Here is a 55,616-nt window from a genome sequence, read left to right as displayed (position 1 = left end):
CGCCTGACCGGCATCACTCCGGCCATGAAGGAAGGCTCCGACCTCATCGAGTTCAGCGAGCGCTACCCAGACCGCTATTTCGACGTAGCCATCGCCGAGCAACATGCGGTGACCCTGGCTGCAGGCATGGCCTGTGAAGGGGCCAAACCGGTGGTCGCCATCTACTCGACCTTCCTGCAGCGCGCCTACGATCAGCTGATCCATGACGTGGCGGTGCAGAACCTCGATGTGCTCTTCGCCATCGACCGCGCAGGGCTGGTCGGCGAAGACGGCCCGACTCATGCGGGCAGTTTCGACCTATCGTATCTGCGCTGCGTCCCCGGCATGCTGGTGATGACGCCGAGCGACGAAAACGAAATGCGCCGTATGCTCACCACCGGTTATCACTTCCAAGGCCCGGCGGCAGTGCGCTATCCGCGCGGTACCGGCCCGAATGCCACCATCGAACCCGGCCTAGAGCCCCTGGAAATCGGCAAGGGCGTGGTCCGCCGCCAGGGCAGCAAGGTCGCCCTCCTGGTTTTCGGCGTGCAGCTGACCGAAGCCCTACAGGTTGCCGACTCGCTAGATGCCACCGTGGTCGACATGCGCTTCGTCAAACCGCTGGATGAAGCGCTGGTGCGCCAGATGGCCGACGGCCATGAGCTGCTTGTGACCATTGAAGAGAACAGCATCATGGGCGGCGCTGGCAGTGCGGTGGGCGAATTCCTCGCCGCGAACAACCTACAGAAGCCAATCCTGCATCTGGGTCTGCCGGACTACTACGTCGAGCACGCCAAACCCAGCGAGATGCTCAAGGAATGCGGTCTCGATGCAGCAGGTATCGAGTCGGCGATCCGCACCAGACTGGCCGCGCTCTGATCAGCGCAGGCGCGGACGGCAACCCGCGCCTGTAGCACTGCGGTAGCCAGCACAACCGGCTACGCGTCAGGCCTCCCGTAGTTGCCGAGCTGCCTAACACGCTACACGCGGACACTACGCTACGCGCGCCCTGCGACATCCGGCCGCCAAGCGCTTTGCTTGTCTTTCACCCACGCAGCCCGTAAGGTTCGCGCGATTTTCTTATCCGCCAAGGTGTGCACGACCGCGAGGTCTGCATTAAACGGGAAGCCGGTGCGCTCCATGAGCAAGGCCGGCGCTGCCCCCGCAACGGTAATCGACCGCGATCCGTAGGATCGCCGTCCGCTCGAACGCCACTGTGCTACGGCATGGGAAGGTGAGCGTGATGCGCGTCGAGAGTCCGGAGACCGGCCTCGCGGATTCGACTGGTGTTGCGGAGGGCAGCACCGTCAAGCGCTGCTGCCCGCCAGTCCCCGCGCTTGTTTCTGCCCTCCTCAAAAGTACGATCTTTTGAGGATTGAACCTGATGAAACTGTCCCGTCTTGCCATCGCCGTTGCACTGCTGCCGGCCACCCAGGCATATGCCGATACGAAACTGAGTGACAGCTATCAATTGCCAAACATGCTCGTCACCTCGGCGCGCCAAGCAGAACCACGTGCACAGGCCACCGCCGCCAACACGGTATTTACTCGCGCTGATATCGAGCGCCTGCAGGCCCGCAGTCTGCCTGAGCTGCTGCGACGGGTTCCTGGCGTGCTTGTTAGCAGCGCCGGTGGTCTGCCCTCGTTATCACTGCGAGGCACCGGCACGGCACAAACCCTGGTCTTGCTGGACGGCCAGCGCATATCCTCGGCAACTAGCGGCTTCACCCGCCTCGACTATCTGGCCATCGACAGCGTTGAGCGTATCGAGGTCATCCGCGGGCCGCGCTCATCACTTTACGGAGCCGACGCCATCGGTGGCGTCATCCAGATTTTCACGCGTAGCGGTGAGCCGGGATTGAATCCTGAAGTACGACTGGCCGCCGGCAGCGAACAGAACTTTCAGCGCAGCTTGAGCCTGTCTGGAGGCACCGAGAAGACCCGCGTGCACCTCGGTGCCAGCCTCGACGAACGCGAAGGCTTCGATATCACCCGTGACAACATTGGCGCCGACCGCGATGAGGATGGGCAGCGCACCAAAGCTTTGCACCTGAAGCTCGACCATCAGTTCGAAGCCGACTGGAAGGCGGGCCTGAGCCTGAACGACCAGCGTGGCAAGAACGAATACGATGATGCTTACGAATTTGCTCCAGGCTCTCCTCGTGACGAGTTTCGGGTCAGTAGCTACAGCGGCTATCTAGACGGGCAGCTGAACGAGACATGGAACAGTCGCCTGGAGCTGGGGCGTAGCTTTGACCGCAACCGCGCGGTCGGGTCCGCCTTCAATGACGGCCTGCTGGAAACCACCCGGCACTCTGCAGCCTGGATCAACCACATATCACTTACCGAACAACACCAGCTGGCGCTCGGCACCGACTGGTACGAAGATCGTCTGAACGCCACCACGGCCTATCAGGAAGATAGCCGCGACAACATGGCCTTCTTTGCCCAGCACAGCTATCAGGGAGAACGTTTCGGCACAGAGCTGGGCCTGCGCCATGACGACAACGAGCAATTTGGCAGACATAAGAGCTGGAACGCAGCGTTCAGCCTGCCGGTAGGCCAGTGGCAGCGCTGGATACTGAGTTATGGGGAAGGCTTTCGTGCGCCCACCTTCACCGACCTCTACGCGCCGCCGGCCTGGGGGCCCAATCCGGACCTGAAGCCGGAAACTTCGAAGACCTACGAGCTACAGTGGCGCGCCGATTTAAGCGGTACCCATTTTGAAGCCTCGGTTTATCGCACCGACGTAGATGACATGATTGCTTGGGGTGGACGCCAGATGGAGAACGTCAACCACGCCCGAATCAACGGTTTCGAGGCTAGCGTGGCCCAAGAGCTGCTGGGATGGCAGACCAATCTAGGGGTCAGCATCATTGACCCGCGCGACCGGGACAGTGGTCGTGTGCTGCAGCGCCGCGCCAAGCGCACGCTGAGCCTGGACTTGGATCGTCAGTTTGGCGACTTTGGCTTCGGGGCGACCTGGCAAGCTTTCAGCCAGCGTTTCGACGACAGCGGATTCAATGCGAGTTTTCAGTCCGAGCGCAGTACGATTCCGGGTTACGCGGTGCTGGACCTGCGCACCAGCTGGCGGGCCAGCCCCGAACTACGCTGGGAAGCAAAGCTGGAGAATGTGCTGGATAAGGATTATCACCAGGCACAGTATCAGCGCACCTTTGGCGACATGGACAGCGTCTACGGATACCGCGAGCAGGGCCGCGCAGGGCTAATCGCCGTCACCTGGACGCCAGCACTTTAAGCCGCAGGGGCGCGCGCATTCAGGGCGCAGCCTGCGCCATCACCTCGCAGAGCTTCCCGATTGCGCCAAGCATCTGGAAGCTCGGGCGCTCCAATCCTTTGTCCGGGACTTCCCACAGATAGCCATTACGTACCGCAGCGAGTTGCGGCCAGGCTTTCCACTCGGCCAGTTGCGCACCGCTGCCAGCCAGAATCGCTTCAGGATTGCGGGATAGCACCGACTCCACGCTGACCTGAGGTGCTGGCAACTGGAGATCGGCGAAGACATTGCGTCCGCCGCACACCTCGATGGCGTCACTGATGATCTGTCGCCCGCCGAGCGTGTACAACGGCCGATTCCATATCTGGTAGAACACCGACAGCGGCTGTTCGCGATGGAACTGACGTCGCAACTGATCCAGGCCCCGCCCGAACTCACGCTCAAGCCTGAGCCCCTGCTCTTCGCGCCCGACCCGCTTACCGATCAGGGCGAACTGGTCACCCAGTTGCGCCAGGGATTCAGGCTGAACCACGAGCACCTGTATGCCGAACTGCGCAATCTGGTCTCGCTGCGCGCGAGTGATGCTATCCGGCCAGAGCAACACCAGCGTTGGCTGTAACGCGAGCAGGCTTTCCATTTCCAGCTGGCCGATACGGCCGACCGAGGGAATGTGAACGAGCGGTGCGGGCCGCTCGCCACCGTCCAGTACGCCGACCAGCAGATCCACAGCGTCCAGCTCCAGCATGATTTCGCTAAGCGAGGGCGCCAGGCTGACGACTCGCTCGGACGCGGCGAGCAGTGGCGCAGCAAGCAGTGCGAGACAGAGCAGGAGCGTGCGCATCACTGCAGCTGACGAGGGACGCGGTAGAGCAAGAGCAGGGTCAGGCTGCCGCACACCAATAACAGCTGGCCGACCGGCTCCAGCCCCAGCGGTGCGCCGAGCGCGGCGACCCAGGCGGGCAATCCGGCTACACGCAGAGCACGCAAGCGGACAAGGCGGAGTGCGGTCCATGCAGCAGGCTCCGCATCACTGTCGAAGGACTTCTCGGTATCGATAAGCGCGTGTTTATAGGCAGTGAAGCGAGGCAGGCTGAGAAAAAGCAGTGCCAAGCCTGCAAAAAACAGCGGGAAGGCAAGACCGTCGGAAAGGCTGCCGGTCACCCTGGGGAGTTGGCTGCTCGCAAGCACTGGCACGAGGATCAACAGCAGCATCAACAAGCCGTCCCGCGACAGCTGACGGCGAGCAGCTGTGCGGCTCACGACTGCTCGGCTTCGCCCTGGTGAATCTCGCCGAGCATATGACCGAGCTTACCGGCCTTGGTGGCCAGGTACTTTTCGTTATGCGGGTTATGAGCGATTTCCAGCGGCATACGTGCAGCCACACGGATGCCAAACCCCTGCAACGCCTTGACCTTACGCGGATTGTTGGTCATCAGCTTGATTTCGGCGATCCCGAGGTGCTCGAGCATCGGCAGGCAGATCGCATAATCACGCATATCCGGTGCAAAGCCGAGACGCTCGTTGGCTTCGACGGTGTCAGCGCCAGCATCCTGCAGCTCATAGGCGCGTATCTTGTTCAACAGGCCAATGCCGCGACCTTCCTGTCGCAGGTAGAGCAACGCGCCACGACCTTCTTCGGAGATCGCCCGCAGTGCCGCCTCCAGCTGAAAACCGCAATCACAGCGCAGGCTGAACAGGGCATCGCCCGTCAGACACTCGGAGTGCAGGCGCCCGAGCACAGGCTTGCCGTCCGCGACATCGCCCAAGGTCAGTACGACATGCTCCTTGCCCGTGTCCTGATCGAGAAAACCATGCATGGTGAACACGCCGAAGGGTGTCGGCAGTTTGGAAGCGGCGACGAACACGACAGACACCGGAGAGACTCCAGAAGGCGGAAAAGCGGATATTGTAACAGCAGTTACGTCAGTGGAGCGTCAAGGTTGAAGCAGCAAGCGCAGCCCCCTCCTCCCACTCCCATCGTGCATGCGAGGCGTATTAAGCATCGATAGCAAATCTTCGAGGCTGCGCGCTAGAGTTTCGATTCGAGCTTCAATACGCCCTGATCTTCCCGCCAGCTGACTCGACTCAGAAAACTCATGCCAAGCAAGGCGTCAGTGGGTGAGCCTCCTTCCACAACGACGGCTTCGACACCCAGTACATCGATCGCGCCGACCTTTACGCTATTGAGATTGACGCGCCAAGCCTTGGCCGTGCCGCTTGCGGTACCAACGACGATTTGCCGACCATCGACCCGGAAATCAATCCCCAGCCGCCGCGCCTGATTTTCGTTGATGGCTACCGAGGTAGCGCCCGTATCGACGAGGAATTGCACCGGTTGACCATTGATCGAGCCTGCCACCCAATAGTGGCCACCCTGTCCCTGAGCAATGCTTACCTGTCGCCGCTCCGGCTCGGCAAAGCCGACGCTCAGCTCGCGGCTTAGCCCATAGCGCCGCTCGACTCCTTCGACACGCAGCACCGCACCCGTCCCGTCAGCGCTGACGACTTCGACACCACCAGGCCCTGCCTGACCGACACGCACCAGCTTGCGTTGACCATCGACATTCATCACCACTGCGCCTGGAAAAAGACCGACCACTTGCACGCGAGGGGCTGCCGTAAGAGCAAATGAGACAAGCGAAAGAGCGCAGGCAAGCAGCAAGACAACGGAGCGCATCAGCGGCGGCTTCCTTGGAACGGAATAGGTCGGCATTCTTCCATGAGCGCCAGGGTGCATACAGCGATCAGCCGCACAGCCGGAGCCCTCTGATTGCCTGACATCCGCGTTATCCCAGCCACAAGACCATCAGGTGCATCAGACCACAGGCCGCAAAGCCGGCAAGGATGTCGTCCAGCATGATCCCCAACCCACCATGAACGTGGCGGTCGACCCAACAGATCGGCCATGGTTTGAAGATGTCGAGTATCCGGAACACGACGAAACCAAGCAGCAGCCAGTACCAGCCCGCAGGCACCAGCCAGAAGGTGATCCAGATTCCAGCGAACTCGTCCCAGACGATTCCTTCATGGTCATGCACCCCGAGGTCCTCGGCCACCTTGCCGCAGAGCCAGATGCCGAACAGCATGCTCGCAATGATCACGACACCATAAGCCCAACCTGACAGCATCTGCAGCAACGGCACGAATGCCAGCGCTACCAGAGAACCCCAGGTGCCCGGCGCTTTCGGCAGAGTGCCCGAGCCGAAACCAAAAGCCAGGTTGTGCCAAGGATTGCTCCATACCGACACGGGCACGGTTTGAGTGGCAGGCTGCATGGAGTCGCTCAAAGGGTGTTCCTTTTAGTCTGGCCGAACGGCGTGCGCCGCTCAGGTCTTGAAGTGGTTGAAGCCTCGATGACTGACCGTCACTGCGGAGCCGTTCGAATCGAGCAACTGAACGCCATCGCCCGCGCTGACCCTGCCAATCACATGGACCGGCCACCCCTCGTCAAGCAGCGAAGGCAACTCCGCAGATGGAAGCGTGAACGCCAGCAGGTAGTCGTCACCGCCTGCCAGCGCGTGTTGCAGCGCCCGCTCGGCGCCCGCGACAGCCAGCAGTGCATCAGAAAACGGCAGCCGGGCCTGCTCGATCTGCAGCGCGACACCCGAGGCGCCCGCAATATGCGCGCAATCGGCCAGCAATCCATCGGAAATATCCAGCGCCGCGGTGGCCCTGCCACGCAAGGCCTGGCCCAGCGCAAGCTGGGGCTGCGGTGACCAATAGCGTCGCAGCAGAGCCGACGCCTGAGCGCTATCGGCTGGACGTTCGCCCAGCACGATTGGCAGCGCGCCGGCCGCATCGCCCAGCGCACCGCCGACACAGAGCAGGTCACCCGGCCGCGCACCGCTGCGCAGCAGGGCCGCGCCGGCCGGCAGACGACCGAATACCGTCAGGGTCATGCTCAACGGGCCGCGCGTGGTGTCACCGCCAATCAGGCGCATCGCGCAGCCAGCCGCCATCGTTTCGAGGCCGCGGGTAAACTCGGCCAGCCAGTCGGGATCGACAGAGGGAAGCGTCAGCGCCAGGGTAAAACCGATTGGCGTGGCGCCCATGCCGGCGAGATCACTGGTGGAAACGGCTAATGCGCGCTGGCCGAGCAGATAGGGATCGCATCGGTCAGGGAAGTGCACCCCGACCGTCAGAGAGTCGGTGGAGATAGCCAGCTGTTCACCGGGCGGAACGGCAAGCAAGGCGCAGTCATCACCGATACCCAAAACGACATCGCCGCCAGCCCTGGCACAAGCGGCGGCGGCGAAGTACTGGCGGATCAGCTCGAACTCACCCATCAGGCAGATCAGGCTCAGCGCTTGTGCGCGCCGACCTCGGCACTGCGAAGGCTGGGGGCCAGCTTGTCCAGTACGCCATTGACGAACTTGTGCCCGTCAGTAGCGCCGAAGACCTTCGCAAGCTCAATGCCCTCGTTGATCACCACCCGATACGGCACGTCGATGCGATGCATCAGCTCGTAGGTGGACAGGCGCAGTACCGCCAGTTCAACAGGGTCGAGTTCTTCGAGCGGACGATCGAGATGCGGCACGATGGCGCCATCGACTTCGGTCTTGGCGCGCGCCACGCCGGTCAGCAGTTCATGGAAGTAGTTGCCGTCGACGCCGGAGAAATCGTTGTCGACGCGAAACTGCGCCTCGATCTCGTTCAGGCTCTGGCCTGCCATATGCCACTGATACAGGGCCTGCATGGCCAGACTGCGCGCCACACGGCGCGTCGCAATCTTGCCCTTGGCCTTGGGCTGTGGTGCGTCCTGGCTGTCGTCGTGATTAAGGCTCACTTGGCCTCCAGCTGCGCCAGCAGACTCACCATCTCAAGCGCGGAAAGAGCAGCTTCGGCGCCTTTGTTGCCGGCCTTGGTGCCGGAGCGCTCGATGGCCTGTTCGATGGAATCGACCGTCAGAACGCCGAAGGCAACCGGTACGCCGAATTCCATGGAGACCTGCGACAGGCCCTTGGTGCATTCGCCAGCGACGTATTCGAAATGCGGCGTGCCGCCACGGATGACTGCGCCCAGAGCGATGATGGCGTCGTACTCGCCTTGCTGTGCGACTTTTTGCGCGACCAGCGGAATCTCGAAGGCACCTGGCGCACGGATGATGGTGATGGCGTCTTCCGGAATACCGTGGCGCACCAGCGCATCGACGGCGCCGCTGACCAGGCTTTCGACAACGAAGCTGTTGAAGCGGCCAACGACCAGGGCGAACTTGCCCTGCGGGGCGATGAAGGTACCTTCGATGGTCTTCAGTGTCATAGGTGGTTTCTCATCTCTTTAAAGAACGAAGGCGCCGCGTTTCGTCGCGGCGCCCTGGCATCACTTATTCGGCGGGCAGGTATTCTACAACTTCCAGGTCAAAGCCGGATATCGCGTTGAACTTCATCGGCGAACTCATCAGGCGCATCTTGCGCACGCCGAGGTCGCGAAGAATCTGCGAACCGGCACCGACCGTGCTGTAGGTGGCGGGGCTTGGCGAATGCTGGCGGTTGAGCTGGGCCAGCAGCTGCGGCCCGGTCAGAGGGTTGCCCAGCAAAAGAACCACGCCGCTTCCCGCCTTCGCCACCTCGCTCATTGCAGCCCGCAAGCTCCAGCGTCCCGGAACCGTGACCATCAGCAGGTCACGCAGCGGCTCCATGTTATGGACGCGAACCAGCGTCGGTTCTTCTGGTGATATCTCGCCGCGGGTCAGGGCCATGTGCACGGTGTCTTCCACACCGTCGCGGTAGGTGACCAACTTGAACTGACCCAACTCGGTTTCCAGCGGCTGCTCGGAAACACGTTCGACCGTGCGCTCGTGGATCATGCGGTAATGGATAAGGTCGGCGATGGTGCCGATCTTCAGCCCGTGCTGTTCGGCGAACAGCTCGAGCTCTGGACGACGTGCCATGGTGCCGTCGTCATTCATGATTTCGCAGATCACGCCGGATGGTTCGAAGCCCCCCATGCGCGCCAGATCGCAGGCCGCCTCGGTGTGCCCGGCGCGCGCCAGGACGCCGCCTGGTTGCGCCATGAGCGGGAAGATGTGTCCTGGACTGACGATATCGTCTGCTACCGCATTCTTTGCCACCGCAGCCCGCACGGTACGGGCTCGGTCAGCGGCGGAGATGCCGGTGGTCACGCCCACCGCAGCTTCGATGGACACGGTGAACTTGGTGCCGAAACCGGAGCCGTTGCGCGGCGCCATAAGCGGCAGTTGCAGGGTTTCGCAGCGCTCGCGTGTCATCGGCATGCAGATCAGGCCACGAGCGAAACGGGCCATGAAGTTGATGTGCTCGGCGGTCACGCATTCGGAGGCGACGATGATGTCGCCCTCGTTCTCGCGGTCTTCATCATCCATGAGGATGACCATCTTGCCAGCGCGGATGTCTTCGATCAGTTCTTCAGCGGTGTTCAGAGCCATTTGGCCAATCCTTCTATTCTTTACCGAGCCGGGTTCAGGTAGCCGTTTTCGGCCAGAAAGCTTTCGGTCAGACCGGAGGCATTCGGTTCAGCAGCCTTGTCGCCCATCAGCAGGCGCTCCAGGTAGCGCGCCAGCAGATCCACTTCCAGATTCACCTGCCGCCCGGGGCGATAGTCGACCATGATGGTTTCGGCCAACGTGTGCGGGACGATGGTGAGCTCGAACTCCGCACCGTTGACAGCATTGACCGTCAGGCTCGTGCCATCGACCGTGATCGAACCCTTGAGCGCGATGTACTTGGCCAGCTCGCGGGGTGCGCGGATGCGGAACTGAACGGCGCGGGCATTCTCCTCGCGCGATACCACTTCACCCACGCCATCGACGTGACCGCTAACCAGGTGCCCGCCGAGGCGGCTGGTCGGCGTCAGGGCTTTCTCGAGATTGACTCGACTGCCGGCCTTTAGATCGATGAAGGCCGTGCGGGCCAACGTCTCGCGGCTGACATCGGCCCAGAAGCCATTGCCCGGCAGCTCGACCGCGGTCAGGCAGACGCCGTTAACTGCGATGCTGTCGCCGAGCTTTACGTCGGCAAGGTCCAGTTTGCCGGTCTCGACCAGTACGCGGACATCACCACCCTTTGGCGTCATCGCACGAATTGTGCCGATAGATTCGATTATGCCTGTGAACATGCGGCCTCCCGTGGAAGGCAGTTGAAACGATGCATATGACGAACTCCTGTTTTGGATAAAACAGGGCGCTGCAGATCGATAGGGAGTAGACGCGCGCACGAATGGCGCCCGTCGAGGCATCCCGCTCTCTCTCATCCGGACTATACCGTCGGCCCCGGAATCACACCGGGTCTGCTGACCTTGTCGAAGACAAGCGCTCGCGGGCTAGGCAAGGAAAACTGCCATTACCGCCGGTGGGGAATCGCACCCCGCCCTGAGAACGTGGACCCTTTAAGGCCCGGCGCAGTTTTTACCATAGATGCGCTTATTCTGCAGCCGGCAAACGACCGTTCGAACCTTGAGCGCTTTCTGAAACATTATTTAACACGCCACGCAACTACCGCTGCGCTTGTTTGTCCATACCCATCGCAAAAGGTGCTCACTGTGCCTTTGCGTCTGCAAGACGATCAGGATGGAACGTCGCTCCCGCACTTCGTACCGACACGCCGAGCCAGGATCTGCTCGCATTTTTGCGATCCCAACGCGCAGCACAAAGGACACGATCAGGAAGAACGCTCCGGACCTTCATATGTGCCACGAGGGATGGGTATGTCAGGGGTTACGGCTACGGAAAACATGATGGCGGCCCAGGCTGCCGAGATCGACCGCAACGGCTATACGGTCATCGAAAACTATATTTCACAAGAAGAGCTGAGCCTGGCCCGCGCCTTCATCGAAGAGCAGGCCGCCAGGCATGAAGGCGAATATTTCGCCATACACGGCATAGAGGCTCTGAACGGCAGTATTGCAAGCGCGATGGCGCTTTCGGTTCCGTTCAAGGACATGCTTGCAGAGCTATACAGACGGCAGGCTGGGCGAGACGCTGCGCCAACTGAGCAGATCTTCCCGGTGATCCGCTGTTTGCAAGGCCGGAGCGGGCTCAAGCAATCGCACTTCTATCACTTTGACGCGACGGCGGTCACCGCGCTGCTGCCTCTGTTCATTCCAACCGAGGGCGAACACTGCGGCGATCTGATCATCTTTCCCAACGTGCGCCGGGTGCGCTTCAATGCGTTGCGCAACGTGATCCAGAAAGCCGTGCTGCACAACTCCGCAAGCCAAAAGCTGACTGCATTCGCAGTGCGCCGCGGCTGGCTAAAGCCGATCCGGCTGAAGCTGGAACCCGGCAACCTCTATCTGTTTTCAGGCTACCGGAGCCTGCACGCCAACGATGTGTGCGACCCGGCAATGCTGCGCGCTACCGTGCTGTTCCACTTCGGCAACCCGCACTATGAAAGCACTGTTGCGCGGTTCCTGTTGGGGGCCAACAAGCGCCGTGCCAAGCTGGATCACAATGGACTGCGCCCGGTTAACTGATCGCTCGTTTGGCATGAGCTGAGCGCGCACTCGACCGGCGCTCAGCGATTACGTTTCCATCGCTTATGCTGTGAAGCCCTGGACAGACCGACAAGGTGATCGCATTGACTGAGCAAACGGTGACGTATTTTCTTGAGATGACCTCGCCTTCGCAGCTTCGGCCCAAGCCAGTGCCGCAGGACTTGCTGATCAGCGAATGCGAGATCAAGCAGTTCCGCTTCAACCAGTTTCTCTACCAGCTGATTGGTGGCCCATGGCAATGGATCGAGCGACTTCAACAATCTGACGAAGCCTGGCGGCAGGAAATTGAAAACCCCGATCTTCGCACTTGGGTGGCCTACCACCGCGGCGCCATTGCCGGCTATTACGAACTGCGCCGTAACGGTGAGGACGTCGAGATACTTTATTTCGGGCTGGAAAGCGCTTTCTTTGGCCGAGGGTTTGGCGGTGGCCTGCTGAGCCATGCGATCACCAGTGCCTGGGAGTGGCCGGGGACCCGGCGCGTCTGGGTCCACACCTGCACCCTCGACCACCCGAGCGCCCTACAGAACTATCAGGCGCGCGGATTCGCGCTATATGACCAGCAAGTTGGCATCGAATAACGGCGGGATCGTGTGTCAGCTCGCCGGCACGGCGATGACTTTCCAGTCGTCGCCAACGGCCCGGATGTCCTTGATCTGCAGTTCTCGCGCTTCGCTCATGCGCTCCAGTGGCAGATCCAGCAGCGGTCGAGCCGCAGAACCCAGGAAATTGGCGGCAACGAACAACTGGTACTCATCGATCAAACCCAATGCTGCAAAGGCGCCTGCCAGACGTGGCCCTGCCTCGAGCAGAACCTCGTTGGCGCCACGGACCCCGAGCTCGCGTAGCAGCGCCAGAAGATCCACGTGCCCCGCATCACCCACCAAAGTCAGTAATTCGTGTCCCGCTGCCCGATAAGTTTCAGCCTGATCAGATCGAGTGCTCGCCACCAGCGCGGGGCCTGCCTGGAAGAACGGCGTGTCCAACGGCACGCGCAGCTGCCCGTCCACCAGCACCCGCAACGGAGGACGCTGCATGGCCAGCGCGGTCATCTCCTCATCGAGCCCTAACTCTGCCGCTCGGACGGTCAGCCTGGCATTGTCCATCAGCACCGTATCGGCGCCAGTCAACACCAAGCTCGATTGCGCACGCAGCCGCTGGACCTCGGAACGGGCCGCGGCCCCGGTAATCCACTGGCTTTCACCGCTGGCCATGGCGGTACGGCCATCCAGGCTCATGGCGAGCTTGGCCCGCAAATAAGGCAGGCCGGACTCCATGCGTTTGATGAAGCCGACATTCAGCGCTCGGGCATCAGTCTCCAGCACTCCACTTGAAACCTCGATCCCGGCGCTGCGCAAGCGCTCGAGGCCCCGCCCGGCTACTTGGGGATTGGGGTCCTGCATGGCTGCGACGACACGAGCGACGCCGGCGTTGACCAGGGCTTCGGCGCAAGGTGGCGTGCGCCCATGGTGGCTGCAGGGCTCAAGGGTGACGTAAGCAGTCGCACCGCGGGCGCGCTCGCCCGCCTGGCGCAACGCATGGACTTCGGCATGTGGCTCGCCTGTGCGCGCATGCCAGCCCTCGCCGACAAGCTCGCCATCCTTGACGATGACGCAGCCCACCCGCGGATTGGGATGCGTGGAGTACAGCCCTTTGCGAGCAAGCTGCAGCGCCAGGGCCATCCACGCGTGGTCTGTGGTGCTCATTCGGTTTTTACAGGCTCGCGTGACAGGCGTTCGATTTCCTCGCGGAATTCATTCAGATCCTGAAAACGTCGATAGACCGAGGCAAAGCGGATATAGGCAACTTCGTCGAGCTTCTGCAGCTCGACCATCACCAGCTCGCCGAGCACGCGCGACTTGATCTCGCGCTCGCCGGTTGCGCGCAGTCGATGTTTGATATGGGCGATGGCTTCTTCCAGCCGCTCGACGCTGACCGGTCTTTTTTCCAGCGCACGCTGCATGCCGGCGCGCAATTTCTCTTCATCGAACGGCTGACGGCTGCCGTCCTGCTTGATCAGCCGCGGCATGACCAGTTCGGCCGTTTCGAAAGTGGTGAAACGCTCGCCACAGGCGAGGCACTCACGGCGGCGACGCACCTGATCGCCCTCGGCTACGAGGCGCGAGTCGATGACTTTGGTGTCATGTGCACCACAGAAGGGACAATGCATGGGTCAGAGCTGTCAGACGTCGGGAGGGCCATGGTAGCGCATCCCGCCGGCAAGACAAATCGGGCGGATTGTTGCTATACAGGCGCGCATTAACGCCACGTTCTGGAGTTCTCCGTGCAGTTACGCCCACTTGTTCTGCCTGCTTTGATAGTGATGCTGTTTGGCTGCTCCAGTGAGCAGACCCAGCGCCCGACTGCACCCGTGACATTCGAGGAGCTGCCGCAGGAAACGACGCTGATGCACGAGCTGCACGGCAGCCTGATCGGTGTGCCAGCCGACAGTGAGGTCGAGTTGGCCCTGCTCGAAGTCAATCGCCGTGACCAGCCTGACCGCCTGCTCAGCAATGTGCAGTTGCAAGGCCGAGGCAGCGATCTGCCCTTCATCCTCAAGTTCAACGCCGAGGAGTTTCCCAAGGAACAGAAGGTTGAACTACGCGGGCGGGTAACGCGTTCAGGTCAGTTGATCATGAGCCTGCCTGCCGTCGATATCACCAGCTCGGCCACTCAGTCGCTGGGCCCGTTGCGTCTGGTGCCAGCACCTTGACGCCACCGGCTGAATTGCAGGCAGCGCTGACTGACCTGCTGGGTGATGCGCGGCTGTGCGTCGAATCGCTGCCCGATACCGATGTACGCCTGTGGCTGATCGATGCCGCCAACATGGAACGCGCTTTCAGCCCCGAGGAAACCCGACGGATCCTCCATGCCCCTCCTTACTGGTGCTTCTGCTGGGCGAGTGGGCTGGTGCTTGCGCGTTGGCTGGCGGCGAATCCCGAATGGGTCCGCGGCAAACGCGTACTGGACTTCGGGTCTGGATCGGGCGTTGCCGCTATCGCCGCAGCGAAGGCTGGGGCTGTCGAAGTGGTGGCCTGTGACCTTGACCCGCTGGCCTTGGCCGCCTGTCGCGCCAATGCCGAGCTGAATGGTGTGCAGCTCTGCTATTCGCAGGACTTCTTCGCTGAAGCAGATCGCTACGACCTGATCATCGTCGCGGACGTGCTCTATGACCGCGAAAATCTCCCTTTGCTGGATCAGTTCCTCACCCGTGGTCAGGTTGCGCTGGTCGCCGATTCCCGCGTCCGTGACTTTCAGCACCCCTTGTACGAACGCCTGGATGTGCTCGACGCCTGCACCTGGCCGGATCTGGCCGAGCCTGCAGAATTTCGGCGTGTAAGCCTCTACCAGGCTGACCGCCGCGCGGCCGCCGAGTCGACGATAGTCGGCTGAACCTACCGCAAGCAGCAGTCATGCCGAGAAAGGAGGAGCACACCATGGCCAGCGAGAAACCTCTGCGCCTGTTCTTCGCCCTGGGCTGCCCGCCTGCATTGGCGGACAATATCTGCAGCTGGCGCGACAGCCTGCCGCTGGCCGGCAGACCTGTAGCCAAAGACAACCTGCATCTGACCTTGGCGTTTCTCGGCAGCCAGCCCACGACAGCGCTAGACGGTTTCAAGGATCTAGGCGATCAACTGCGCGGCACCAGCTTCTACCTGCGCCTGGATCAGGTGCAGACGATTGGCAATGGCTTCCTGTGCCTGACGCCAGGCTTACCCCCACCCCCTTTACTCCAACTGGTCGACAATTTGCGTACAGGCCTGTCTTCCCTGGGTATGGTTCCAGACTCGCGGCCTTTTCTGCCGCACGTGACGCTGGCACGCGAGGCCGTTATGCATCAGCCGCACTTCGCGTCGGAAGCATTCGAATGGCGCGTGAATGGCTACGGCCTGTTCCGCTCGGAAAATACCGAATCGGGCGTACGCTACGATGAACTGGTGCACTGGCCCCTAGCGGCTACGAGCGGCTGACCATTACGGCCTTGCTTCCGCTTCGGCCCGCCCCCACTTAACATGCTCGCCTCATTTCGCACGCGCAGATTCCGAGACCTCCGATGAGCCAGACCCCCTACATCTTCGACGTGACCGGTGCCAACTTTGAGCAACTGGTGCTGGAAAACTCCTTTCACAAACCGGTGCTCGTGGACTTCTGGGCCGAATGGTGCGCGCCGTGCAAGGCGTTGATGCCGCTGCTAGCGAAGATCACCGAGGAGTACCAGGGCGAGTTGGTGCTGGCGAAGGTCAACTGCGATGTCGAGCAAGATGTGGTCGCCCGTTTCGGCGTTCGCAGCCTACCAACCGTCGTGCTGTTCAAAGATGGCCAACCGGTGGACGGTTTCGCCGGTGCTCAGCCCGAATCCGCGATACGCGCGATGCTGGCACCGCATGTACAGGCACCCGCCGAGCCTGAAGCCGATCTGCTGGAGTCTGCACAGGCAATGTTCGCCGAAGGCCGTATCGGTGACGCGGAGAACCTGCTCAAGCAGTTGCTGACCGAGGATAACGAAAACGCTGCAGCGCTGATTCTTTATGCGCGCTGCCTGGCCGAGCGTGGCGAACTGGGCGAAGCCGAAGCTGTGCTCAATGCGGTGAAGGGGGACGAGCACAAGCAGGCGCTGGCCGGCGCCCGTGCGCAGCTGACTTTTCTTCGCCAAGCCAAGGATTTGCCTGAAGTCGCCGATCTCAAAAGCCGCCTCGCCCAGAACGCCGACGACGATGAAGCAGCTTATCAGCTGGCCATCCAGCAACTGGCGCGCCAGCAACACGAAGCCGCGTTGGATGGGCTGTTGAAGCTCTTCGTACGCAATCGCGGTTACGCCGAAGGCCTGCCGCACAAAACGTTGTTGCAGGTATTCGACCTCCTAGGCAGCGACCACCCGCTGGTCACCACCTACCGCCGCAAGCTGTACCAGGCGCTGTATTGATCCCCAGATGAATCAATGGGTATCGCTCCGCTCAACGCCATCCTACGACGTAGTGAGCCGATCCGTAGGGTGGATGGCGCTCTTTTCATCCACCGGTGCCAACGCTCGGTGGATCGATGACGCGGTATCCACCCTACGAAGCCACGCTACGACGTGCAGCGGACTTATCCGTAGGACTGGTTGAGCCTGCGATACCCATCGAAGCTGAACCTGGCTTCCGAAACCACACGCCTCAGCTCAACGACCGCAGCAGCTCGGCACAATCGCGCGCATGCAGCTCGGTCAGTTCCGGCCAGGGATTCTCCGGAAGATTGACCAGCACTCCGCGCGCACCGGCGGCACTGGCACATTCCAGGTCAAATCGGAAATCACCCACCATCACCAGTTCCTGCGGCTCGACACCCCATTTCTGAGCGAGATGCAGCAAGCCACCGGGATCGGGTTTTGGCGGCGCTTCGTCTCGCCCGAGGATGTCTTCGCTGGCGAAGCAGTCGCCCATCCCCACCGCCTGCAGTGTCACCAGCGCCAGCTCATGCGCATTGCGAGTCAATACGCCGAGGCGGCATCCCCGATCACGCAACGCATGCAGAAGCTCGCGCGCACCCGGTGCCGGGCTAGCGGCGTAGGCAAGCTCCCGCTCATGTTCGAGTAGCCAGGCGCGTTTGCTGGCGGCTTCGTCAGCCGGCAGCGCGGCAAGATGGTGGAGGATGTCGTCCTCTTCGGGAATGTCCAGCGCGCGCTTGATCGCCGGAAAATCGTGCACCGCCAGCGTCAGGGTGCCGTCCATATCGAACACCCAATGCCGCGCCTGCGCCAGGCTCACTTCCAGTCCTCACGCACGCGAATCAGCCCTTCCTGCGCGACCGAGGCGACCAACTGACCGGCGCGGTTGAAGATGCTGCCACGCGCGAATCCGCGCGCATTGCCTGCCCAGGGGCTGTCCATCGAGTAAAGCAGCCACTCGTCCGCACGCACTTCGCGGTGAAACCAGATGGCATGGTCAAGGCTCGCCAGCTGGATGAACTTGCTCCAGGAGCTGACACCATGCGGCTGCAGCGCAGTCCCGATGAAGCTGAAGTCCGATGCGTAGGCGACCAGGTATTTATGCAGTGCAGGGTTATCCGGCAGCGAGCCGTCGGCGCGGAACCAGATATGCCGGATCGGCTCGATCGGCTGGGGGTTTATCGGGTCCTGCAAGGTCACCGGCCGGATCTCGATGGGCTTGGGCCGGCGGAGCTTTTCCGCGACCCGTGCAGGCACCAGCGGCGTCAACTTGTGCAACAGTTCCCACTCGCTGAGCAGATTCTCCGGCCCAACCACTTCTGGCATCGGCAACTGATGCTCGAAGCCCGTCTCATCGGCCTGAAACGAGGCGCTGCAGGTGAAGATGGTCTGACCTTTCTGGATCGCACTGACCCGACGAGTGGTGAAACTGCCGCCATCGCGTACCCGATCCACGTCATAGACCACCGGCTGATGGGAGTCTCCTGGCCGTAGGAAGTAGCCATGCATGGAATGCACATGCCGCTCAGGCGCGACAGTCTGGCTGGCAGCTGACAGCGCCTGGCCGACCACCTGGCCGCCGAACAGCTGCGGAAACCCCAGATCCTGACTGGCACCGCGGAACAGGTTCTCTTCTATTCGCTCCAGCGACAGCAGGTTGACCAGCGTGTCTAGGGTGTCGCTCATGGTTTTGTTCCTTTATGAATTACGGGCACGGGGCAGGTGCGCAATGTTACGGATTCCGCCATGACCGCTCCACTGGTTGCGCTTATCGACGAATGTCGGCCCAGACGTCCCTCGTGATCCGGTACAGCCTGTGGGGGCGTAACGGATGCCCGGCGGAGATATGCGGATGCTCGAAGTCATCCGCCGGCTCGTGTTGCATGCCCAGCGCCTCCATCAAACCCAGCGAAGGCTCATTCACTGCGGCGGTGTAAGCCACTACTTCCGCTAGCTGCAACCGGTCGAACGCGCATGCCAGAGACGCCTCTGCCGCCTCTTTGGCAAGGCCCTGGCCCCAATGCTCGTGAGCGAGCCGCCAGCCGACCTCCACCGCTGGGCAGAACGGCAACTGCAAGCGACTCCAGGCCAAGCCGGCCAATCCGATCAGGCGCCCGTTCTCCTTGAGTTCCAGGGCCCAAAAGCCAAATCCGTATCGCGCGAAGTGAATCCGGCAACGGGCCATTGCTGCTGCGCAATCATCGCGCGAGAGCAATCCGGGAAAATAGCGCATCACCAGCGGGTCAGCGCAGAGTTCTGCCAGCGGGTCCAGATCCGAGTCACGCCACGCACGTAGGCGTAGACGCGGCGTGTCCAGTTCGATGCGTTCCATCGGTTTGCCCATACGGTTTCCTTGAAGAGAGAAATACCTGCTCTGCATACTGGCTGCTGATCTCCTCAGGCGCCAATCGATGTCCCTGCCGCTGGTATTCCATGACGATTACAGCCCTCAGTTGCCGCCTGGCCATCGCTTCCCGATGGAGAAGTTCCGGCTGCTGCGTGACCATCTTGTCGAGCGCGGCCTGACCACCGACCAGGCGTTATTACGCCCTGAATTGTGTTCAGCCGATATCCTGGCACTCGCACATGATCGCCATTATGTCGAACGATACTGCTGCGGCGACATGAGTCGCGAGGAGTTGCGGCGCCTCGGCCTGCCCTGGAGCCCGGAACTGGCCCAGCGCACGGTTCGTGCAGTGGGTGGGTCCCTGCTCGCCGCTGAGCTGGCATTGCAGCACGGGCTGGCCTGCCACCTGGCGGGCGGCACCCACCATGCCCATCATGACCACGCCTCGGGGTTCTGCATCTTCAATGACCTGGCAATCATCGCCCTGTCGCTGTTGGAAAGTGGTCGTGTCGGGCGTGTGTTGATCTTCGACTGCGATGTTCACCAGGGCGACGGCACGGCACGAATTCTCGAAGATACCGCCGACGCGGTGACGGTCTCGCTGCATTGCGAGAAAAACTTTCCCGCACGCAAGGCCCGCAGCGACTGGGACATCGGCTTGCCGCCCGGCATGGGCGACGCCGAATACCTCAAAGTCGTCGATGACACCCTCAGCTACCTGCTGCCGCTGTATCAGCCAGACCTGGTGATTTACGACGCCGGCGTGGACGTCCACCGGGACGATGCACTGGGCCTGCTGAATCTGAGCAATGAAGGCCTGGCCATGCGGGACACGGCGGTGATCGATCACTGCCTGGGAAGGGATATCCCGGTGGTAGGCGTGATTGGCGGCGGTTACGACAAGGACCGCGCCCTGCTCGCTCGCCGGCATGCACAATTGCATTTCAGCGCCGACGACGCCTGGAAACGCTACGGCCTGCGCTGACGGAGCACCACTGGTCATACCAATTCAGATTGCGCGGAACTTAGATAGGGGTTAATGCCCTTAACTCTATGTATGGGAGACCTGTACAGCACATTTCCGCGCTGTAGCGAGCACTCGTCATATAACGACTAGGAATGATGATGCTCGAAGCCGACCGCGACACTATTGCTTATCAAAGCGTCCGCAACCGCTATTTCCCACACGCATCATGGAGTGCCGTATTCGCCGGCATTGCACTGGCACTCGTAGTTTCGTTGCTGTTGCACTTGCTGGGCACAGCCATAGGCGCCTCCACGATCGATCCCGCAACGGAACATAATCCAGTCGCCGGTCTGGGAATGGGTGCAATCATCTGGATGGTGCTTGCTGGGGTCATCTCGCTCGCCATCGGCGGTTATGTCGCCGGCCGCATGGCGCCCCGTCACGGCATGCTGCACGGCCTGCTGGTTTGGGCGGTCACTACACTGGTTACGGTGTACTTGATTGCAAGCCTGGTAGGTTCGGCAGTCTCGGGCGCGGCCAGCATGGCAGGCTCGACCGTACAGGCCGTTGGCTCAAGCGTCGCTTCGATGGCACCTGCCATAGGCGGCGAAATCAAAGAGCAGGTCAATGAGGCCGACATCGATCTGGACCTGAGCGATATCCAGGCCGAGGTCAAGCAGGCGCTGCGTCAGACCGGCAAACCCGAACTTGCCCCTGAAAACCTTGAGCAAGACGCCGAACAGGTTCAGCAACAAGCGCAAAATCGCGCTGAGCAGACCAAACAGAATCCTGAACAGGCTGACGAGCAACTCTCTGCACTCTTCGATCACATCAAGGAGAGAGGCGAGGAAACCTTGAACGCTGCTGACCGCGAAGCCATGGTCAACCTGATCCAGGAGCGCGGCAACATGAGCCAGCAGGAAGCTGAGCAAATGGCGACCGAGATCGAACAGCAGTATCAGGAGGCGTACGTCAAGTTCAAGGAGCTGCAGGCTCAAGCTGAGCAAAAAGCCCGTGAAATTGCTGACCAAGCTGCCAAACGTGTATCGCAAGCCAGCTGGGCACTGCTGATCATGATGCTGATCACCGGTGCAGTTGCAGGCTTTGCGGGCATGTTCGGCTATCGCCGTCAGCCCAAGCAGAACGACGCGGTTTAAGCCTCACCAACCCCGGCGCTCCATGCGCCGGGGCTTTTCATCTTTTCCACCACGTCACGCCCTCTCCAATCCCGCTGCACCCAAATCGCAATGCCCCCCTACCCGATGAACCGTTAGAATGCCGGCCTTTCAGCCAGGCGTCCGGACCCATGCCGACCCCCTCCACACCTGCTCGTATTGCCATCATCGGCGGCGGCCCCGCTGGGCTAATGGCCGCCGAAGTTGCAAGCAAGGCCGGCGTTGCGGTCGACCTGTATGACGCCATGCCCTCGGTAGGGCGCAAATTCCTGCTGGCTGGCGTGGGCGGGATGAACATCACCCACTCCGAAGCCTTCGAGCCGTTCGTCACGCGTTACCGCGAACGCGCACCCGACATCCGCCCACTGCTGGAAAGTTTCACCCCGCAAGCACTACGCGACTGGATTCACGGCCTGGGTATCGACACATTCGTCGGCAGCTCCGGCCGCGTCTTCCCCACCGACATGAAAGCCGCACCATTGCTGCGGGCCTGGCTGCGGCGGTTACGTGATAACGGCGTGCGCATTCATACGCGTCACCGCTGGCTGGGCTGGAACGCCGACGGCAGCATGCGCCTGGACAGTCCGGACGGCGAAATCAGCATCGCCGCCGATGCCGTGCTGCTCGCTCTTGGAGGCGGCAGCTGGGCACGCCTGGGATCGGACGGCGCCTGGGTTTCGCTGCTGGAGGAACAGGGCATCGCTATCAGCCCGTTGCGGCCAGCAAACTGCGGCTTCGAGGTGGCGAGCTGGAGCCAGCACTTGCAGCAGAAATTCGCTGGCGCTCCGCTTAAAACCGTCAGTCTCGCTCTCGCAGGCAATCCGCCGCGCAAGGGCGAGTTCGTGGTGACCGCCAGCGGTATCGAAGGCAGCCTGGTGTATGCGCTTTCTGCCGAGATCCGCCAGGCTATCGAGCATGACGGCAGCGCCACCGTCATGCTGGACCTGCTACCCGACCACTCGTTGGACAAAGTCATACGGGCCCTGAGCAAACCGCGTGGGTCGCAATCGATGGCCAAGCACCTCAAGCGCCAGCTCAGCCTAGACGGCGTAAAGGCTGGGCTGCTGAGGGAGCTGAGCCCGACGGATGCATTCGATGACCCGCAGCGCCTGGCGAGCGCCTTGAAAGCGCTGCCCATCCCCCTGGTCCGCCCTCGCCCGCTGGATGAAGCCATCAGCAGCGCGGGCGGTGTGCCTTTCGAAGCATTGGACGAAGCCCTGATGCTACGCCAGATGCCCGGCGTGTTCTGCGCAGGTGAAATGCTCGACTGGGAAGCACCAACCGGCGGCTATCTGCTGACGGCCTGTTTCGCCAGCGGCCGCGAAGCCGCACAGGGCATGTTGCGCTGGTTAGCTGGGCGCTAGCGCTTCTTCGCGGGCTTGCCGCCGCCCAGGCTCGGAACCTTGCGAATAGGCTTGGCGTTGGGCTTTTCGCTTTCATCGAACCAGTTGCCCAGATGGACACGGCCTTTGCTCGCGCCGTCCTTGGGTTTTTTCGGCTTCTTGGGCTTCTTGATGATCTGCCCGCCGGGCTGGGTGGTCGGGACGCGGTGATCGGGCACGAACCCTGGCTCGTCGTGTCGCGGCAGAACCTGCTGAATCAGGGTTTCGATGGCGGCCAGCTGATCCACTTCATCAGCGGCGACCAGCGACACCGCCTCGCCTGTCGCGCCGGCGCGGCCGGTACGTCCAATGCGGTGCACGTAATCTTCGGCGACGGTGGGCAGGTCGAAGTTGACCACCTGCGGCAGGTCATGGATGTCCAGACCACGCGCCGCCACGTCAGTCGCCACCAGCACCTGCACTTCTCCAGCCTTGAAGCGCTCCAGCGCCCGCAACCGTGACGCCTGCGGCTTGTCGCCGTGGATCGCATCGCTGGATATTCCCTGTGCCTGCAGCTCCTCTACCAGCTGGTCGACGCCCTTGCGCGTCTTGACGAACACCAGCACCTGCCCCCAGCGCTTTTCCACCAGAAGGTGCAGGAACAGCTCGGACTTGCGCTTCTTGTCCACCGGCACCAGCCACTGCTTCACCGTCTTGGCGGCAGCATTGCGCGGGCTGACTTCGATGGACAGCGGGTCGCGCAGCAGCTTCTGCGCCATCTGCCGGATCGCGTCGGAGAAGGTCGCGGAAAACAGCAGGGTCTGGCGCTTCTTAGGCAGGGCGCTGAACAGCGCGTCCAGCTCTTCGGAAAATCCGAGGTCCAGCATCCGATCGGCCTCATCCAGCACCAGCGCTTGCACCTGGCCGAACTTAACTGCGTTCTGGCGATACAGGTCGAGCAGGCGGCCCGGCGTTGCCACCAGTACGTCGATGCCTTTACGCAGCGCCATCATCTGCGGGTTGATGCTGACGCCGCCGTAAACCGCATAGGTGCGCAGCGGCAGGTCTTGACCGTAGGTTCTGAAGCTCTCATGCACCTGCTCTGCCAGCTCACGGGTCGGCACCAGCACCAGCGCCCGGACTGAATTGCTCGTCACTTGCGGCCCTTCATGCAACAGACGTTGCAGCAACGGCAACGCGAAACCGGCCGTCTTGCCAGTGCCGGTCTGCGCCGCAGCCATAAGGTCGCGGCCCTTGAGCACGGCGGGGATGGCCTTGGCCTGAACCGGCGTCGGCTGGGTGTAATCGAGCGATTCGAGGGTGAGCAGCAGCTGGTCGATCAGGCCGAGTGAGGCGAAGGTCATGGCGAAAACCGGGAGTACGAAAACGAGGTGCGCAGTTTACTCGCAAAGGACGCTGGAAGCTGAGCGTAGGGTGGATGTCGCTTTCTACATCCACCGTTCGCCGCAGAATGGGACATGCGCCACCGGCAGCCCCAGGAGAGATGGGCCAAGGCGCTATCGCAGAAGCAGCTTGCCCTCGATGGGCACGTAGCGAGTGGCGGCACGAATCAGCGAGTTGGCCGTCAGGCCCGGCGCGCCATAGGCTGTCGCGTCAACACCACCGGCACGCACGCGATCGAGCAGCAAGTCGAAATCGCCGTCGCCCGAGGCCAGCACCACTTCATCGACACGCGGCACCACATCCAGCACGTCGATGGTGATTCCCACGTCCCAGTCGCCCTTGGCTGAGCCGTCGCTGCGCTGGATGTAAGGCTTGAGCTTCACCGTGAAACCAAGGTTGCGCAGGATCTGCTGGAACTGCTGCTGCTTGGCGTCGCCTCGGTCGATTGCGTAGGCATACGCCTCGACGATCTCGCCGCGCTCGCTGAGCTCAGCCCAAAGCGCGGAATAGTTGAAATGGCAGCCGTGAGCCTGGCGCACCGTGTAGTAGAGGTTCTGCACGTCGGCAAACAAGGCGATCTTCTTCACGCGATGACCTGAGCGGAGGAATGGCCGCTCAGTATGGACGGCAATGGCACGCATGTCGCCGACCGGCGGCTTGGGCTAAAGTGCGCGCCTGTTTTCAAGAGTTATCTGCATTGCGATGAATGTCCTGACCATCCTCCGAGACGCCTGGTTTTTCTACTCACGTAACCTGGCCTCCATCGTGCGCCTCTGCCTGCCGCTGATCGTGCTAGAGAGCTGCACACGTCTGGCCGTCAGCCACCTGTTCGGCAAGGACGTCATGCCGGCGCAGGAACTGCTGATCGGACTGGTCTTCTACCCGCTGTACATCGCAGCGCTGATCCTGTTTCTCGACGCGCGCAGCCGTGGCTATGCGCCGCCGCTGCGCGAAGTAATGAAGCGCGCATTGCCACTGTGGCCGACGATGGCCGTGCTGGCCGGGCTCGGCACCCTGCTGATCATGCTCGGCGCTTCGCTGTTCGTGCTGCCCGGCCTCTGGGTAATGGTCAAGATCGCATTTGCCGAGTACCTGCTCGTGCTGCGCGGCCTGAGCCCGCTGGCGGCCTTGAAACAGAGCTTTCTCGAAACCCGTGGTCACTTCCTGCTCGTGCTCGGTTGCATCATGGCGGTGCTGCTGCCCTTGTGGCTTCTGGAGGCCTGGATCGCAGCACAACTGTGGGCCGGCGAAAACGCGCCGGGCCCTGTCGCTGTACTGGTGGACAGCGTCGTCGGCGTGGTGCAACTGCTGGCAACCGTGGTGCTGTTCCGCTGCTTCATGCTCTGCAGTCCGCCAATGATCGCGCGCGACGAGCAAAGTTGAGGATGCACGCGGCAAATGTCGCTCTGCCAGTCTAGGCTTGGGCTCCACCCTTTGCGGAGGCCCTCTCATGACAGATCAGAATCCCAGCATACTTTCCCATGTCTCCCTGGGCAGCAACCGCTTCGATGAGGCTGCTGCCTTCTATGACCAGGCGCTCGCCACTCTTGGCTGCAAGCGCATCATGGCGCATCCAGGCGCTATCGCCTGGGGCCGTGAATATCCAGAGTTCTGGTTGCAGACGCCAATCGACGGCAAACCGGCCAATGTAGGCAACGGTACTCATATCGGCTTCTTCGCAGCGGACAAGGCGTCAGTCGATGCCTTTCATCGCGCGGCCCTTGCCGCTGGGGCTACCGATGAAGGTGCTCCAGGGCCACGGGAAGAGTATGGCGAACCTTATTACGGCTGCTTCGTCCGCGACCTCGATGGCCACAAGATCGAAGCCGCCTATTGGGACATCGAACTGATGCAGCGCCTCTACGACGGGGCGCCGCCGCGCTGACGCCCCTACAGCCTAGCCAGTGCCCTGCGTGTTTCGAGCACCTGCCAGCCGTGGGAGCAGCAGGTGCTCGAAAGCCCGCGGAAAACAGCGCGCAACCAGCCGAGCACGCCAGTCGAGATTGGACAACACCAGTAACTGACGCCTTTTCAAAGCGCCCTGATAGATCGATTCAGCCACGTCCTGCGGCGAGGCCACTCGCCCTACGGCCAGCGCCGGCTGCGGGGCGGTCGAACCGTCACCGACCAGTACGTTCTTGCGCAGATCGGTCGCGGTATAGCCCGGACACACCAGCATCACATTGACATCTGTATCGGCGAGCTCGGTGCGCAGGGTCTCGAAAAGTCCGTGCAGGGCATGCTTGCTGGCGTTGTAGGCGCCACGGTCAGGCACCGGCGCGTACTGCGAAAGCGAGCTGAGCACGATGATCTGCCCATTGCGGGCGACGAGGCTCGGCAGCGCAGCCTGGGTGCAATGCAGCGCCCCGTAGAAGTTGACTGCCATGATCCTTTCGAACACCGCCAGGCTGGTCTCGGCGACACGGCTGCGATGAGTGATGCCGGCGTTGTTGATCAGCACGTCGATCCCGCCGAAGCGCTCAACCACCAGGGCCACCGCCTGCTGCACGGCAGCCACGTCCGAAACATCGCAACGCAGGCCGAGGGCATCGGCATTGTGGTGATCGACCAGATGCTGCACCAGCCCGTCGATGGCGTTCTGATCGAGATCGAAGATCACCACGCGCGCACCTGCCTGGGCCATTCGTTCAGCAAGCGCACGGCCGATCCCGGCGCAGCCGCCGGTAATCAACACCACCTTGCGGTCGAACACCTTGTTGGTGAATACCTTGCGATACATAGACCTCTCCATGATTAATCCCGGCTACCGCACCATCAACGCGCGGCACCGCTCTGGCTTCAGCATAGCCAGCCCATTACCGGTCCGTCGCGTGTGGCTGGGTCCGCTCGGCCGAAGGCGTTGTTGCATGCACCAATCTGGACAGCCGCTCGCCGGGCGACCATGCTGCTAGAGCGTCAACCGCAAGGGGCAGTGAATTACCTTGAAGTCATTATTCTGGATACTGATTGCAGCGACTCTGGCTGGACCCTGCATGGCCACAACCGAGACGGAGCCTGCAAGAACACTGACGGTCGGCTTTTACGATTTTCCGCCAGCGATCTACAGTGATCCTCAGGGCCAAGCACAGGGGCCGCTGGTAGATCTCACCCGCCGGGTGATCGAACAGGCGGGTTATCAAGCGTCGTTTCGCGGGTTGCCGAGCGCGCGACTGTACGCAGCGCTGCAGAACGGCACTATCGATCTCTGGCCGGGAGCGCCCGGCAAACCGGAACTGCAAGCCGACACCCTGGAAGGGCGTGAGACACTCGCCCGAATCAACCTCAACCTGTATCACCGACCCGACACGCCGTCGCCCACGGTGCCAGACAGCCTGCGCAAGCGTGGCGTCATCATCATTGGTGGCTACAACTACTGGCCACAGGTGAATCAGATGCTGCGCGACCCGGCGTTGGAGATACGCCTGCATCGCACTGCCACGCACGCCTCGGCGCTGGAGATGCTCAAGCACCGCCGCGCTGATTACCTGCTCGATTACGAGGCACCGGTCAACCAGACGCTGGCGCGTCTCGGGTTGGGCCCACTGCCGTATATCCAGATGCACAAGGTGGCCATTCGATTCATCGTCTCGCGTCACATGGACGACAGTCAGGCCGTGGTCGATGCGCTGGATCGGGCCTATGCCGAAATGGCAGCAGCCGGTGAAGACCTCGATCTGCCAGAGCAATAGCCGCAGGCGCGAGGAAACTCACCTGCTTACTGATCCGGCATCAGCATTTCGGGCACCTCGCGCCGGGCAACGAACAACTCGTCGACCAACCGTGTCACCTCCGCCTCGTTGCGAACCCGGTACCACTTGCCGGCCGGATAGACGCTCAGCGTCGGGCCCTGATCGCAGGGGAACTGGCACTGCGTCCGAGTGATGTGGACGCCACCGGCGCATTCGAGCTTGCCGGCAGCCTTGAGCTTTTCCCTTAGCCCCTTCCACAGCGGCAAGGCACCGCGACGTGTGCAACGCGGGCCATTGCATAGCAGCACGCGGTGCTCATGCAGGGGAATCTTCGACCAGGCGTGCACATCTGGAAGCGGTGCGACGTCGGTGCACGGCAGGTGCAACTCCGGTCGGTCTATCAAGGCGCAGGCCGCTTCGACGGGCAGCGCCTCGGCGGTGCCAATTGCACTGGCCACGAAGATTTGCTCAGCGCCTTCGAGCTGCACGAGTTCGCTACGCAGCCAGTCAAGATGAGCGCTGCTCGATTGCGGCTCGAGGTCGATCACCAAGAGTGGCCGACCGCTTTCACTGACCGCATTCCACAGCGGTTCGTAGCCTGAGCCTGTATCGATCACGTCCCGCAGCGCTTGTTCGTCGCGCAAAGCAGCCAGACGTGCACGGAATACTTCGGCGAACGAGCCTTCAGACAGGTCGGGACCGACGAACAGGACGCGGGCGTAGGGTGAATCAGCGGTAGTCATTGGCTCTCTCCTTAGCGGCGCGCAGCATAGCAGCGACGGGCGAAGGCGAGCGATCAGGCGCTGGAATCGACGCCGACGGTTTTGAGCGCCGAAAACAGTTCATCACGGCGTGCGAATTCCCGGCTCACCGCCGGTAGCAACGGGCGACGCAGGAGCAGGACCGGCAGGCCCCGCTCACGAGCCACCTGCAGTTTGGGTTCGGTGGAGTCGCCGCCGCTGTTCTTGCTGACGAGCACATCGCAATTCAGCCGGTCGAACAGCTGCCGCTCGGCCTCAAGGTCGAACGGACCGCGGTCGCCGATAATTTCGGCTCGGTCAGTCGATGCCTGTGCGTCCAGGCAACGAACTGTCCAGTGTTGGTGTTCAGGAATTTCGTGCAGGTGCGCCAGCGGCTCGCGGCCGAGCGTGAAAAACGGTCGCTGGAAATCGCCCAGGGCGCCGATCAGCTCAGCCCAGTCGTTCACCTCGTGCCAATTGTCCCCCTCGCCTGCTTGCCAGGCCGGGCGGCGTAACGCCCAGCATGGAATTCCCGCCTGTTCCGCCGCGATTGCTGCATTGGCGCTGATCTGCGCCGCGTAGGGGTGCGTGGCATCGACCAGCAGCTCGATACGTTCCGCCGCGATGAAGGCAGCCAGCCCCTGCGCACCGCCAAAACCGCCTACGCGGACCTGGCACTGGAGGTCGCCGGGCACGCGTCCCAGACCGGCCAGACTGTAAACATGCGAGGAGCCAAGGCCGCGAGCAAGACGCAAGGCATCGCCCGTGCCGCCGAGCAGGAGGATGCGGGTCATCGCGGCTTCTCGACCTGCAACAGCGTGATCGGCAACGCTCCACGCCAGGTATCGAAACCGCCCAGCGGCTGCGCATGCGCCACGGATATCCTCGTCAGCTCGCCGCCGATGCGTTCACGCCAGCTCATCAGCAGCGCCTCGCTCTGCAAGGTCACCGCATTGGCCAGCAACCGCCCGCCCGGTTTAAGGCTGGCCCAGCATTGCTCCATCACGCCCGGAACCGTAACGCCGCCGCCGATGAAGATCGCATCCGGCTCGGGAAGGCCTGCCAGTGCCTCCGGCGCCCGGCCTGCCACCAGACGCAACGCTGGAACGCCCAGCGCGTCGCGGTTGTGTTCGATATGGGCCTGACGCCCTGCATCGGCCTCCACCGCGATCGCCCGGCAACTGGCATGCGCACGCATCCATTCGATGCCAATGGAACCGCAACCGGCGCCGACGTCCCAAAGCAACTCGCCCGGCATGGGTGCGAGCCGAGCCAAGGTCAGCGCGCGGACGTCCCGCTTGGTCAGTTGGCCGTCGTGTCTATAGAGCTGATCGGCAAGACCGGGTGTGAGCGGCAGGCGCTGGGCATTCGAGTCCGCTACGCATTCAACAGCCAACAGATTCAGATCGGCAATCACATCGAATGACCAGTCCGCTGCAAGGCAATCCAGCCGCCGTTCCCTGGCGCCGCCCAGATGCTCAAGCGCGGTCAGACGGCTCGCGCCAAAGCCCCGATTCGTCAGCAATTGCGCCACCTGAGTGGGGCTGGTTCCGTCGTTGCTGAGGATCAGCAGCCGCACACCAGGAGATATTTTGGCGCTCAGTGCCGCGAGCGGTCTGGCAACCAGGGATAGCACCTCCGTTTCCTGCAGCTCCCAGCCAAGACGTGCCGCGCCCAACGAGACTGACGACGGCGCTGAGAACACCCGCATCTCATGTGCATCCAACTGCCGCGCGAGCGTGGCGCCAATGCCATAGAACATGGGGTCTCCACTTGCCAGCACGCATAAAGGCGACCCGCGACCTGAAAGCACCGGTTCCAGGCTGAACGGCTTCGGCCAGCACTCTCCCAGGCCCTGCAGGTGATCGGGCAACAGCGCCAGCTGCCGATCACCGCCGATGATGCGTGTTGCCTCACCGAGAGCCTGCCGAGCCGCTTCGCCGAGCCCGGCCCAGCCGTCTTCGCCGATCCCCACCACCGTCAACCAGGGCGTCATCCCGCCTCTCCATCACAATGCCAAGCCTTCGTCGGGACAGGCTTGGCTGTCGCGTCGTCCGGCAAAGCGGGCATAATAGCGCCTTCGTCGGTGCCCGCCGCGACCACGCCAAGGGCCTAAGAGGGAATACGGAGCGATCTGATGATCGTGACCGAGCTGCCCCCGCAACTGTAAACAGCGAATCCTCCGCATACACGCCACTGGGAAACCGGGAAGGCCGCGGATGATGAAGACCTGTCAGCCAGGAGACCTGCCGACGACGCTGGTCGCGAGTGCCAACATCGGGCGGGGTGTACCGATGCCAACTGAGTTCAACGAACTCTCCCGGTCTGGTCGCCGCGTCTTTTGGTTACAGGTGCACCGTGCGCGACCATGCATCCCATGACTGAACTGCCCGTTCCTCGCCCAAGCGCTTGCCCTGGCCTGCTGCGCATCGTGCAGGCGCTGGACGGCGGCATCTGCCGAGTCAAGTTGCCGGGCGGCGTTCTTGCCGCGAGTCAGGCGCGCGCGATCGCCGAGGCGGCGCAGCGTTTCGCCAGCGGTGTGCTCGAGCTGACCAACCGCAGCAATCTGCAGATCCGTGGTGTACGTGCCGAATCCGAGCAAGAGCTGATCCGCTCATTGCTGGAAGCGAACCTCGGCCCGTCGGTGCTCGATGCCGACGATGTGCGCAATCTCATGCTCAGCCCCGCGGCCGGCCTGGACCCTCAGCAGCACATGGATACCCGGCCACTGGCCGACGCACTCCTGGCGCTCTTGCAAAACAATTCCGCGCTGCACGTCCTGTCCGCCAAGTTCGCCATCCAGCTCGATGGTGGTGAGAGCCTATGCATGCTCGAACACCCTCACGACCTCTGGTTACGCGCCCTCCCCGGCGCCCCGCAGTTGATATTCGGCCTGGCCGGCTGCCCGACCGACAAACCGCTGGGCATGGTTGCCGCTGCGAACGCCGTACAGCTGGTCGAAGCGATCCTGCTGACCTTTCTGGAGTGCGCCGTCCCTGAGCAGAGCCGCATGCGTCAGCTGCTCGAATGCATCCCGGCCGATGAACTGGTGCGACGGGTTCAGGCGCGCCTGCCATTCGCAATTTCACCCGTAGCGGTTGAATGCCAACGCCAAATCCCTGCCGCTGCCCCGCCGATTGGCATCATCGCGCAACGCCAGGCAGAGCTCGCGATGGTCGCGGCCAGCGCGCCGCTGGGGCGGATCAGCGCCGAACAACTTGGCGCCGTTGCCGAACTGGCGCAGCGGCATGCAGATGGCAGCCTGCGGCTTACGCCCTGGCAGGGTCTACTGATTCCAAATGTGCAGATCCACGAGGCGGACAACGTACTCGCAGCCCTCACGCAAGTCGGGCTGCTCACCAACAGAGCCGCTCCCCTGCCCAACCTGATTGCCTGCACCGGTTCTGCCGGCTGCGCGCGCGGGCTAGCCGACACCAAGCACGACGCTCTGGCGTTGGCGGCCTGCCTGCAACAACACGACGCGCACCCTCAGGTTCACCTCAGCGGCTGCTCGCGATCCTGCGCGGCTGCGCATGTCGCGCCGTTCACACTGCTTGCAGTCGGTGACGGCCTCTATCAGCTCTACGAGCGCGCCGCGAATGTGGCCGGTTTCGGCCAACCACTGGCACCACCCATGAATATCGACGAAGCGGGCGCCTGGCTCGCCCAGCACCACGCAACGGGACGCACCCATGCTTGATTACATCCGCGACGGTCAGGAAATCTACCGGCGCTCCTTCGCCACCATTCGGGCAGAGGCCGACCTCAGCGCCATCCCAGCCGATATGGAAAAGCTCGCGGTGCGAGTAATCCACGCCTGCGGGATGGTGGACATCGTCAGTGAGCTCGCCTTTTCTCCAGGCGCCGGGGCGGCCGGCCGTGCCGCCCTGCACGCCGGCGCGCCGATCCTCTGCGATGCACGGATGGTGGCCGAAGGCATCACCCGGCCACGCTTGCCGAAGAACAACCGGGTCATCTGCACCCTCCATGACGATGGCGTGCCGGACCTGGCTCAGGCGCTCGGCAATACACGCTCTGCGGCAGCGCTGGAGCACTGGCGTGAGCATATGGAGGGCAGCGTGGTGGTGATCGGCAACGCGCCGACCGCGCTGTTCTACCTGCTGGAAATGCTCGATGCCGGCGCGCCAAAACCTGCACTCATCATCGGCATGCCGGTCGGCTTCATTGGCGCGGCGGAATCCAAGGAAGCGCTGGCAGCGGACAGCCGCGGCGTACCCTATGTAGTGGTTCGCGGCCGGCGCGGCGGCAGTGCGATGGCGGTGGCTGCGGTCAACGCCCTCGCCACGGAGGTGGAATGATGGACGGCAAAGGAAGGCTGATCGGGCTGGGTGTAGGTCCGGGTGATCCGGAACTGATCACCCTGAAGGCCCTGCGCCTGCTGCAAAGCGCGGCGGTTGTCGGCTATTTCGTGGCCAAGGCGAAAGCCAGCAAGGGCCACGGCGGCAACGCCTTCGGCATCATCGAGCAGCACTTGACCGACCAGCAGCAGCGCATGCCGCTGGTTTATCCAGTTACCACCGAAAAGCTCGCGCCGCCGCTCTCCTACGAGGATGTGATCGCGGACTTCTACGACACCTGCGCGGTTCAGATTGCCGCCGAGCTCGACGCCGGGCGAGACGTGGCCGTGATATGCGAGGGCGACCCGTTCTTCTACGGCTCCTACATGTACCTGCACGACCGCCTGGCTGCGGACTACCCGGTCGAGGTCGTGCCGGGCGTCTGCTCGATGCTGGGCTGCACCTCGGTGCTCGGCACGCCTTTGGTTTACCGCAACCAGAGCCTGTCCGTGCTGTCCGGCGTGCTGCCGGAGGCGGAACTCAAACAAAGGCTGCGTGACGCAGAGGCGGCCGTGGTAATGAAGCTCGGGCGCAACTTCGAAAAGGTCCGCCGCGTACTGCAGGAGCTGGGACTCGAGAAACGCGCGCACTACGTCGAACGCGCCACCATGGCCAACCAGAAGATCGTTCCGCTGGATGAGGTGGAGCCGATGTCGTCTCCTTACTTCTCGATGATCCTCGTTCCCGGCGAGAAATGGCGCGGCTGAAGCTACGATTATTCCCCTGTTCCACCCGACTCTCGGATGCCCTATGCCCGGCCTCGCAACTACCGCACCCGCCATCGTCGTACTTGGCGCCTCCGCCCTCGACACCGCCAGACGGATACAGCGCGTCTATCCGGGAGCACAGGTTCATGGGCTGAGCGGACGCGCTGTCGAAGCCGACAGGCCGTACGATAACTTTGGCGAGCATCTGCGCGATCTGTATCGAGCCAACACGCCGATCATCGCGCTGTGCGCGACGGGGATTGTGATCCGCAGTCTGGCCCCAGTACTGGGCGACAAGGACAACGAGCCCCCGGTACTGGTGGTTGGTGAGGATGGCAGCGCAGTGGTGCCCTTGCTCGGCGGCCTGGCAGGCGTAAATCGGATGGCCCGGGAGATCGCCGCCGCACTGGAGGTCAGCCCGGCCATCACCACCAGCGGCGAGCTGCGCTTCGGCGCTTGCCTGCTCTCCCCGCCGCCCGGTTACGTGCTGGCGGATCTGGAGCAAGGCAAGCGGTTCGTCAGCGACTTGCTGGCTGGTGCGCCTGTGCGCGTCGAAGGTCCGGCGCCCTGGCTGGATGAACTCAGCCTGCCGCTCGACCCGCAAGCGCAACACCGGGTATCCGTCAGCCCGCTCCGGCAGGACGATGCGTGCACCCTGAGCATCCACCCCAGGCTGATCGCGATTCATGTCGAACGCGTTGGCCCGGAACTGGATACCGAGGTTCAGCAGCTGATCGATGAATCCAGCTTTTCGCCGCACAGCCTTGCCTGCCTGATCGCACCGCTCCACCTCATGTCCAGCACCGAGCTGCAACACGTGGCCAGCCAGCTTGGCCTGCCGATCCGCTACAGCGACGACACCACGCAATTGCCGGCGCAGCACAGTCGCAGCCAGCGCGCACGGCTATTGCTCGCAGATGAGCCGATCGACATCAAGCAGATCGGTCAGCCCCGCGGCTCGCTGACGGTGATTGGCCTCGGACCGGGCGCTCCCGAATTCATGGTGCCTGCGGCGCGCCAAGCGCTGGACGAGGCGCAAGACCTGCTCGGTTACGAGACATACATAAAGATGGCCGGCCCGCTCAGGCCAGGCCAGGTCAGCCACAGCAGCGACAACCGCGAGGAGCTGCAGCGTGCAGCCCATGCCTTCGAGCTGGCCGCCAGCGGTCGCCGGGTTGTGGTGATATCGTCCGGCGACCCCGGTGTGTTTGCCATGGCCGCCGCGGTACTGGAAGCGCTGCACGCATCAAGCGACCCCCGCTGGCACGCCGTGGATCTGCAGGTGCTGCCAGGCGTATCGGCGGCGCTGGCCACCGCCGCCAAAGCCGGCGCGCCGCTGGGTCACGACTTCTGCATGCTCTCGCTATCGGACAATCTCAAACCCTGGACGCTGATCGAGAAGCGTCTGGAACACGCCGCTGCGGCCGATCTTGTCATGGCCTTCTACAATCCCATTTCCAAGGCGCGGCCCTGGCAGCTCGGGCGGGCGCTGGAATTACTTCGCCATTACCGCACACCGGAAACACTGGTTGTGCTTGGCCGCGACATCGGTCGCCCATCCGAAGCCCTGACTGTCACCACGCTTGGCGACCTCACGCCCGAACAGGTGGACATGCGCACGCTGGTCATCATCGGCTCGTCGCAGACCTGCCGGTTTGCCAAGCAGGATGGTGGCGACTGGGTCTATACCCCCAGAAGTTACCCTGCCGATTAAACGGAAACCTCGTTTTAGACGTGCCGAAAGCCGATAAACCCACTACCCTAGCGACGCTTGATGGTTCTGCCCCAAAGGCAGAGGCAAGAGGGAAGCAGGTACGCCCACGGGCTACTCCTGCGCTGCCCCCGCAACTGTGAACGGCGAGTTCACCTGCAAATGAAGTCACTGGCCTGATCGGCTGGGAAGACGCAGGTGCACATTGACCCGTGAGCCAGGAGACCTGCCATCAGCGTGCCGATCCCGGCGCCTTTAACCCGCATCCCTCGGAGGGAGAACGATGCATATCGAACCTGGCGTACTCAACGCCGCAAAAATCGTCTTTGCCAACGCCGCAGCCGTTTCAACATTGGCCGTGTTCCTGCCCAAGCTGATGTGGCGCCCCGACATCTGGGTCAAGACCCTGCTCGCCGCGTTGTTCTTCTCCATCTTCATGGAGGTCTTTCACATGCCGGTCGGCGCCTCGGAACTGCATTTCGTGGGTGCGTCGGCTGTCTATGTGATATTCGGCTTCGTGCCGACGCTGTTCGGATTCGCTATTGGCCTGCTGCTGCAAGGGCTGCTGTTCGAGCCGTCCGATCTGGTGCACCTGGCGGTCAACTCGCTGTCGCTGATCCTGCCGCTGATCGCCGCCCATGGCCTGCTCGGCCGGCACTTCTTCGCCCAAGGCGGGCGCGTGATTCGCTGGGCCGAAGTGGTCAAGTTCGACGCAGCCTTTTACGGCGGCGTGGTGCTGATGGTCGGCTTCTGGCTGTCGCTGGGTAACGAACCCACGCCTCTGCAGAATTGGGCGATGTTCGCCGTTTCCTACCTGCCGCTTGTGCTGCTCGAGCCGTTGTTCACCTGCCTGGTTGTCCGCACGCTCAAACGCTTTGCAGATAACCCGCTGATCAGCCGGTTCACCACCGTCAAAACCCTCGCGACCGCCTGATCAGGCCACGCCAGCGCTGACGATCAGTCTTCGTCAGCGCTGCGGCGACGTAGCAAGTAGCTGTCCATCATCCAGCCATGTCGCTCGCGCAGCGCGGCGCGGGTACTGCGGATCTGCTCCGCCACCTCACCGACCTTTCCTGCAATCAGCACCTCATCCGCGGTGCCCACGTATGCGCCCCAATAGATGTCCATCTCCTGATCGACGAACAGGCAGTAGGTATCCCGCGCATCGAGCATCACCAGTACGCTATCCAGCCCGTCAGGAAAGCCCTCGGCCAATCGCCGGGCCGGCATGACCTGAAAGGCCTGACCGATGCTGTTGAAGCAGACTTTGTGCCTGGCAGCCAGCGCCTGCAGGCTGGTGATGCCGGGGATCACCTCGTAGGTGATGGGCTCCGGACTGGCTTGCACGATGTCCTCGACGATGCGCAGCGTGCTGTCATACAGCGCAGGATCACCCCAGACCAGAAAGCCGCCCACCTCACCATCGGCCAGCTCACGGTGGACCATCTGCTCGAACACCCGCTGTTTGTCCTGATTGAGGTCGACAACGCTGGCCCGGTAGTCGGCGACACCTCGCACGCGCTCGGGGCATTCGGCCTCGACGAAGCGATACCCCGGCGTGTCGATGAAGCGCTCGCAGATATGCTTGCGCAGGTGGATGAGCGAGTCCTTCGAGGCGCCCTTGTCCATCAGGAAAAACACGTCGACACGGTTCAACGCCTTGATCGCCTGGACCGTCAGAAAATCGGGATCGCCTGCGCCAATGCCGATGATCAGTAGTGTTTTCACAGGTTCTGGCTCCATTGCGCTAAAGGTTGGTCGTTTAAACAGGGTTGTTCAGGGTCGCGAGCGTGTCGATGTGCTGATACTCCGCGCCCAGTTCTTCGGCCAGTTTCCGTGCACGGCCCAGGCGGATCGGTGCGCTCTCGATGTCTACCAGCACAGCCGGGCAAAGACTCGGTTCCAGAGCTGTCGACTCACGCAAGCGGCCGTCCGTGAGGACCAGCAGTCGATGCTGCTCGGCGGGCTTGAGTTGCTGCCGACGACGCTGCCATGCTGCCGCCTGCTGCAAGGCATCCAATAGCGGCGTGCCGCCACCTGCGCCGAGATCAGCCAGCCATTGTTGCTGCACACCGGTCACCTTGTGACCTGGCCAAACCCAGTCGGCTTGCTTGCCGTTGGCCCGCAAAAGCGCCAGCCGCACTCGTTGCCGCCGGGCCTGCTCGAACACCTCGCCGAGCAGCCCTTTCGCCTTGCTCAGCGCACCGTGGCGACGGGTCGAGCCCGAGGCATCGACGATCACCAACCACACTTCACCCGCCCGCCGACTGCGCGGCCTCATGACGAGGTCAGCGCGGCGCTGCGGCAGGCCGTTGAGCATAAAGGTCGCGGCCCAGTCGATCCGCCCAGACACGCCGCCGCGACTGGCGCCATGCCGCCCTCCATTCACGCTACCCGGTGCTGCTCGTGCATCCGCGCCGGAGGCGCTGCGTGGGCGGATGCTCAGGGCTTTTTTGACCAGCGAGGCGGTTCACGCCGAGCACCCACAGGTTGAACCTGGGCCGGCAGCTGCCCCCAGTCGCCAGCGCCCTGATCATTCTGACCAGCGCTGGTGTCTTCCTTGGCTTGAGGCTGCTGTGGCTGCTGCTGCGGCGGTAAAGGCGGCGTTGCCTGCTGCTGCCGATGACGCAGAACAAAATCGGCCACCGCATCGATGTCCTCGGCCTCGATCCGTACCGAGCCACGCCAGGCCGCATGGGCGCGAGCAGCTCGCAACCAGACCAGATCAGCTCGCAACCCATCGACCTCGGCGGCAAAGCAACGCTGACTGATTTGCTCCAGTGCTGCCTCGTCCAACGGAATATCGCGCAGCTGGGCGCGCGCTTCCTGGCAGCGCGCCCGCAGCGCCCCCTGCTCTTCCGACCAAGAGGATAGAAAGCGCTGCGGATCGGCATCGAAATTCAGCCGACGGAGAACGATTTCCGTCCGCTGTGCAGGCTGTGGCCGCGCGTCCAGCGCAACGTTGAAGCCAAAACGGTCGAGCAACTGCGGCCGCAGTTCGCCCTCCTCGCTGTTCATGGTGCCGATGAGCACGAAGCGCGATGGGTGCCGATGGGAAACGCCGTCCCGCTCCACATGGTTGATGCCGCTGGCCGCCGCATCGAGCAACAGGTCGACCAGGTGATCCGGCAGCAGGTTGACCTCGTCGACATAGAGCACGCCGCCATCGGCCTTGGCCAACAAGCCCGGCGAGAACTCGGCGCGCCCTTCACCCAGAGCTGCATCGAGATCCAACGAGCCCACGATGCGTTCTTCACTGGCACCCAACGGCAAGGTGACGAACTGGCCGCTTGGCAGCAGGTCCGCCAGCCCTCGCGCCAGGGTCGATTTGGCCATGCCGCGAGGGCCTTCGATCAACACACCGCCAATCGCGGGATCGATTGCTGCCAGACAAAGGGCCAGCTTGAGGTCATCGGCTCCGACCACGGCGGCGAGGGGGAAATGGCTATCGGGCATGGCAGGCATCCGTAGAGGCACAAAGCGGTACGTAGGGTGGGATGGAGGAAAGGCGCTCGCTCATGACTCCTCGCTATCGATCAGCAGATTTTCCAGCGCTTCCTGATACTCGCCGGGCTCCTCCCAGAGCCCACGTTGCTGGGCTTCCAGCAGGCGTTCGAGGATGTCCTGCAGGGCCTCGGGGTTGTGTAGCTGGATGAACTCCCGGGTATCTCGGTCCAGCGCATAGGCATCGGCCAGCAGCGCGTACTGGTGATCATCGATCAGCCCGGTGGTGGCATCGAAGGCGAACAGGTAATCCACCGTGGCCGCCAGTTCGAAGGCGCCCTTGTAGCCGTGCCGCTTCATGCCGGCGATCCACTTGGGGTTGGCCGCGCGGGAACGCACCACCCTGCCCAACTCTTCTTTCAGGCTGCGGATTTTCGGGTTGTCCGGCTGACTATTGTCGCCGTGGTAGCTCGCCACCGATCCGCTGCGCAGGGTTTCGGCGGCGGCCAGCATGCCGCCCTGAAACTGGTAGTAGTCGTTGGAATCGAGAATGTCGTGTTCGCGGTTGTCCTGATTCTGCAGCACCGCCTGTACCTGTTGCAGCCGCTCGGCGAAACGCGCCCGCGCCGGCACGCCTTCGTCGTCCTTGCCATAGGCATAGCCGCCCCAGTTCAGGTAGACCTCAGCCAGGTCCTCGCGGCTCTGCCAGCGGCGGTCTTCGATGACGTTCTGCACCCCCGCACCGTAGGCACCGGGCATCGACCCGAAGATGCGCCAGCCGGCCTGACGCCGCGCTTGTGCCTCGTCCAGACCGCCGTCCTCAAGCTCGAGGGATTCACGCCAGACCCGCGCGGACAGCGGATTCATGTCCTCCGGCTCATCGAGATCGGCCACCGCTTGCACCGCTTCGTCGAAGATGCGAATCAGGTTGGCGAAGGCATCGCGGAAGAAGCCGGACACTCGCAACGTGACGTCCACCCGTGGCCGACCCAGTTCTTCCAGCGGCACGATCTCGAAACGTTCCAGCCGGCCGCTCCCTGGCTGCCAGACCGGCCGCACGCCGAGCAACGCCATGGCCTGCGCCATGTCATCGCCGCCGGTTCGCATGGTCGCGGTGCCCCACATCGACAGTCCGAGTTGCCGCAGGTAGTCGCCATGGTCCTGCATATGCCGTTCGAGCAGGCGCTCGGTGGCTTGCACTCCAATGCGCCAGGCGGTCGGCGTGGGCAGGTTGCGCACGTCGACGGTGAAAAAATTGCGGCCTGTCGGCAGCACATCGAGGCGACCACGGCTCGGCGCACCGCTGGGGCCAGCCGGCACGAAGCGGCCCTGCAAAGCCGCCAGCAGGCCCGCCATTTCTTCCTCGCCGCAACTGTCCAGCATTGGCGCGACCTGCCCACGCAGCTGCTCGATCACTTCGCTGCTGGCCGGTCCGAAGCCCTGCGACTCGCTGTCGATAAGCCCCAGCGCAAGCATCTCCAGCCGCTCCCGGGAGTCGCCATGGGTGCGCCAGAGGCTGGCATCGCAGCGCTGTAGCACCTCGGGCCGCGGCCCCAGCCAGGGCGCGGCCATGTCACAGTTGATGGGGTCGAAATCCAATCCCAGATCATCGGCCAGTGCCCGCAACAGGCTGGCGTTGGCCCCTATCCCGTTGCCTCGGGGAATGCGCAGCAGCGCAAGCAGGGTGTCACGCCGCAGTTGTCCGCTGGGAGACTCGCCGAAGACGTGCAACCCATCGCGTATCTGGGATTCCTTCAGATCGCAGAGATAGGCATCGAGCTGCGGCAGCCAACTGTTGGGATCGTCGCTCAGTTGCAGCCCCAGCTCGCGGTCCAGATTGGCCTCGCGCACCAGCACAAGGATCTCGCTGCGCAGCTCGGACGCGCGCCGCAAGTCGAGCTGACTGGCTTCGTAGTACTCGTCGGCCAGGCGCTCGATGTCACGCAGCGGGCCATAACTTTCGGCGCGCGTGAGTGGCGGCATCAGGTGGTCGATGATCACCGCCTGGGTACGCCGCTTGGCCTGGGCCCCTTCGCCCGGATCGTTGACGATGAAGGGATAGATATTCGGCAGCGGGCCGAGCACCACGTCCGGCCAGCAGCAGTCGGACAGCCCAACGCTCTTGCCCGGCAACCATTCGAGGTTGCCGTGCTTGCCGACGTGGATCACCGCATCAGCGGTGTAGCGCATGCGCAGCCAGCCATAGAACGCGAGGTAGCCGTGCGGCGGTACCAGATCGGGGTCGTGATACATGGCGGCCGCGTCGAGCTGATAACCACGCGCCGGTTGTATGCCAACGAAGGTCGAGCCGAAACGCAGCCCGGCGATCATCAGCCGACCAGAACGAAACATCGGGTCCTGCTCGGGCGTGCCCCAGCGATCGATCACCGCCTGCTGGTTGGCAACTGGTAGCCCACCGAAGAACGCCTGGTACTCCTGCAGAGTCAGGCTCTGGGCACAGGGCCGCAAATCGAGGTTATCGAGGTCGTTGGTAACGCCGCCGAGTAGCTCATGGATCAGCGCCGTGCCGCTCTCGGGCAGATCGGCCACCGGGTATCCCTGCGCCTGCAGTGCGCGAAGGATGTTCAGCGCAGCGGCCGGCGTATCAAGCCCGACCCCGTTGCCGATGCGGCCGTCACGGGTGGGATAGTTGGCCAGGATGAGCGCGACTCGCTTGTCGCCGTTAGGTAACCGCGCAAGGCAAGCCCACCGCTGCGCAAGCTCGGCGACATGGTCCATGCCTGGCAGATGCGGTTGGTAGCAGATCACGTCGCTCTGGCTGCGTTCGCTGCGCCAGGCCAGGCCCTTGAAACTGATAGGCCGGGTAATCAGTCGGCCGTCCAGCTCCGGCAGCACGATATGCATCGCCAGGTCTCGCGACCCCAGGCCCTGAGCGTTGGCCAGCCATTGTTCGTGGTTATCCAGGGCGCAGATGGCTTGCAGCACCGGGATGTCCAGACGGAAGGGCCGCAGGTTTGGAGCGTCCGGGCTGGACTGGGCGAAGCCTGTCGTATTGATGATCACCGCAGCGCCGCTCTGCTCCAGCCAGGCCTCGACCTGCGTGAGGCAAGCCGCCTCCTTCAGGCTGGCCACGGCGATAGGCAAGGGGTTAAGGCCCTGAGCCGTCAACCGCTCACAGAAGGTGTCGATGAAGGCCGTATTCGCCGCCTGAACCTGCGTGCGATAGAAGATCAGCCCAACCACCGATGCGTCCACTCGCCAGTCGCGCTGCCAATCATCCAAGGACGCGGATGACTGATGGGGGTGATAGATCGCCACCCGCGCCAGCGCCTCGGGTTCGTGCCAGGCATAGTTTCGGCCCAACCAGCGACTGGCGATGCAGTGGTAGAACTGGCGCGCGTTGTCGATGCCACCCTGGCGCAGGAACTGCCACAACCGATGGCTATCCTCGGCCGGCACGTTGCCGAGCTCGCTCAACTCAGGATCAGGGCTGTCATCGCCCGGCACCATGATGATCTTGGCGCCGCGCTGGCCCAGCTCCACCAGCCGTTCAATGCCGTAGCGCCAGTAACTGACGCCACCGTGAACGGAAATCAGGATGACCTTGGCGTGCTGCAGGACCTGCTCGACATAGAAGTCTATCGACGCGTTGTTGCCCAATTGGGCCGGGCTCGCCAGCCGCAGGCTGGGGTAATCCTCAGGCAGCTGGCCGGCCACCTCGGCCAGCAACGACAGATGCGAGTCACCCGTGCACAGCACGACGATGTCTCCAGGCGTCTGGCCCAGGTCGGCAATGCTGTCGGCCGGCAGTTGCTGGCCGGGCTGGGTGCGCAGCAGATGCACGGCCGGTCAGCCCGCCAGTGCCGCGTTCAGTTCGGCGTCTATCGCTGCTGGGTCAAGCGACTGGCCGATGATGACCAGCCGGGTGGTACGCACTTCACCGGCCTGCCAGGGGCGGTCGAAGTGCTTGTCGAAACGCTGCCCCACGCCTTGCAGCAGCAGGCGCATAGGCTTGCCTGGAATTGCAGCGAAGCCCTTGATGCGCAGGATGCCGTGCTTGACCACCGCGTCTTTCAACGCCTGCAGCAGCCTGTCTTCAGCGGCCTGCGGCAACTCGACCGAGAAAGAATCGAAGGCTTCGTGATCGTGCTCTTCATGGTCTTCCTGATCGTGATGGGTCTTGCGCCCTTCGATGTGCAGTTCGGTTTCGCAATCCAGGCCCAGCAGCACGTTCAGCGGCAGCTCGCCGCCGTGCGCCTCGATGACTTTGACCCCCTCGGGCAGCTCCTCGGCCACCTCGGCCCGCACCGCTGCCAATGCCTCTGGCGACAGCAGGTCGGCCTTGTTGAGGATGACCAGATCGGCGCTGGCCAGCTGATCGGCGAACAGCTCATGCAGAGGCGATTCGTGATCGAGATTGGGATCGAGCTTGCGCTGGGCATCGACCTGATCGGGGAATGCGGCAAAGGTGCCGGCGGCCACCGCCGGGCTGTCGACGACGGTGATCACCGCATCCACGGTGCAGGCGTTACGGATTTCCGGCCAGTTGAAGGCCTGCACCAGCGGCTTGGGCAGCGCCAGGCCCGAGGTTTCGATGAGGATATGGTCAAGGTCGCCACGGCGCGCCACCAGTTCACGCATCACCGGGAAGAACTCTTCCTGCACCGTGCAGCAGAGGCAGCCATTGGCCAGCTCGAAGACGCGGCCGTTGGCCTCCTCTTCGCTACAGCCGATGGAGCACTGCTTGAGAATTTCGCCATCGATGCCCAGCTCGCCGAACTCGTTGACGATCACGGCGATACGACGCCCTTCGGCATTGCCCAGCATATGGCGCAGCAAGGTGGTTTTGCCGGCGCCGAGAAAGCCGGTAACGATAGTGACGGGAAGTTTGGAGAGGGTTTTCATCGTGGCCCTGCAAGCATCGAGAAATAGATGAGCAGGCAGGCGGACACTACTTGGCGACGTGCGCCAACAAGCACCACCGGAGCACCCCGCCCGGTTGTCAATGTGTAGCGAGGCAGGTCTCCTGGCTCACGACCGGGCAACGCGTGGCGCGCCTGCCATTACCCTCGCCTTCCCGCGTCAGTTGCAGTGGCTGGCGCGCCAGCTACGCGGCGCACCCAAGGGTCAGTCATTTACAGTTGCGGGGGCAGCCACGGCTTTCCGTGTTCCCTCTTAGCTCTGGCAGCGCCAGAGAACCTCGACCCGTGAAGGCTACGCAGAGCCTTGGAGCGGGTCAATCGCCACGGTTGACCTCGGGAAAAGCTTCGTGGTGTCCTTGCGCCCCCTTGATGCCTGACCGTGTTCGGCTACGGTCCTTACGACTGAGCGCCATGCCCCTCCAAACCGCCAAAGATTCGTCCGCGCCCGATGCCTCTGCAGCGTCGGGTGCGCAGTTGTACGTCGCGGGCCTCGGGTGCCGCAGGGGCTGCAGCCGGATCGAACTCGAGGCGCTTCTGCATCGCGCATTGAGGGAGCATGGATTGGCGATCGCAGCGCTCAGCTGCCTTGCCAGCAGTGAGCGCAAAACGGACGAGCCAGGCCTGCACGAGCTGGCAGCGCACCTGCAGTTGCCCCTGGCCTTGCTGTCAGCTGCAGAGCTCGCGCCGTATGATGCGGCGCTCAGCGAGGCCTCGCCGCTCAGCAAGCTGCTAACTGGCAGCGCCGGACTCGCCGAGGCCAGCGCTCTGGCACAGGCTGAATCCCTGAGTGACGGCAAAGCCAGGTTGCTGTGCAGAAAGCTGCGCTCCGCCAACGCAACGTGCGCGATCGCCGTCACCCGCCTTTCCTGATTGGAGTTTGCATGACCGTCTATTTCATCGGCGCCGGCCCGGGCGATCCGGAACTGATCACCGTCAAAGGGCAGCGTCTGGTGCGCAGTTGCCCGGTCATCCTCTACGCCGGCTCGCTGGTCCCGGCCGCCGTACTCGAAGGTCATGGCGCCGAGCAGGTGATCAACACCGCCGAGCTGCATCTGGACGAGATCATCGAGCTGATCCGGCAGGCCGATGCCAAGGGTCAGGACGTAGCGCGGGTGCATTCCGGCGACCCGTCTCTGTATGGCGCCATCGGTGAGCAGATCCGCCACCTGCGGAGGCTTGGCATCGCCTTCCAGATCGTTCCGGGCGTCACCGCGACGGCCGCCTGCGCCGCGCTTCTGGACGTCGAACTGACGCTGCCGCAGGTTTCCCAGACGCTGATCCTGACGCGTTACGCCACCAAGTCGGATATGCCCCCCGGTGAAGAACTGCACGACCTGGCCCGCCACGGCGCGACCATGGCGATTCATCTTGGCGTTCAGCACCTGTCCCGCATCGTCGCCGAGCTGTTGCCGCATTACGGCCTGGATTGCCCGATTGCCGTGGTGCACCGCGCCAGCTGGCCCGATCAGGATTGGGTGACAGGTACCCTGGCCGACATCGAAGCCAAGGTAAGCGAGAAGGGCTTTCGCCGTACGGCGTTGATCCTCGTCGGCCGAGTGCTGACGGCCGAGGCGTTTGCTGATTCGGCGCTGTACAACGTGGACACGACGCACCTGTATCGGTCATCCCCGGACTGATCCGAAGCGCTTGAAGAGCCGCGTCAGTCGCGCCCGACATGCCTATTTGCGAGGTTTGACCCGAGCAGTCGGCTCGGCAACCAGGGGGTCGTCCGGCCAGTAATGCTTCGGGTAGCGACCCTTGAGGTCTTTCTTCACATCGATGTAGGTATTCGCCCAGAAGCTGGCCAAGTCCTGGGTCACCTGCACCGGGCGGCGCGCGGGTGACAGCAGATGCAGCTTCACCACCTGACGCCCGCCGGCGATGCGGGGCGTTTCCGCCAGCCCGAACAGTTCCTGCAAGCGCACCGCCAATACCGGTGGTGATTCGCTGTAATCGAGGCGTACCCGCGACCCCGAGGGTACGGCGATGGCAACCGGTGCCTGCTCGTCGAGGCGCTGGGGTAACGGCCACGGCAACAGTGTGGCGAGCATGCTCTGCAGGTCGAGCCCAGCGAAGTGGGACAGGCGCGTAACCTTGCCGAGATAGGGCAGCAGCCAGTCTTCAAGTCTTTTCAACAGGGCTTCATCGCTGACGTCCGGCCAATCGCTGGCACCGTCGCTGGCCAGATCGAGCGCTCTGAGAAGGCTGATACGCGCCTGCCACTGGCGCAGCTCCGGGGTCCAGGGCAGCAGTTCCAGCCCCTTGCGTCGGACCAGGGCGAGCAGCGCGCGGCCTCGCGCTTCGTCATCCAGACCGGGTAAGGGCTCGCGGCTTAGTATCAGCTCACCAACACGCCGCTGCCGCTCGGCGCGCAGCACGCCTTCGCGCTCGTCCCATTCCAACTCGTCACGCAGGCTGACCATTTCGGCCAATTCCTTCTCGAACAGTGCAGGGTCCAGCGCCGCTGCGCGATAGATCCGCTCCTCGCGCTGGCCCTGACGACTGCCCAGTTCCGCGATCACCAGCCAAGCCTCTTTCATAAGGGCGTCCGGCTCGCCGAATACAGCCGCCCGACCGTTGGCCAGGCGATATTCGCCGCCGCCATCACGGCGCTGCCGGGCGATCCTGTCGGGATAGGCGAACGCCAGTAGCGCGCCGTGCCAGCGATGATCGGAAGCATCAACCGGTGCCGGCCCCGAAGGCCCACGCAGCAGGCCACGAAACTGCCGGGCCAGCTGGCGCACCCGCTGTGCACCGGCATGCCGGCCCGCGCTGCCGTCGAGCAGGCCGAGACGGGTCGAAATGTCCGCGCCGCCGCGCTGGATATCGCGCTCCACCAGCAGTGCAGCGAGATCGGCCGCCAGCGGCGCGAGGCCCAGCGCATGACCGCGCAGCAGCAGATGGGCGATACGCGGATGAGCAGGCAGTTCGGCCATGGCCTGGCCGTGAGCGGTCAATTGCCAGTCACCGCGAGCAGTCCGACCGAGCGCGCCGAGGCGCTGCAGCAGATCCTGTGCCTGGGCGTACGCAGCGGCAGGCGGCTTGTCCAGCCAGGCCAGCTCGTCCGGTCCGACACCCCAGCGCGCCAGCTGCAACGCTACTCCGGCCAGATCCGCCTGGAGGATTTCCGCGTCGCCATAGGCGGCCAGTTGTGCGTGCTGGTCTTCCGACCACAGCCGATAACAGGCGCCGGCTTCCAGCCGCCCCGCACGCCCTGCCCGCTGAGTTGCAGAGGCACGGGAGATGCGGCGGGTTTCCAGCCGGGTCATTCCGCTGCCGGGATCGAACCGCGGCACCCGCGCCAGCCCGGCATCGACCACCACCCGCACGCCTTCGATGGTAAGGCTGGTCTCGGCGATGTTGGTCGCCAACACCACCTTGCGCCTGCCCGCCGGCGCCAGCTCGATGGCCGCACGCTGGGCGGTCAGCTCCAGTTCACCGTGCAGCGGGCAAAGCAATACCTCGGGTCGATCTGCCAGTTGCTCGGCAAGGGCATCGTTCACGCGGCGGATTTCAGCCTGCCCCGGCAGGAAAACCAGCACGCTGCCAGGCTCTTCATCCAGCGCCTGCAGTACCGTCTGCACCACCCTCGGCTCGATCCGCTCTCCCGCCTGAAACGGCCGCCCCCAGCGTTGCGCGACCGGATACATGCGTCCTTCGCTGCGCACCACCGGCGCGTCATCCAGCAGGCTCGACAGGCGCGCGCCCTCCAGGGTGGCGGACATCAACAAAAGTTTGAGCGGCTCATCGCGCAGCAGCTGGCGTGCATTGAGCGTCAACGCCAACGCCAGGTCGGCGTCCAGGCTGCGCTCGTGGAATTCATCGAAGATCACCAACCCAACGCCTTCGAGCGCCGGATCGTCCTGCAAGCGACGCGCAAGAATGCCTTCGGTGACTACCTCGATTCGGGTGTTCGGTCCTACCTTGCTTTCGAGCCGGATGCGATAGCCAACGGTTTCACCGACCTTTTCGCCCAGCTCGCTGGCCAGTCGCTCGGCCGCCGCACGGGCAGCAAGGCGACGAGGCTCAAGCATCAGGATCGAATGCCCAGCGAGCCACGGCTCGTTCAGCAGCGCCAGCGGCACGCGGGTGGTCTTGCCGGCGCCGGGCGGCGCTTCAAGCACTGCTTCGTCACGGTTTAGCAGCGACTGGCGCAGCGCCGGCAGGGCTTCATCGATGGGCAGGGAAATCATGGGTGCTCCGCTTTCGGGGTCGCGATTATAGCGGGACCGGGCTCACACGCAGCGGCTAGCCGAGCCGGAGCCACGGCCATCGCAACGACGTCGAACAGAGCGCACCTCAGGAGTGTCTGATATCGGGAAAACATCACGCAGCCCTTGTATAGTTGCGCCACTTTTTCCGGAGGTCCTTATGCGTACTCGTTCCCGTGTCATCGGCGGCGTGCTGGCCGTCTCCCTGTTCACCCAACTGACAGCGTGTGGCACGCTGTTCTACCCCGACCGCCGTGGGCAGATCGACGGCAAGATCGACCCGGCCATTGCAGTCGCGAATGCCGTGGGCCTGCTGTTCTACGTAATTCCGGGCCTTATCGCGTTTGGGATCGATTTCGCCACGGGCGCGATCTACCTGCCCGATAACAGCTACTCCATGGCTCCGGAAAAACTGCAGGAAGCCATCGGTGCCGATGGCGAAATCGATCAGGCCAAGCTCAAGGCAATCATCGAAGCGGAAACCGGTCGCAGCCTGCCGTTCAATGATCCCCGCCTAATCCAGCATAACGGCAGCCTCGAGCAGCTTGCCGCGTTCGGACTTCGTCCGGCCGCCTGATGCAACACACCCGCGAGCGCAAGGGCGTCAGCACCGAACACGCTCGGCTGATGCGCCGGGCCACACGGCTTGCGCTGGCGGTCGCGCTTACCCTGGCGGCATGTAAGGCGCTGGCCTGGTGGATGAGTGGCTCGGTCAGCCTGCTGGCCGGGCTTACCGACTCACTGCTGGACGGCGCCGCCTCGTTACTCAATCTCCTGGCGGTGCATTACTCGCTGCGCCCAGCCGACGACGATCACCGCTACGGCCATGGCAAGGCCGAAGCACTGGCCGGACTCGGCCAAGGCGCGTTCATTTCCGTCAGCGCGATCCTGGTCTGCGTCCAGGGTGTGGATCGCATGCTGCACCCGCAACCGCTAGGTGCACCAACGCTGGGCATCATCGTCATGCTGATATCGCTGGCGCTGACCGTGGCGCTGTTGATGTATCAGCGCCATGTGGTGCGTGAAACAGGCTCCACGGCGATACGCGCCGATTCACTGCACTATCGCTCCGACCTGCTGCTCAACAGCAGCATCCTTGTCGCACTAGTGCTTGCGGGCTATGGCCTGGAGCGCTTGGATGCGGTCTTCGGTATCGCCATCGCGGTGTACATCTTCTGGAGTGCGCTAAGCATCGTTCGCGAAGCAGGCGCAGTGCTGATGGATACCGAGTTGCCACCCGAGGTAAGCGAAGACATGGGCCGGCTGGCCTGCGGCGTTCCCGGCGTGGTCGGATGTCACGATCTGCGTACTCGTGTATCGGGGACGCGTTGGTTCGTCCAGATGCACCTTGAGCTGCCTGGCCAGTTGCCTCTGATCGAGGCCCATGCTTTGTGCGAACAGGTCGAGACGGCGATTCACACCAAGTACCCTCGGGCTGAGGTGCTGGTGCATGCTGATCCCCTAGAGGTGGTGAAGCCGAAGGGGTGATGCTGCGTAAAGCGCGCTGTAAGGCGCCCGGCCTCGTGCTTAGCCAATTACAGCGCTCGCTGATAGCACCGGATTTGCCCTGCTGGGCGACTCACTTTTCCCAGACGCACCTACCCGGCCGGCAAAAAAGTAAGCAAAAACGCTGGCCCCTGCATCCGGGTCTCGCTTCGCGAGACTTCCCTCAGTCCATCGCTGCTCCGAGGGTCGCCGCGCAAGGGCCATCCCTGGCCCTTCACGGCTCTCGCGGCATCCATGCCCCTCGCCCCTCTGCGCAGCGATTCCATTCGGCCTCCTGAATGAGGCGTTCGGAGTCGTCTGCTGGTTCGTTCGCGGAACAACCGGAAAAGCATCTCGACTCAAAAACGCTTTGTTTACGTCCCGAACGGAAACGAAAATCTCGTACGGTGGAAAACTGCGAAGCATTTACCACCGCAATCGATCCAACAATTGATATCGGACATTGCCCACCAAAAGCGGTGGGTAAGCTTCGCGTTACCCACCCTACGATCTCTTGAAGCTCGCAAAACCAATTCGTTGCACGGGCCATCAGACGCCGCCAAATCGCCCCTTTCAGGAGGCCGAGCGCAGGTGGCGTGGAAGGGGTTGAGCGGCATGGATGCCGCGAGAGCGGCGTTGGGCCATGGATGGCCCGTCGCCGCGGGCCCCTGGAACGTCACCGGAGCGAGGGAACCCCGGCGCAGCCGGGGACGGATGCAGGGGCAAGACTTTTTGCTTACTTTTGAGGGGCCGGCCGTCCGGGCGTTTGAAAAAAGTGAGGCGCCCAGCAGGGCGAAACCAAGCTATCAGCCGACTCGGCAATAGGGATTACCCCGGCACCTAGACCAAGCACCAGAACGAAAAAGACCACGCCTGGGCGTGGTCTTTTCGATTCGTTGGGCCGATGGTAACGGCTTCTTCTCGCGGCGCCTCGTGAGCGTCGGGGGCCCGGACCGTCGACCTTGGTAAGGCTTTCGGAGATCACGGCGGGGATCGCGTGCCGTGTCATTTCTGCCGGGGGCTGAAGTTGAATAAAGCTTACGCCCGACCTACCGACAGATGTTTGCGAAGATTGCTCATGTAGCCACCACTTGCGCAATCAATTCACGCCATATCATTATTCTTCGCAATCAGAACACGGGAGCCATCGGTAATGAGCAAACTAGACCGCTACGATCTGCGCATCCTTCAAGAACTGCAGCACGACGCACGCATTTCAAATCAGGAGCTGGCCGAACGCATCGGCCTGTCGCCATCACCCTGCTCCCGTCGCGTCAAACAGCTCGAGGACGACGGCTATATCGCACGCCAAGTTGCACTGCTGGACCGCAAAAAGCTCGGCCTGACCCTCACCGCCTATGTGCTCATCGGCATGGACCGTCACACGCCCGAGCGCTTCGAACATTTCGAAGGGGTGATCGGCAAATGCCCGGAAGTGCTCGAATGCAGCCTGGTAACGGGGATGGATGCCGATTACCAACTCAAGGTCGTAGTGCCGGACATGGAGCACTATCAGGCCTTCCTTCTCGGCACTCTGACGCGTATCGAAGGGGTGTCGAGCGTGCGCTCGAGCTTCGTGCTCCGCCAGGTGTCATCGAGTACGGAGCTGCCACTCGAGCACTTGCGGGCCTGAGACAGCCCTCACATTTGCATCCATACATTTAAAAGGGTTATTGCCTATAATTCGCGCCCCCTCAGTACGCCAGGCGTGGGCACGACCTGGCCAGGCGTACGGCCAACTGCGCGCCAGCCTGAGCAGGGCGCAGCCCTATTGAGCAAAATGCAAAGGAAATGCCCATGAAAGACACCAATCGGGTCATGCAAAGCTATGGCCGCTGTTGCGCAAGCCCGGATTTCTTCGATGACTTCTACGCGTCCTTTCTCGCCAGCTCCCCAGCGGTGCGGGAGAAGTTCGTCAAGACCGATATGGCCGCGCAGAAACATCTGCTGCGAGCAGGCATCCTGAATCTGGTGCTGTTTGCCCGCGGCATGCCGGATACCAAACTACAGGCGCTCGGCAGGAGTCATTCACGCGCGCATCTCGATATCCGCCCGGAACTCTATGACCTGTGGGCCGCCGCGCTGCTGAAGACAATTGGTCAGCATGACCGTCAGCTGGAAAAGCAGGACCTTGAGGCCTGGAACGCAGTGCTCAATAAGGGCATCGACGTGATCAAATCCCACTACTGATCAGCCCTGCAGCGCAGGACAGAGCCGCCACTCAAGATTATGGCCGAACGCCTGGCCGACTGAGTCGTCAAACCCTGAGGGGCCGCTGCACCTAGCGACAGGCGTATACTGCGCGCCCTCGCGCGCGCGGCCTGCCGTGTGCATTCGTCGATGTCAGTCAGGAGAAACGCGTGGATCCCGAAGTATTTGAAAAGTGGATGATGATCGTGCTTGTCGGCGGGCTCATGGCGTTCATGGCCTTCATCATCTGGGACCTGGCCAAGAAGTCCAAGGCCGGCCGCCTCGGCACGGCGATCCTGTTCCTCGGCTTGGGCCTATGCCTGTTCGCTTTTCTCGCCAAGCCAATCATCGGCTATGTCATTGAAGTGACCCAGGGCATTCCGCACTAATCCGGCGGTCCGGCGACCCGACGATCCGACGATCCGGCGGTCCGGCGCTCACAAACGCGCCGGCACCTCTCGCCATTCCCCCGGTTGCAGCCCGTCCAATGTCCAGGGCCCGATCTGCACGCGCACTAACCGCAACGTCGGCAGCCCGACCGCTGCGGTCATGCGCCGTACCTGACGATTGCGCCCTTCACGAATGACCAGCTCCAACCAACTGGTCGGCACCGACTTGCGAAACCGTACCGGAGGGTTGCGCGGCCAGAGTTCGGGTTCATCGAGCTGCCGGGCTTCGGCCGGCAACGTCATCCCATCGTTGAGCTCAACTCCGTCGCACAAGCGCTGCAGCTGTTCGGCGCTGACCTCTCCCTCCACCTGTACCCAGTAGGTTTTCGCAAGCTTGTGCTTGGGGTCGGCGATCCGCGCTTGCAGCTGCCCGTCATTGGTCAGCAGCAACAGCCCCTCGCTGTCGCGATCCAATCGCCCAGCCGGATAGACGCCCGGCACCTGAACGAAGTCCTTGAGGGTCGCGCGGCCATCGGCATCGTTGAATTGCGTGAGCACGTCGAAAGGTTTGTTCAACAACAAAAGCCGTGGCTCGGACGGCGGCGCCTTGGCCACCCGACGCGGTTGTGAACGCGTTGCAGTGGGGCGTGGTGGACGGGTGCGTGAGGTGCGAGGCATGAGGAAGCCTTCGGTTGCAGGCCGGCCATGCTAGGACGGGCATTGCCAGCGGGCAAGGGCCGGTGTGAAGGAGCGACTTGATCGGGTCCAAAACAGCCTGAATAACCCATGATCGCGTTCGGCACCACAAAGGCGCACCGGGTGCGCCATGACGTTGCCAAGCGCACCGTTATCGGACAACGCCGCGCCCACGCCCCGATAACGTACTTTTCCACAAATGGCCGCAAAGCATCGGAACAGAAGGCTTACCGCCAAATTGGCACGGATGCTGCGATAGCGCTCCCAGTCCCGATGGACCAACCCCACAGTTGCGCATGGACAGCCAAGGAGCCGCCCACAATGAAACGCCGTCCTCTGTTGAAGTCCACCCTCGCCGCCAGTGCCCTGATGCTCAGCGGTCTGTTCCCGTTCACCCTGCAGGCCGCCGAAACCATCAAGGTCGGCATCCTGCATTCGCTGTCCGGCACCATGGCCATCTCGGAAACTTCCCTGAAAGACATGGCGCTGATGACTATCGATGAGATCAACGCCAAGGGCGGCGTGCTCGGCAAGCAGCTCGAGCCGGTGGTCGTCGACCCGGCGTCAAACTGGCCGCTGTTCGCTGAAAAAGGCCGTCAGCTGCTGACCCAGGACAAGGTCGCCGTCACCTTTGGTTGCTGGACGTCCGTCTCGCGCAAATCCGTGCTGCCGGTTTATGAAGAGCTCGATGGCCTTCTGTTCTACCCGGTGCAATACGAAGGTGAAGAGCTGTCACCCAACGTCTTCTACACCGGCGCGGCGCCAAACCAGCAAGCCATCCCGGCTGTGGAATACTTGATGAGCGAAGACGGCGGCAGCGCCGAGCGCTTCTTCCTGCTCGGCACCGATTACGTCTACCCGCGTACCACAAACAAGATCCTGCGCGCCTTCCTTATCAGCAAGGGCGTGCCGGAATCGAGCATCGAAGAGGTCTACACGCCGTTCGGCCACAGCGATTACCAGACCATCGTAGCCAACATCAAGAAGTTCTCCGCCGGCGGCAAGACGGCTGTGGTGTCGACCATCAACGGTGACTCCAACGTCCCGTTCTACAAGGAGCTGGCCAACCAGGGCCTGGAAGCTACTGACGTTCCGGTCGTCGCCTTCTCGGTCGGTGAAGAAGAGCTGCGCGGCATTGACACCAAGCCGCTCGTTGGCCACCTGGCCGCCTGGAACTACTTTCAGTCAGTTGAAAACCCGGTAAACGAAGCCTTCGTCAGCAAGTGGAAGGCCTACGCGAAGGCCAAGAACCTGCCGGGCGCCGACAAGGCGGTGACCAACGACCCGATGGAAGCCACCTACGTGGGCCTGCATATGTGGGCGCAGGCGGTCGAGAAGGCTGGCACCACCGACGTCGGCAAAGTGCGCGATGCCCTCGCCGGTCAGACCTTCGAAGCGCCGAGCGGCTACACCCTCACCATGGACGAAAAGAACCATCACCTGCACAAGCCGGTGATGATCGGCGAAGTCCAGGACGACGGTCAGTTCTCGGTGGTCTGGGAAACCGAAAGCCCGGTCCGCGCGCAGCCGTGGAGTCCCTACATCCCGGGTAACGACAAGAAGCCGGATCACGCGGTGAAGTCGAACTGATCGACGCGCGCATCACGTTCGTAGGGTGGGCCGGGCGGCGTTGCGCTTTAGCCCGCCATCAGCCCTCGAGAGCTGAAGCCCACCCTACAACCGGCCCACCTTTCGACGCTGCAACGGCGGATGAATGACGCTTTTCTCATCCGCCTGCAGCCGTCACTAGCTCCATCAAGAGAGCCCGCGACCTCCTCTGGGGAATGCATTGATGAACACTGCCCTGCACCGATTATTGCTGCTGCTCCTGCTCGCGCTGCCCTGGGCGGCACAGGCTGGAGACGCAGCCGACTACGCCAAGGCCAGCCCGGCCAAACAGGCCAAGCTGCTGGAAAGCTGGGCCGCCGCGCCCGCACCCGAACGGCTGCCGCTGATCGAAGCGCTGCGCGCAAACCGTGTGGCCATCGACGATGACAAGACGCCCTTCATCGAAGAGAACGGTGCCTATCGCGCGTTCGAAGGCAGCGCCGAGCCGCTCGGCACCCCGAAGAAGCTGCGCCTGAACAACCGCCTGCGCGGCCTGCTCAATACGGCCTTGGCCAGCCACCAACTGTTCTCCGATGATCCGTCACAGCGCCTCAGCGCGGCCAAGCGTCTGCAACGCAGCGGTCAACCAGAGCAACTCGAACTGCTCGGGCAGCGCCTGGAAGCCGAGGACGATCCGGCCGTCAGCGAAGCCCTGACTCTGGCGCTGGCCAACCTGCAACTAAGCGTGGAGGATCCTGCCGTACGGCTGGCTGCCGTTCGCCTGCTCGGCGAAACCGGCGCTCCACTGGCGCGGGTCCGCCTGGAAAACCTGCTCGCCGACGAGGCGGAAACCGACGCAGGCGTACGCAAGGCGGCGGAAACCAGCCTGGCGCAGGTCAAGCGCAAGCTCTTGATCGGCGAACTGCTCGGCCAGGCCTTCAGCGGTCTGTCGCTGGGCTCGATACTCCTGCTCGCGGCCCTCGGGCTGGCGATCACCTTTGGCCTGCTCGGCGTGATCAACATGGCCCACGGCGAGATGCTGATGCTCGGGGCCTACACCACCTACATGGTGCAAGTGATGATGGCGCGCCTCATGCCGGACGCACTGGCGTTCTACCCATTGGTAGCCCTGCCGGTGGCCTTCTTCGTCACCGCAGCCATTGGCATGGCACTCGAACGCACCGTTATCCGCCATCTCTACGGCCGCCCGTTGGAAACCCTGCTGGCGACCTGGGGCATCAGCCTGATCCTGATCCAGCTGGTGCGCGTGCTGTTCGGCGCGCAGAACGTGGAAGTCGCCAACCCCGGCTGGCTCTCCGGTGGGTTGCAGGTGCTGCCCAACCTCGTGCTGCCCTACAACCGCATGGTGATCATCGGCTTCGCGCTGTTCGTGGTGCTGCTGACCTGGCTGCTGCTGAACAAGACGCGCCTGGGCCTGAACGTGCGTGCGGTAACGCAGAACCGCAACATGGCCGCCTGCTGCGGCGTGCCCACCGGGCGCATCGACATGGTGGCCTTCGGGTTGGGCTCGGGCATCGCCGGGCTTGGCGGTGTTGCGCTGAGCCAGATCGGCAACGTCGGCCCGGACCTCGGCCAGGGCTACATCATCGATTCCTTCCTCGTCGTCGTGCTCGGTGGGGTCGGACAGCTGGCCGGCAGCATCTTTGCTGCTTTCGGGCTCGGCATCGCCAATAAGATTCTCGAACCGCAGATCGGCGCCGTGCTGGGCAAGATCCT

Annotated in this window: 56 protein-coding genes and 5 riboswitches (2 of these 61 running past the window's edge); of the genes, 28 read left to right on the top strand and 28 right to left on the bottom strand. The window is 63.0% G+C overall.

Translation table 11 applies throughout. The features are described from left to right. Both dxs and EA797_RS03315 read left to right on the top strand, forming a co-directional pair. Positions 1-858, top strand: partial view of a 1-deoxy-D-xylulose-5-phosphate synthase gene (dxs, locus tag EA797_RS03320; protein ID WP_122163756.1) — the 3' portion only. Its footprint begins 1,032 nt before the window's first position; the window shows 858 of its 1,890 coding nt (coding positions 1,033-1,890); its start codon lies beyond the left edge, outside the window; the stop codon is at positions 856-858. A 193-nt stretch (positions 859-1,051) separates the two neighbouring features. After that, a riboswitch (cobalamin riboswitch) is annotated at positions 1,052-1,267 on the top strand. Positions 1,268-1,363: 96 nt separating this feature from the next. Beyond that, a complete protein-coding gene (locus tag EA797_RS03315) occupies positions 1,364-3,238 on the top strand; it encodes a TonB-dependent receptor domain-containing protein (protein ID WP_122163755.1) in 1,875 nt (624 codons plus the stop codon). A gap of 19 nt (positions 3,239-3,257) precedes the next feature. Here the strand turns inward: EA797_RS03315 and EA797_RS03310 are convergent, their stop codons facing one another. The 10 genes from EA797_RS03310 to EA797_RS03265 form a co-directional block, all read right to left on the bottom strand. Next, positions 3,258-4,058, bottom strand: a complete 801-nt coding sequence (locus tag EA797_RS03310; protein ID WP_122163754.1) for a cobalamin-binding protein — start codon at positions 4,056-4,058, stop codon at positions 3,258-3,260. Next, positions 4,058-4,477: a hypothetical protein gene (locus tag EA797_RS03305; protein ID WP_122163753.1), complete on the bottom strand. Its 420-nt coding sequence runs from the start codon at positions 4,475-4,477 to the stop codon at positions 4,058-4,060. The genes EA797_RS03310 and EA797_RS03305 overlap by 1 nt, the downstream gene beginning before the upstream one ends. Beyond that, positions 4,474-5,091 (bottom strand): GTP cyclohydrolase II, encoded by a 618-nt coding sequence (ribA, locus tag EA797_RS03300; protein ID WP_122163752.1) that lies wholly within the window; start codon positions 5,089-5,091, stop codon positions 4,474-4,476. Before ribA ends, EA797_RS03305 begins: the two co-directional genes overlap by 4 nt. 155 nt (positions 5,092-5,246) lie before the next feature. Beyond that, positions 5,247-5,894, bottom strand: coding sequence for a retropepsin-like aspartic protease family protein (locus tag EA797_RS03295; RefSeq protein ID WP_122163751.1), 648 nt, complete (start codon positions 5,892-5,894; stop codon positions 5,247-5,249). 109 nt (positions 5,895-6,003) lie between these two features. Further along, complete coding sequence (locus EA797_RS03290) at positions 6,004-6,504, bottom strand: phosphatidylglycerophosphatase A family protein (RefSeq protein WP_425275559.1); 501 nt, start codon at positions 6,502-6,504, stop codon at positions 6,004-6,006. Positions 6,505-6,543: 39 nt separating this feature from the next. Next, complete coding sequence (gene thiL / locus EA797_RS03285; protein ID WP_122163750.1) at positions 6,544-7,503, bottom strand: thiamine-phosphate kinase; 960 nt, start codon at positions 7,501-7,503, stop codon at positions 6,544-6,546. Positions 7,504-7,517: 14 nt separating this feature from the next. After that, the gene (gene nusB, locus EA797_RS03280; RefSeq protein ID WP_122163749.1) at positions 7,518-8,003 is read right to left on the bottom strand and encodes a transcription antitermination factor NusB; all 486 of its coding nucleotides are present in this window, start codon (positions 8,001-8,003) and stop codon (positions 7,518-7,520) included. Continuing rightward, entirely contained in the window at positions 8,000-8,476 is a 477-nt protein-coding gene (gene ribH / locus EA797_RS03275; protein ID WP_122163748.1) for a 6,7-dimethyl-8-ribityllumazine synthase, read from the bottom strand. The genes nusB and ribH overlap by 4 nt, the downstream gene beginning before the upstream one ends. Positions 8,477-8,540: 64 nt before the next feature. Further along, entirely contained in the window at positions 8,541-9,620 is a 1,080-nt protein-coding gene (gene ribBA / locus EA797_RS03270; protein ID WP_122163747.1) for a bifunctional 3,4-dihydroxy-2-butanone-4-phosphate synthase/GTP cyclohydrolase II, read from the bottom strand. A 20-nt stretch (positions 9,621-9,640) separates the two neighbouring features. Continuing rightward, positions 9,641-10,309, bottom strand: a complete 669-nt coding sequence (locus tag EA797_RS03265) for a riboflavin synthase (protein ID WP_122163746.1) — start codon at positions 10,307-10,309, stop codon at positions 9,641-9,643. A gap of 119 nt (positions 10,310-10,428) precedes the next feature. After that, a riboswitch (FMN riboswitch) is annotated at positions 10,429-10,574 on the bottom strand. Positions 10,575-10,897: 323 nt separating this feature from the next. Between EA797_RS03265 and EA797_RS03260 the strand changes: the two genes are divergently transcribed. Together EA797_RS03260 and EA797_RS03255 are read left to right on the top strand one after the other, a co-directional pair. Further along, positions 10,898-11,665, top strand: coding sequence for a hypothetical protein (locus tag EA797_RS03260; RefSeq protein ID WP_244214053.1), 768 nt, complete (start codon positions 10,898-10,900; stop codon positions 11,663-11,665). Between the two features lie 104 nt (positions 11,666-11,769). Next, positions 11,770-12,267, top strand: a complete 498-nt coding sequence (locus EA797_RS03255) for a GNAT family N-acetyltransferase (RefSeq protein ID WP_415846255.1) — start codon at positions 11,770-11,772, stop codon at positions 12,265-12,267. Between the two features lie 15 nt (positions 12,268-12,282). Here the strand turns inward: EA797_RS03255 and ribD are convergent, their stop codons facing one another. After that, positions 12,283-13,392, bottom strand: a complete 1,110-nt coding sequence (ribD, locus tag EA797_RS03250) for a bifunctional diaminohydroxyphosphoribosylaminopyrimidine deaminase/5-amino-6-(5-phosphoribosylamino)uracil reductase RibD (RefSeq protein ID WP_122163745.1) — start codon at positions 13,390-13,392, stop codon at positions 12,283-12,285. Next, complete coding sequence (nrdR, locus tag EA797_RS03245) at positions 13,389-13,856, bottom strand: transcriptional regulator NrdR (protein ID WP_122163744.1); 468 nt, start codon at positions 13,854-13,856, stop codon at positions 13,389-13,391. Before nrdR ends, ribD begins: the two co-directional genes overlap by 4 nt. A 114-nt stretch (positions 13,857-13,970) precedes the next feature. On the opposite strand from nrdR, the gene EA797_RS03240 reads away from it, so the two are divergent. The 4 genes from EA797_RS03240 to trxA all read left to right on the top strand — a co-directional run bounded on the left by EA797_RS03240 (position 13,971) and on the right by trxA (position 16,610). Next, the gene (locus EA797_RS03240) at positions 13,971-14,399 is read left to right on the top strand and encodes a YbaY family lipoprotein (protein ID WP_122163743.1); all 429 of its coding nucleotides are present in this window, start codon (positions 13,971-13,973) and stop codon (positions 14,397-14,399) included. Further along, positions 14,396-15,079 carry a class I SAM-dependent methyltransferase gene (locus EA797_RS03235; RefSeq protein ID WP_122163742.1) on the top strand — a complete coding sequence of 228 codons (684 nt, stop codon included), beginning with the start codon at positions 14,396-14,398 and terminating at the stop codon, positions 15,077-15,079. The genes EA797_RS03240 and EA797_RS03235 overlap by 4 nt, the downstream gene beginning before the upstream one ends. A gap of 44 nt (positions 15,080-15,123) precedes the next feature. Further along, a complete protein-coding gene (gene thpR, locus EA797_RS03230) occupies positions 15,124-15,657 on the top strand; it encodes an RNA 2',3'-cyclic phosphodiesterase (protein WP_122163741.1) in 534 nt (177 codons plus the stop codon). An 83-nt stretch (positions 15,658-15,740) separates the two neighbouring features. Beyond that, the gene (gene trxA / locus EA797_RS03225; protein ID WP_122163740.1) at positions 15,741-16,610 is read left to right on the top strand and encodes a thioredoxin; all 870 of its coding nucleotides are present in this window, start codon (positions 15,741-15,743) and stop codon (positions 16,608-16,610) included. A 232-nt stretch (positions 16,611-16,842) separates the two neighbouring features. On the opposite strand, the gene EA797_RS03220 is transcribed toward trxA, so the two are convergent. The 3 genes from EA797_RS03220 to EA797_RS03210 all read right to left on the bottom strand — a co-directional run bounded on the left by EA797_RS03220 (position 16,843) and on the right by EA797_RS03210 (position 18,957). Further along, positions 16,843-17,433, bottom strand: coding sequence for an HAD family hydrolase (locus EA797_RS03220; RefSeq protein WP_122163739.1), 591 nt, complete (start codon positions 17,431-17,433; stop codon positions 16,843-16,845). After that, the gene (gene tesB, locus EA797_RS03215; protein WP_122163738.1) at positions 17,430-18,299 is read right to left on the bottom strand and encodes an acyl-CoA thioesterase II; all 870 of its coding nucleotides are present in this window, start codon (positions 18,297-18,299) and stop codon (positions 17,430-17,432) included. The genes EA797_RS03220 and tesB overlap by 4 nt, the downstream gene beginning before the upstream one ends. 82 nt (positions 18,300-18,381) lie before the next feature. Then, positions 18,382-18,957 (bottom strand): GNAT family N-acetyltransferase, encoded by a 576-nt coding sequence (locus tag EA797_RS03210; protein ID WP_122163737.1) that lies wholly within the window; start codon positions 18,955-18,957, stop codon positions 18,382-18,384. Positions 18,958-19,024: 67 nt separating this feature from the next. Here EA797_RS03210 and EA797_RS03205 point away from each other — a divergent pair, with 67 nt between their 5' ends. The 3 genes from EA797_RS03205 to EA797_RS03195 all read left to right on the top strand — a co-directional run bounded on the left by EA797_RS03205 (position 19,025) and on the right by EA797_RS03195 (position 22,466). After that, complete coding sequence (locus EA797_RS03205) at positions 19,025-19,945, top strand: histone deacetylase family protein (RefSeq protein WP_122163736.1); 921 nt, start codon at positions 19,025-19,027, stop codon at positions 19,943-19,945. 140 nt (positions 19,946-20,085) lie between these two features. Next, on the top strand, positions 20,086-21,084 hold the full coding sequence (locus tag EA797_RS03200; RefSeq protein ID WP_122163735.1) for a YrzE family protein: 999 nt from the start codon (positions 20,086-20,088) through the stop codon (positions 21,082-21,084). Between the two features lie 149 nt (positions 21,085-21,233). Beyond that, positions 21,234-22,466, top strand: a complete 1,233-nt coding sequence (locus EA797_RS03195; RefSeq protein WP_122163734.1) for a TIGR03862 family flavoprotein — start codon at positions 21,234-21,236, stop codon at positions 22,464-22,466. Here EA797_RS03195 and rhlE1 read toward each other — a convergent pair. After that, entirely contained in the window at positions 22,463-23,788 is a 1,326-nt protein-coding gene (gene rhlE1, locus EA797_RS03190; RefSeq protein WP_122163733.1) for an RNA helicase RhlE1, read from the bottom strand. The two genes, EA797_RS03195 and rhlE1, sit on opposite strands and share 4 nt — an antisense overlap. Positions 23,789-23,941: 153 nt before the next feature. After that, complete coding sequence (locus EA797_RS03185) at positions 23,942-24,415, bottom strand: NYN domain-containing protein (RefSeq protein ID WP_122164665.1); 474 nt, start codon at positions 24,413-24,415, stop codon at positions 23,942-23,944. 115 nt (positions 24,416-24,530) lie between these two features. On the opposite strand from EA797_RS03185, the gene EA797_RS03180 reads away from it, so the two are divergent. After that, the gene (locus EA797_RS03180) at positions 24,531-25,211 is read left to right on the top strand and encodes a hypothetical protein (RefSeq protein ID WP_122163732.1); all 681 of its coding nucleotides are present in this window, start codon (positions 24,531-24,533) and stop codon (positions 25,209-25,211) included. Between the two features lie 67 nt (positions 25,212-25,278). After that, on the top strand, positions 25,279-25,713 hold the full coding sequence (locus EA797_RS03175; RefSeq protein ID WP_122163731.1) for a VOC family protein: 435 nt from the start codon (positions 25,279-25,281) through the stop codon (positions 25,711-25,713). A 12-nt stretch (positions 25,714-25,725) separates the two neighbouring features. On the opposite strand, the gene EA797_RS03170 is transcribed toward EA797_RS03175, so the two are convergent. After that, positions 25,726-26,568: an SDR family oxidoreductase gene (locus EA797_RS03170; protein ID WP_122163730.1), complete on the bottom strand. Its 843-nt coding sequence runs from the start codon at positions 26,566-26,568 to the stop codon at positions 25,726-25,728. A 253-nt stretch (positions 26,569-26,821) separates the two neighbouring features. Between EA797_RS03170 and EA797_RS03165 the strand changes: the two genes are divergently transcribed. Then, positions 26,822-27,517 carry a substrate-binding periplasmic protein gene (locus EA797_RS03165; protein WP_122163729.1) on the top strand — a complete coding sequence of 232 codons (696 nt, stop codon included), beginning with the start codon at positions 26,822-26,824 and terminating at the stop codon, positions 27,515-27,517. 26 nt (positions 27,518-27,543) lie between these two features. On the opposite strand, the gene EA797_RS03160 is transcribed toward EA797_RS03165, so the two are convergent. The 3 genes from EA797_RS03160 to cbiE are packed head-to-tail and all read right to left on the bottom strand — an operon-like array spanning position 27,544 to position 30,253. After that, entirely contained in the window at positions 27,544-28,260 is a 717-nt protein-coding gene (locus EA797_RS03160; protein ID WP_122163728.1) for a (2Fe-2S) ferredoxin domain-containing protein, read from the bottom strand. A gap of 53 nt (positions 28,261-28,313) precedes the next feature. Beyond that, positions 28,314-29,051 carry a cobalt-precorrin-6A reductase gene (locus EA797_RS03155; protein ID WP_122163727.1) on the bottom strand — a complete coding sequence of 246 codons (738 nt, stop codon included), beginning with the start codon at positions 29,049-29,051 and terminating at the stop codon, positions 28,314-28,316. Continuing rightward, positions 29,048-30,253, bottom strand: a complete 1,206-nt coding sequence (cbiE, locus tag EA797_RS03150) for a precorrin-6y C5,15-methyltransferase (decarboxylating) subunit CbiE (RefSeq protein ID WP_122163726.1) — start codon at positions 30,251-30,253, stop codon at positions 29,048-29,050. The genes EA797_RS03155 and cbiE overlap by 4 nt, the downstream gene beginning before the upstream one ends. A gap of 71 nt (positions 30,254-30,324) precedes the next feature. Next, positions 30,325-30,525, top strand: a riboswitch (cobalamin riboswitch). Between the two features lie 100 nt (positions 30,526-30,625). On the opposite strand from cbiE, the gene cobG reads away from it, so the two are divergent. From cobG to EA797_RS03125, 5 genes are all read left to right on the top strand, one after another. Further along, entirely contained in the window at positions 30,626-31,957 is a 1,332-nt protein-coding gene (gene cobG / locus EA797_RS03145) for a precorrin-3B synthase (RefSeq protein WP_122163725.1), read from the top strand. Then, positions 31,950-32,576 carry a precorrin-8X methylmutase gene (locus EA797_RS03140; RefSeq protein WP_122163724.1) on the top strand — a complete coding sequence of 209 codons (627 nt, stop codon included), beginning with the start codon at positions 31,950-31,952 and terminating at the stop codon, positions 32,574-32,576. Before cobG ends, EA797_RS03140 begins: the two co-directional genes overlap by 8 nt. Beyond that, positions 32,573-33,322, top strand: a complete 750-nt coding sequence (locus tag EA797_RS03135; RefSeq protein ID WP_036991894.1) for a precorrin-2 C(20)-methyltransferase — start codon at positions 32,573-32,575, stop codon at positions 33,320-33,322. Before EA797_RS03140 ends, EA797_RS03135 begins: the two co-directional genes overlap by 4 nt. A gap of 43 nt (positions 33,323-33,365) precedes the next feature. Beyond that, positions 33,366-35,036, top strand: a complete 1,671-nt coding sequence (gene cobJ, locus EA797_RS03130) for a precorrin-3B C(17)-methyltransferase (RefSeq protein ID WP_122163723.1) — start codon at positions 33,366-33,368, stop codon at positions 35,034-35,036. A gap of 44 nt (positions 35,037-35,080) precedes the next feature. Continuing rightward, positions 35,081-35,281, top strand: a riboswitch (cobalamin riboswitch). 35 nt (positions 35,282-35,316) lie between these two features. Next, positions 35,317-35,967: an energy-coupling factor ABC transporter permease gene (locus tag EA797_RS03125; protein ID WP_042927056.1), complete on the top strand. Its 651-nt coding sequence runs from the start codon at positions 35,317-35,319 to the stop codon at positions 35,965-35,967. 23 nt (positions 35,968-35,990) lie between these two features. Here EA797_RS03125 and cobF read toward each other — a convergent pair whose 3' ends face one another. From cobF to cobW, 5 genes are read right to left on the bottom strand one after another with little or no spacing between them, the layout of a single operon-like run. After that, a complete protein-coding gene (gene cobF, locus EA797_RS03120; RefSeq protein ID WP_122163722.1) occupies positions 35,991-36,761 on the bottom strand; it encodes a precorrin-6A synthase (deacetylating) in 771 nt (256 codons plus the stop codon). Between the two features lie 34 nt (positions 36,762-36,795). After that, positions 36,796-37,494 (bottom strand): vWA domain-containing protein, encoded by a 699-nt coding sequence (locus EA797_RS03115; protein ID WP_167468781.1) that lies wholly within the window; start codon positions 37,492-37,494, stop codon positions 36,796-36,798. After that, complete coding sequence (locus EA797_RS03110) at positions 37,476-38,489, bottom strand: magnesium chelatase ATPase subunit I (RefSeq protein ID WP_122163721.1); 1,014 nt, start codon at positions 38,487-38,489, stop codon at positions 37,476-37,478. The genes EA797_RS03115 and EA797_RS03110 overlap by 19 nt, the downstream gene beginning before the upstream one ends. A gap of 60 nt (positions 38,490-38,549) precedes the next feature. Then, positions 38,550-42,281: a cobaltochelatase subunit CobN gene (gene cobN / locus EA797_RS03105; protein WP_122163720.1), complete on the bottom strand. Its 3,732-nt coding sequence runs from the start codon at positions 42,279-42,281 to the stop codon at positions 38,550-38,552. 6 nt (positions 42,282-42,287) lie between these two features. Then, positions 42,288-43,343, bottom strand: a complete 1,056-nt coding sequence (gene cobW, locus EA797_RS03100) for a cobalamin biosynthesis protein CobW (RefSeq protein WP_122163719.1) — start codon at positions 43,341-43,343, stop codon at positions 42,288-42,290. A 94-nt stretch (positions 43,344-43,437) separates the two neighbouring features. Then, positions 43,438-43,656, bottom strand: a riboswitch (cobalamin riboswitch). Between the two features lie 115 nt (positions 43,657-43,771). Here cobW and EA797_RS03095 point away from each other — a divergent pair. Both EA797_RS03095 and cobM read left to right on the top strand, forming a co-directional pair. Then, positions 43,772-44,230, top strand: coding sequence for a cobalamin biosynthesis protein (locus EA797_RS03095; RefSeq protein ID WP_122163718.1), 459 nt, complete (start codon positions 43,772-43,774; stop codon positions 44,228-44,230). An 11-nt stretch (positions 44,231-44,241) separates the two neighbouring features. Beyond that, on the top strand, positions 44,242-44,997 hold the full coding sequence (gene cobM / locus EA797_RS03090) for a precorrin-4 C(11)-methyltransferase (RefSeq protein WP_122163717.1): 756 nt from the start codon (positions 44,242-44,244) through the stop codon (positions 44,995-44,997). A gap of 42 nt (positions 44,998-45,039) precedes the next feature. Here cobM and hrpB read toward each other — a convergent pair whose 3' ends face one another. Next, on the bottom strand, positions 45,040-47,553 hold the full coding sequence (hrpB, locus tag EA797_RS03085; protein ID WP_122163716.1) for an ATP-dependent helicase HrpB: 2,514 nt from the start codon (positions 47,551-47,553) through the stop codon (positions 45,040-45,042). A gap of 178 nt (positions 47,554-47,731) precedes the next feature. Here hrpB and EA797_RS03080 point away from each other — a divergent pair, with 178 nt between their 5' ends. The 5 genes from EA797_RS03080 (at position 47,732) to EA797_RS03060 (ending at position 51,635) form a co-directional block, all read left to right on the top strand. Beyond that, on the top strand, positions 47,732-48,148 hold the full coding sequence (locus tag EA797_RS03080) for a polyribonucleotide nucleotidyltransferase (protein WP_122163715.1): 417 nt from the start codon (positions 47,732-47,734) through the stop codon (positions 48,146-48,148). Beyond that, the gene (locus EA797_RS03075) at positions 48,148-49,059 is read left to right on the top strand and encodes a cation diffusion facilitator family transporter (RefSeq protein ID WP_122163714.1); all 912 of its coding nucleotides are present in this window, start codon (positions 48,148-48,150) and stop codon (positions 49,057-49,059) included. Before EA797_RS03080 ends, EA797_RS03075 begins: the two co-directional genes overlap by 1 nt. A gap of 1,150 nt (positions 49,060-50,209) precedes the next feature. Further along, positions 50,210-50,689, top strand: coding sequence for an Lrp/AsnC family transcriptional regulator (locus EA797_RS03070; protein WP_122163713.1), 480 nt, complete (start codon positions 50,210-50,212; stop codon positions 50,687-50,689). A 164-nt stretch (positions 50,690-50,853) separates the two neighbouring features. Then, entirely contained in the window at positions 50,854-51,246 is a 393-nt protein-coding gene (locus tag EA797_RS03065) for a globin (protein ID WP_122163712.1), read from the top strand. Between the two features lie 170 nt (positions 51,247-51,416). Continuing rightward, on the top strand, positions 51,417-51,635 hold the full coding sequence (locus EA797_RS03060; RefSeq protein WP_122163711.1) for a DUF2788 domain-containing protein: 219 nt from the start codon (positions 51,417-51,419) through the stop codon (positions 51,633-51,635). 48 nt (positions 51,636-51,683) lie between these two features. Here the strand turns inward: EA797_RS03060 and EA797_RS03055 are convergent, their stop codons facing one another. Beyond that, positions 51,684-52,313 carry a pseudouridine synthase gene (locus EA797_RS03055; protein ID WP_122163710.1) on the bottom strand — a complete coding sequence of 210 codons (630 nt, stop codon included), beginning with the start codon at positions 52,311-52,313 and terminating at the stop codon, positions 51,684-51,686. 339 nt (positions 52,314-52,652) lie between these two features. On the opposite strand from EA797_RS03055, the gene urtA reads away from it, so the two are divergent. Continuing rightward, on the top strand, positions 52,653-53,921 hold the full coding sequence (urtA, locus tag EA797_RS03050; RefSeq protein WP_122163709.1) for an urea ABC transporter substrate-binding protein: 1,269 nt from the start codon (positions 52,653-52,655) through the stop codon (positions 53,919-53,921). Between the two features lie 202 nt (positions 53,922-54,123). Further along, positions 54,124-55,616 carry the 5' portion of an urea ABC transporter permease subunit UrtB gene (urtB, locus tag EA797_RS03045; RefSeq protein ID WP_122163708.1) on the top strand. 79 nt of this gene lie beyond the right edge of the window, so only the first 1,493 of its 1,572 coding nucleotides appear in the window; it begins with the start codon at positions 54,124-54,126; its stop codon lies off the right edge, out of view.

It is taken from the genome of Stutzerimonas zhaodongensis (assembly GCF_003696365.1).
Classification (GTDB): Bacteria; Pseudomonadota; Gammaproteobacteria; order Pseudomonadales; family Pseudomonadaceae; genus Stutzerimonas; species Stutzerimonas zhaodongensis.
The sequence above is the reverse complement of the archived record's forward strand: the minus strand, read 5'-3'. Positions and strand labels throughout refer to the sequence as shown.

Excerpts from the sequence above, each read along its gene's own strand:
- EA797_RS03315 (WP_122163755.1), top strand. The coding sequence starts at position 1,364 with ATGAAACTGTCCCGTCTTGCCATCGCCGTTGCACTGCTGCCGGCCACC.
- EA797_RS03310 (WP_122163754.1), bottom strand. The coding sequence starts at position 4,058 with ATGCGCACGCTCCTGCTCTGTCTCGCACTGCTTGCTGCGCCACTGCTC.
- EA797_RS03295 (WP_122163751.1), bottom strand. The coding sequence starts at position 5,894 with ATGCGCTCCGTTGTCTTGCTGCTTGCCTGCGCTCTTTCGCTTGTCTCA.
- thiL (WP_122163750.1), bottom strand. The coding sequence starts at position 7,503 with ATGGGTGAGTTCGAGCTGATCCGCCAGTACTTCGCCGCCGCCGCTTGT.
- ribH (WP_122163748.1), bottom strand. The coding sequence starts at position 8,476 with ATGACACTGAAGACCATCGAAGGTACCTTCATCGCCCCGCAGGGCAAG.
- ribBA (WP_122163747.1), bottom strand. The coding sequence starts at position 9,620 with ATGGCTCTGAACACCGCTGAAGAACTGATCGAAGACATCCGCGCTGGC.
- EA797_RS03265 (WP_122163746.1), bottom strand. The coding sequence starts at position 10,309 with ATGTTCACAGGCATAATCGAATCTATCGGCACAATTCGTGCGATGACG.
- EA797_RS03260 (WP_244214053.1), top strand. The coding sequence starts at position 10,898 with ATGTCAGGGGTTACGGCTACGGAAAACATGATGGCGGCCCAGGCTGCC.
- ribD (WP_122163745.1), bottom strand. The coding sequence starts at position 13,392 with ATGAGCACCACAGACCACGCGTGGATGGCCCTGGCGCTGCAGCTTGCT.
- nrdR (WP_122163744.1), bottom strand. The coding sequence starts at position 13,856 with ATGCATTGTCCCTTCTGTGGTGCACATGACACCAAAGTCATCGACTCG.
- thpR (WP_122163741.1), top strand. The coding sequence starts at position 15,124 with ATGGCCAGCGAGAAACCTCTGCGCCTGTTCTTCGCCCTGGGCTGCCCG.
- trxA (WP_122163740.1), top strand. The coding sequence starts at position 15,741 with ATGAGCCAGACCCCCTACATCTTCGACGTGACCGGTGCCAACTTTGAG.
- tesB (WP_122163738.1), bottom strand. The coding sequence starts at position 18,299 with ATGAGCGACACCCTAGACACGCTGGTCAACCTGCTGTCGCTGGAGCGA.
- EA797_RS03210 (WP_122163737.1), bottom strand. The coding sequence starts at position 18,957 with ATGGGCAAACCGATGGAACGCATCGAACTGGACACGCCGCGTCTACGC.
- EA797_RS03205 (WP_122163736.1), top strand. The coding sequence starts at position 19,025 with ATGTCCCTGCCGCTGGTATTCCATGACGATTACAGCCCTCAGTTGCCG.
- EA797_RS03200 (WP_122163735.1), top strand. The coding sequence starts at position 20,086 with ATGCTCGAAGCCGACCGCGACACTATTGCTTATCAAAGCGTCCGCAAC.
- EA797_RS03195 (WP_122163734.1), top strand. The coding sequence starts at position 21,234 with ATGCCGACCCCCTCCACACCTGCTCGTATTGCCATCATCGGCGGCGGC.
- rhlE1 (WP_122163733.1), bottom strand. The coding sequence starts at position 23,788 with ATGACCTTCGCCTCACTCGGCCTGATCGACCAGCTGCTGCTCACCCTC.
- EA797_RS03180 (WP_122163732.1), top strand. The coding sequence starts at position 24,531 with ATGAATGTCCTGACCATCCTCCGAGACGCCTGGTTTTTCTACTCACGT.
- EA797_RS03175 (WP_122163731.1), top strand. The coding sequence starts at position 25,279 with ATGACAGATCAGAATCCCAGCATACTTTCCCATGTCTCCCTGGGCAGC.
- EA797_RS03170 (WP_122163730.1), bottom strand. The coding sequence starts at position 26,568 with ATGTATCGCAAGGTATTCACCAACAAGGTGTTCGACCGCAAGGTGGTG.
- EA797_RS03165 (WP_122163729.1), top strand. The coding sequence starts at position 26,822 with ATGGCCACAACCGAGACGGAGCCTGCAAGAACACTGACGGTCGGCTTT.
- EA797_RS03160 (WP_122163728.1), bottom strand. The coding sequence starts at position 28,260 with ATGACTACCGCTGATTCACCCTACGCCCGCGTCCTGTTCGTCGGTCCC.
- EA797_RS03155 (WP_122163727.1), bottom strand. The coding sequence starts at position 29,051 with ATGACCCGCATCCTCCTGCTCGGCGGCACGGGCGATGCCTTGCGTCTT.
- cbiE (WP_122163726.1), bottom strand. The coding sequence starts at position 30,253 with ATGACGCCCTGGTTGACGGTGGTGGGGATCGGCGAAGACGGCTGGGCC.
- cobG (WP_122163725.1), top strand. The coding sequence starts at position 30,626 with ATGCATCCCATGACTGAACTGCCCGTTCCTCGCCCAAGCGCTTGCCCT.
- EA797_RS03140 (WP_122163724.1), top strand. The coding sequence starts at position 31,950 with ATGCTTGATTACATCCGCGACGGTCAGGAAATCTACCGGCGCTCCTTC.
- EA797_RS03135 (WP_036991894.1), top strand. The coding sequence starts at position 32,573 with ATGATGGACGGCAAAGGAAGGCTGATCGGGCTGGGTGTAGGTCCGGGT.
- cobJ (WP_122163723.1), top strand. The coding sequence starts at position 33,366 with ATGCCCGGCCTCGCAACTACCGCACCCGCCATCGTCGTACTTGGCGCC.
- EA797_RS03125 (WP_042927056.1), top strand. The coding sequence starts at position 35,317 with ATGCATATCGAACCTGGCGTACTCAACGCCGCAAAAATCGTCTTTGCC.
- EA797_RS03110 (WP_122163721.1), bottom strand. The coding sequence starts at position 38,489 with ATGCCCGATAGCCATTTCCCCCTCGCCGCCGTGGTCGGAGCCGATGAC.
- cobW (WP_122163719.1), bottom strand. The coding sequence starts at position 43,343 with ATGAAAACCCTCTCCAAACTTCCCGTCACTATCGTTACCGGCTTTCTC.
- EA797_RS03095 (WP_122163718.1), top strand. The coding sequence starts at position 43,772 with ATGCCCCTCCAAACCGCCAAAGATTCGTCCGCGCCCGATGCCTCTGCA.
- cobM (WP_122163717.1), top strand. The coding sequence starts at position 44,242 with ATGACCGTCTATTTCATCGGCGCCGGCCCGGGCGATCCGGAACTGATC.
- hrpB (WP_122163716.1), bottom strand. The coding sequence starts at position 47,553 with ATGATTTCCCTGCCCATCGATGAAGCCCTGCCGGCGCTGCGCCAGTCG.
- EA797_RS03080 (WP_122163715.1), top strand. The coding sequence starts at position 47,732 with ATGCGTACTCGTTCCCGTGTCATCGGCGGCGTGCTGGCCGTCTCCCTG.
- EA797_RS03075 (WP_122163714.1), top strand. The coding sequence starts at position 48,148 with ATGCAACACACCCGCGAGCGCAAGGGCGTCAGCACCGAACACGCTCGG.
- EA797_RS03070 (WP_122163713.1), top strand. The coding sequence starts at position 50,210 with ATGAGCAAACTAGACCGCTACGATCTGCGCATCCTTCAAGAACTGCAG.
- EA797_RS03065 (WP_122163712.1), top strand. The coding sequence starts at position 50,854 with ATGAAAGACACCAATCGGGTCATGCAAAGCTATGGCCGCTGTTGCGCA.
- EA797_RS03055 (WP_122163710.1), bottom strand. The coding sequence starts at position 52,313 with ATGCCTCGCACCTCACGCACCCGTCCACCACGCCCCACTGCAACGCGT.
- urtA (WP_122163709.1), top strand. The coding sequence starts at position 52,653 with ATGAAACGCCGTCCTCTGTTGAAGTCCACCCTCGCCGCCAGTGCCCTG.